The sequence below is a fragment of the Chromobacterium sp. Ag138 genome, from assembly GCF_055181315.1.
This window is the reverse complement of record NZ_JBUPWA010000001.1, coordinates 3,481,116-3,530,492: the sequence shown is the minus strand read 5'-3', so window position 1 is coordinate 3,530,492 and position 49,377 is coordinate 3,481,116. Positions and strand designations below refer to the sequence as shown.

Here is a 49,377-nt window from a genome sequence, read left to right as displayed (position 1 = left end):
GCGCCCAGGCTGGACGAGCTGGCGCCCGCGCTGCTGCCCGCCAGCCGCCACCGCCCGGCGCTGGCCGCGCGCTGAGCGCGGGCCGGCGGCCGCGAACCAATCGGCCGCCGGCCTGTCTGCTGAACAGGGGCGCATCCGCGCCCCTGTTTTCTTTATCGCCGACACCATGCTCCGCTTCCTTTCCTTCCGCGGCCTGCTGCTGGCCGGCTTTCTCGGCGTCGCGCTGATCCCCACCGCGGCGCTGGTGCAGCTGCGCCACGAGCTGGGCCTGGCCGCCGACAGCGCCCAGCTTCACCAGCGCCAGGCCCAACGCTGGCAGGACATCGCGCGCCTGTCGCAAGAGCAGGCGGTGCAATTCGAGCGCGCCAGCCGCCAGGCGGCCATCCTGCGCGATCGCAAGCTCGGCGAGACCGCCAGCCAGGCGCGCGGCGAGCTGCAGCGCGCGCAGCGGACGCTGCGGCAGGACGCGCCGGCCGAAGCGCAAGCCGGCATAGACAGCGCCCTCGCCCTCGCCTCGCAATTGCAGAGGCTGTCCCCCGATCGCCGCCAGCAGCGCGACGCGCTGTTCCGCCAACTGAACCGCGTGCTGGATCAACAGCAGCAGACGCTGGCCCAGGCCGGCGAAAAGCGGCAGGCCAGCTGGCGGGACGACATCGAACGGATGCGGCTGCAGGCCAACCGCCTGGCCTGGCTGGCGCTGGCCGCCGCCGTGCTGCTGGCCTTGATCGTCACCCTGCTGATCCACGCTCCGCTGCGCGGCCTGCAGCGCCGCATCGCCCGGCTGGCCGGCGGCGCCCGGCAGCTGAACTGGCGCCAGGCCGGCCCCGCCGACCTGCAGCGCCTGGGACGGGAGCTGGAACAGCTGGACCTGCGGCTGGTTGAGCTGGAACAGCAGAAAACCCGCTTCTTCCGCCAGGTGTCGCATGAGCTGAAGACGCCGCTGGCGTCGATACACGAGGCCGCCGCGCTATTGAAGGAGCAGGTGGCCGGCCCGCTCAATCCGCAACAGCGCCACATCGTCGACATCCTCGGCAACAACGCGCTGACGCTGCGCCAGCGGGTGGAGGCGCTGCTGAAGCAGGACGCCGGCCTCTGGCTGTCCACCACGCTGAACGTTTCCGCCTTTCCGCTGCGCCAGTTGCTGGAGGCCAGGCTGGCCAGCTGCCAGCCGCTGTGGCAAGCCAAGCGGCTGGACGTGGCGCTGGACGGCGCGCCCGGCGCGGTGCGCGGCGACGCGTCCAAGGTGGAAACCATCGTCGACAACCTGCTGCTCAACGCCATCCGCCACAGCCCCGCCGGCGGGCGGCTGACGCTGCGCTGCGGCCGCGAGCGCGGCCAGGCCTGGCTGGAAGTGGCCGACCAGGGACCCGGCGTGCCCGACGCGCTGCGCGACAAAATCTTCGAACCTTTCTGGAGCGGACCCGCGCCCGACGGCGAACGTCCCGGCAGCGGCCTCGGCCTGACCATGGCGCGCGGCTACGCGCAGCTGATGGGCGGCGAGCTGCGGCTGCTGGACGACGGCCCCGGCGCGCGCTTCCGCCTCCACTGGCCTGAACCGGAGCCGATATGACCCCATCCGTTTTCCCGCGGCGCTGGCTGCCGCTGATGCTGCTGCCGCTGCTCGCGGCCTGCGCCGGCGTCCGCCAGCCCAGCCCGCCGATACGCTACTGCCCGGGCAGCGACGCGCTGCTGATCGCGCTGGACTGGCCGGACGAAGCCGTGCGCCAGCGCTGGCAGGCCTATGAAGCCTGCGACAGCTACCGCCTGCTGCGCGTGCTGCGCGCCAACCGCGGCGATCCGGGGCGCCTGGCCGGCGAGCTGGACAAGCTGCTGGCCGACAAGAGCCTGTCGCCGGCCAGCGCGGCGCTGGCGCGGCTGCAGCTGCGCCAGGCCCAGGCCCAGTTCCGGCTGCAGGACCAGAGCGACCGCCAGCAGCAGCAATTGCGCGACCAGCAAAAACGCATCGACGACCAGGCCGCCAAGCTGGACGCGCTGCGCCGCCTGGAGCTGGATCTGCCCAAGCCCAATGGCCTCAGCGGAGGAAGCAAGCGATGAACGCCCCCGCCCGCATCGTCCTGGTGGACGACGATCCCGATCTGCTGTGCCTGGTCCGGCTGCGGCTGGAAGCGGCCGGCTACGAGGTGGAGGCGCTGGCCAGCGCCGAAGCCGCGCTGGCGGCGATGGCCGCCCGCCGCGCCGACCTGCTGCTGACTGACTGGCGGCTGCCGGGCATGGACGGCCTGCAGCTGTTCGAAACCGCGCGCCGCCGCTATCCGACGCTGCCGGTCATCCTGTTCACCGCCCACGGCACCGTGCCGGACGCGGTGGAGGCGGTCAGCCGCGGCGTGTTCTGCTATCTGGAAAAACCGTTCGACGGCCAATTGCTGCTGGACAAGGTGGCGCAGGGCCTGACGCTGTCGGCGGGCGACGGCGTCGCCGGCGATGACTGGCGCGCCGGCATCGTCAGCCGCGGCCCGGCGATGGAGGAGTTGCTGAGCGAGGCGCGGATGGTGGCCGCCACTGATGCCAGCGTGCTGCTGCAAGGCGAAAGCGGCAGCGGCAAGGAGGTGCTGGCGCGCGCCATCCACCAGGCCAGCCGTCGCGCCGGCCGGCCCTTCGTCGCCGTCAACTGCGGCGCGATTCCGGAAAACCTGCTGGAGAGCGAGCTGTTCGGCCACGAAAAAGGCGCTTTCACCGGCGCCTCCGCCCGCCACGACGGCCTGATCCGCCAGGCCGACGGCGGCACGCTGTTCCTAGACGAAATAGGCGACATGCCGCTGCCGCTGCAGGTCAAGCTGCTGCGGGTGCTGCAGGACCGGGAAGTGCGGCCGGTGGGCGCCAGCCGGCCGCTGCCGGTGGACATCCGGCTGCTGTCGGCCACCCACCGCGATCTGCCGGCCCGCATCGCCGACGGCCAGTTCCGCGAGGATCTCTATTACCGGCTGAACGTGGTGGCGCTGACGCTGCCGCCGCTGGCCGAACGGCGCGAGGACATTCCGCTGCTGGCCCAGCATTTCCTGCAACAGGTGGCGGCGCGCTACGGCAAGACGGTGACGGGCTTCGCGCCGGACGCCCTTGCCTTCCTCGCCGCCGCGCGCTGGCCAGGCAATATCCGCCAGCTGGCCAATGTGGTGGAGCAGTGCTGCGTGCTGGCCACCGGCCCCTTGCTGACCCTAGCCCAGGTGGAAAAGGCGGTGGCGGGCGAGTCCCGCGCCATCCCGACGCTGGCCGAAGCCCGCCGCGAGTTCGAGCGCGACTACCTGGAGCGGCTGCTGCGCCTGACCGGCGGCAATGTCAGCGACGCCGCCCGGCTGGCCGACCGCAACCGCACCGAGTTCTACCGGCTGCTGCAAAAGCACGAGCTGCACGCCGCCGCGTTCAAGGACGGCTAGGCGGCTGTCGCCAAACAGCGACAGCCGCAAAGCATTGATTGGAATCGATTTTCCAGCCCGCGGCCGGATCGCTGTCGCCGAACGGCGACAAATCCGGCCTCCTGGACCGGTGCCTTACCCGCCGAAAACCGTCAAACAACTGATAAATAAGGAAAAACAAGGGCTGGCACGGCGCTTGCTGTACCGGGAGCCAAGCGCGATTGGCCTGATGGCGCTGCGGAACAGACGGCCCGGCGGAAATGCTTCTCCGCCGATGCCGTCCCGGAGCGCCAGCCAAACGCAACGACCTCACCCAGTCCTAGGAGACTCACCATGCGCAAGACCCTGATCATCGCCAGCCTGATTCCCGCCCTGTACGCCGGCGCCGGCATCGCCGCGGAAACCAAGCAGACCGCCAGCTCGCCGGCACAGGAGCAAGCGGTTCAACAACACGCCGCCGCCGCCCCCGCCGACGCGGAGCTGAGCCGCCAGATCAACGAAGTCGTCGCCAAGTCCGCCGCTCAGCTGGGCGCCAAGGTCGAGGCTCAAGTCAACAACGGCGACGTGGTGCTGAACGGCACCGCGCCGAACCAGGATGTGGTCTCCCGCATCGCCGAGGAAGTGGCTCGCGTGCCGGGCGTGAAGAGCGTGCGCACCCAGGTCAACCTGCTGCCCGCCGGCTAAGTCAGATTTCGCCGTTCGTCTCGGACGGCAACCGTCCCGCATCCGTTTGCCCGCCGCAAGGCGGGCTTTTTTTCGCCCGCTCAACGCCACAGCGCCGTTTCGGTCTCCGCCGGCGTCATGTAGCGGCCGATCAGCCTGCGCATGGTGCCGTCACGGTTCATCCGGTCCACCAGCGCCTGCCACTGGCCGATGTCCTGCTCGGAAAACGTCCGCTTGGCGAACACGATGCCGCGCGGGCTGGGCGCGGAAACCTTGTCCCAATCGGCCACCCGCACACGGTCTTCCAGATTGAATTCGCGCAGTTTCTGGCGATAGACCATGGGCGTGGAGAAGATGCCGGCCACGCGGTTCTGCGCCAGCAGGCGGAACAGGAAGTCCTCCTCCGGCACTTCAACCATCCGGCCCTTCGCCGCCAGCTGGACCACCAGCGGATCGTAATAGGCGCTGGTGCTGTAGCTGCGGACAATGGCCCAGCGCCACGGCGCGCCGGCCTGGATGAAATCGTCCATCGAATCGATGGCCGCCGGCAGCTTGGGAGACAGCAGCACATACTGCTTGAGCTGGATGTAGTTGAGAAACCAATAGACGCGATCGCGCTCGGGGGTGGAAATGGCCGACAGCGTGATGTCCAGCCTGCCGGCCTCCAGCTCGCGCCAGATGCGGGCGCGCGGCATCACCTCGTATTCGAAGCGGCAGCCGCTGCGGCGGCGCAGCTCTTCGGCGACATCCCAATCCAGCCCGTTGCGGTCGGTGTAGAACAGGCCGATGCGGTAGAAGGCCAACCGTATCGGATGCGGCGGGCAGTGAAAGGGGAAGGCGAACGCCGGCATGCCGCCCAGGCCGATTCCCAGCGCAACCGCAGCCGCGCACCGTCTCCTCATGCCTTCGCCCTCCCGTCGCGGCCGCCTCGCGCGGCCGCATCGGCAGTATAGGCGTCAGACCTTCATCAGGCTCTTCAGGGCCAGGCGCACGCCTTCGCTGACCGTGACGTCGGCCGGCAGGCTCTTGGTGGCCGCCGCCGCTTCTTTCTCGTTGTAGCCGAGCGCCAGCAGCGCGTTGACGATGTCGCTCTTCTCGTCCGGCGTGGCGGCGAAAGCCAGGCCGCCCGGCACCGTCAGGTTGCCGCCGGTGGCGAGCTTGCCGCGCAGCTCCAGCACCAGCCGCTCGGCGGTCTTCTTGCCGATGCCCGGCACCGCCGACAAGCGCTTGATGTCCTCGCTGGCGACGGCGATCGCCAGTTCGTCGGCGGTCATGCCGGACAGGATCGCCAACGCGATCTTGGCGCCGATGCCGGTCACCCTGATCAACTGGCGGAAGGTCTGCCGCTCCTCCTTGCTGGCGAAGCCGTACAGCAAATGGGCATCCTCGCGCACCGCCAGGTGGGTGAACAAGGTGCAGGGCTGGCCCAGCGCTGGCAGCTGGTAGAAGGTGGTCATCGGCACGTCCACTTCATAGCCGACGCCGTTCACGTCCACCACCACTTGCGGCGGCAATTTTTCGATCAGTTTTCCGGAAAGACGTCCGATCATCTTGGCATTCTCGCAATCAGGCCCGCGCCGGACTGGCGCGGCTGCCGGCATTATCCCACAAGCCGCGCCCGCGCCCACCCGGCTCGGGCGGCAAGGCCCAGCCCGGCGGCGAAAGCCCATTCTGCCGGCTTTTGATATATCCCGACAAGCTATTCAAATATTTAAAAGTAACTACGCTTAAAATAAATCAAGCTCAGACTATATTTCGTCGCGCGCCGGTGAATATTAACAAGATGGCTATTTCATTTTATGCCGCGCCGGCCGCAGCCTGATATTCAGCCAATCGCGCGGCTAGGCATTCAATTCTCAAGCCAATACAAAATCAAATGTCATCCCAAAATCCAGAGCCAATTTCAACCCGGGCATTCCACAATCATTTCAGCTGGGCATAATGAATCGGCAAGGCCACATTACCCAGAGTCAAGAATATCAATACTGGAAATATCAGCCCAACCTTGCTGGGATCGGTTTTGACAGCGGCCGCCAAGCCGCCTTGGCTCCCCATCGACAAGGAATGCATTCGTGAAGAAACTGCTTGCCGTTTCATGCCTGCTGGCATTATCCCACTTCGCCGCCGCCGCGCCTTTTTCCCCGCAGGAAACCAATTACATCAAGCTGGATTTTCAAAACCAGAACGGCAGCCGCAATATCTGCGGCGGCTCGCTGGTGGGAAAAGATTTGGTGCTGACCGCCTCGCATTGCATCCTGGACAACTGGGCCGGCGTCACCGCCTACTATGGCCGCAATTTTGAAAATCAGGTCAGCGCCCGGCGCGACAACACCCAGCCCAACTGGATCAAGTTCGACCATCACGGCGTGGCCGTGGATCTGGCCCTGCTCAAGCTGTCCCAGCCTATCGCCGGCCGCGGCGGCGCCCGCGTCGTCCCGGTCGTGGCGCAGGAGGATTGCAATGCCGGCATCGGCGCGATGCAGGCGCAGCGGCGGATGGACGACCAGGGCTATCAGCTGGGGCAGAGCCTGATGCAGGTCAGCGTCGCCAACATCGTCCGCCTGGGTCCGTCGCCGCTGGCCAACGGTGTCTCCCTGCTGGCCAACGGCAACGTCGGCCGCGGCGGCGACTCCGGCAGCCCGCTGCTGTCGCCCAAGGGCGTGCAAGTAGGGGTATACAACGGCAACGCCGGCAACGTTTCCGCCTTCGCCGCGCTGTGCAAGTACGCCAGCAATATCCAGGCATGGTCGGAAACGCTCAGCCCCGGCGGCAGCCAGACGCCGCCTCCGGGCGACTGGGTGTGGCCGACGGAACGGCGGCGCTGAGGATTCGCAAATGGCAAAAGCGGCCCGCAGGCCGCTTTTTTTGCGATAGGCAACCGGCGGGCCGCCGGATCTTGCCTACACCAACCGCCCACCTCTCACCTTCAGCCCGCTCTTCGCCAGCTTGCCGATGGCGCCGCCGCTATGATTCGCGTGGGTCAACGCCACCGCCAGCGCGTCGGCGGCGTCGGCCTGCGGGGTGCCGGACAGGTTGAGCATGCGCACCACCATGTACTGCACCTGCTCCTTCGGCGCCTTGCCCTGGCCGACGACCGACTGTTTGACCTGCAGCGCGGTGTACTCCGCCACCGGCAGGTCCTTCAGCACCAGCGCCGTCATGCAGGCGCCGCGCGCCTGGCCCAGCATCAGCGTGGCGGCCGGGTTGACGTTGACGAACACCTGCTCCAGCGCCGCCTCGGTCGGCTGGTAGGTGGCGATCACCTGGTGTATCCCGTCCACGATCACCTTGACCCGCTCCGCCAGGCTGGCGCCCTGCGGCGTGCGGATGGCGCCGGAGGCGACGTAATGGCGCTGGTTGCCCAGCACGTCGATGACGCCGAAGCCGCAGATGCGGCTGCCGGGATCGATGCCGAGGATGCGCCGGCTCATGCCGTCCAGCCGGAGGCGATGCGGTCGGCCTCGGCCAGCCGCTCCGGCGTGCCGACGTCCAGCCACACCCCCTGCTGCACCTCGCCGCGAACCCGTCCCTGCTCCATCGCCGCCAGCAGCCACGGCAGCAAGGGGCTGGCCGCGCCGGGCTTCACCTCGCGGAAGAACGCCGGATGGTAGGCTGCAAGGCCGCAGAAGGTATACGGCGTGTCGCCGTCCGCGCAGGCGGCCACGCGGCCGTCGGCGCGCAGCGTCAGGTCGCGGCCGGTGGGATAGCCGGCCTTGGGCGTCAGCGCCAGATGAGCTTGCGCGGCGTCGCCGTCCAGGCGGCCTGCCGCCTGGACCAGCCGTTCCACCGGAAAATCCGTCAGCACGTCGCCGTTCAACACCAGGAAAGGCGCGTCGCCGAGCAGCGGCAAGGCGGTGGCGATGCCGCCGGCGGTTTCCAGCGCGCAGCCTTCCGGCGAATAGGCGATGGACGCGCCGAAGCGGCTGCCGTCGCCCAGCGCCGCTTCGATCTTCTCGCCCAGCCAGGCGTGGTTGATCACCAGCTCGGTCACCCCGGCGCGGACCAGGCGCTCGATATGCCACTGGATCAGCGGCTTGCCGCCGGCGACCAGCAAGGGCTTGGGCGTATGGTCGGTCAACGGCCGCATCCGCTCGCCGCGGCCGGCTGCCAGTATCATTGCCTTCATCTTCTTCTCGTTCATTTCGGGAACAGCCGTTCGGCCGGGAAATCGCCTTCGTTCTCCCAGAAGCCGCGCTCGCTGCGCTCGGTCAGCCGCCATTGGCCGTCTTGCAGCTTCAAACGGCGATAGCTGACGCGGAAGGTTTCGCCGTCCCACTCGCCCTTTGCCGGGAAGTCCGGCGCGCATGACGCCAGCAGGAAGCCATCCCGCGCCTCTTTCCAGCCGCTCTTCAGCGAGCTCGCCATCACGAACGGCTTGGCCGGATCGCGCCCCTCGGGCTGGACGAAGCGGATGCCGCGCGCGCCGACGGTGAATGGCCGCGCCTCGACGCCGGAATAGGAGCCGAAGCCGGCGGAGCGGTCTTCCTCAAGCAGAAACACCGGCTTGCCGCCATCGCTGAGCCGGGTGCGTTCCAGCTTCGACAAGCGCCCTACCCGCAGGCGCGACAACTGGCCGCCCTGACTGTCGTAGATTCGCAACTCGGCCTGCGCCAGGGCCGGCTTCCAGGCCTCGCCTTCGCTGTCGCCGCCAAAACCGCCGTCTTTCCGCGCAACGAGCCGGGCATCCTGCCACAGGCACACGCGCAGCTCCCGCGCCGGGAAGCACTGCCGCTGCTCGAGCTCGGCGGCGCCGGCCGCCAACGGCAGCGACAATAAAAGCAACGGCCAGCGCATCATTGGCCCTTGACGCCCAGCACCGGATAACTGGACTGCAGTTCCTCGTCAGTGGCGTCGCGGCCCACCAGGTCGACCAGCAGTTGGTAGAACGGCGCCAGCTCGGTGTAGCGCCGGGTGGTTCGCTTCAGATACTTGATGAAACGCGGAATCTCGGCGCGGTACTTGTCCTTGCCGTCGCGGTGGTGCAGGCGGGCGAAGATGCCGGCCACTTTCAGATGGCGCTGCACGCCCATCCACTCGAAGGCGCGGTAGAAGTCGTCGAAGGCCGGCGGCACCGGCAGGCCGGCGGCGCGCGCCTTCTCCCAGTAGCGGATCGCCAGATCCAGCACGAACTCCTCTTCCCACTCGATGAAGGCGTCGCGCAGCAGCGATACCGCGTCATAGCTGACCGGGCCGTAAACCGCGTCCTGGAAATCCAGCACGCCGGGCGCGCCGGGAGTCAGCATCAGGTTGCGGACGATGAAGTCGCGGTGGACGAAGACCTTTTCCTGGGCCAGCAGCGCCGGCAGCAGCGCCTTGACGCCGGCGTCCCACAGCTGGCGCTGCTTGAAATTCAAGGGCTTGCCCAATTCCTTGGCGCAGAACCATTCCGGGAACAGGTTCAGCTCGCGGGTCAGCAACGCTTCGTCGTATTCCGGCAACACATCCGGCTGGCTGCCCTTCTGGATCTCCACCAGGGTATCCAGCGCCTCCAGCAGCAGATGGCGGTGCACCAGGGGACGTTCGTCGTGCTGCAGCGCGGCCAGGTAGGTGACCTTGCCCAGATCCTCCATCACGATGAAGCCCTGTTCGCGGTCGCGCAGGTAAATCTCGGGCACTTTCACCATGGAGAAGATGTCTCGCACTTTGATGTAGGCGTCGGTGCCGATGCGCTCCGGCGGCGCGTCCATCACGATGCGGCTTGCGCCATCGGGCCAGATTGCACGGAAATAGCGGCGGAAGTCGGCGTCGGCCGCGGCGAATTCAAGCTGGATTTCGTCGCCGGGATACTGTTGCGCCAGCCATTTCTTGAGCTGTTCCTGTCTTTGCATGTCGCTTTATCGTGGTGCTGATAGAATTGGACGATTTTATACCGCCCACTGCCCCCCACGATATGGCTTTGTGCATGCACAGACAAAAACTGACTCCGCTGGCGCTGGCCCTGGCCGCCGCCTTTGCCCTGAATGCCCCCGCCGCCTTCGCAGAAGACGAAGAGCCGCCGATAGCCGTCCCCGCCCCGCCCAAGGAGCCAGGCCAGACCGTGGTCCACGCCGACGATCTGGACGGCGAGATGAACGTGATCCTGCACGCCAAGGGCAATGTGGTGGTGACCCGGGATGACCAGAAGATCGAATCCGACTGGCTGGACTACTACCAGAACAAGAACCGGGTGAAGGCCGGCGACCGTTTCCGCATGACCCGCGGCGGCGACGTGATCACCGGCACCACGCTGGACTACAACGTCGACACCTACAGCGGCACCGGCATGGACCCGGTGTTTTCCATGGCCAGGCAGAACCAGACCGCGGCCAAGCCGGCGCCCGGCGCGCCGCCCGCCAAACCGGTGACGCTGCGCGGCGACGGCAGCCAGGTGGACTTCCAGGGACAGAACCAATATCGCGTCTACGGCAGCCGGATGACCACCTGCGATCCCGGCGACGAGGCCTGGTACCTGAAGTCGTCGCGCACCGACCTCGACTACAACGCCGGCGTCGGCGTCGCCCACAACGCCTGGATGCAGTTCTACGGCGTGCCCATCCTGTATTCGCCGTGGCTGGACTTTCCGCTCAACAGCAACCGCAAGTCCGGCTTCCTGATGCCGACCTTCAAGACCGGCAGCTCGGGCACCGAATTCTCGCTGCCCTACTACTGGAACATCGCGCCCAACTACGACGCCACCATCACGCCGCACATCAACGTCAAGCACGGCAACATGCTGGCCGGCGAATTCCGTTACCTGCAGCCCGACTACAGCGGCCGCATCTACACCGAGCAGTTGCCGAAAGACAAGCTGACCGACCAGTCCCGCTACGCCTGGAGCGCCAGCCATAGCCAGAACTTCGGCCATGGGCTGACCTTCGGCATGGATTTCAACCAGGTATCGGACAACAACTACTTCACCGATTTCGGCGACCAGGTGGCCATCGCCTCCAACGTCAACCTGAACCGCGAAGCCTGGCTGAACTACGCGCTCGGCTGGCAGGGCGGCAGCGGCAACGTCACCCTGCGCGCCCAGCGCTACCAGAACCTGACCATCAACCCAGGCCCCGGCGACATTCCCTACGCCAAGATGCCGCAGCTGACGTTCAACGCGAGCCAGAGCCTGCCTTCCGGCTTCTCGGCCAACCTGATCTCGGATCTGACCCGCTTCGACCACCCCTCGCTGCAAAACGGCGAGCGCTTGGTGCTCTATCCCAGCGTCAGCTGGAACTTCGACCGCAGCTGGGGCTTCCTGCGGCCGAAATTGGGCGTCAATTACACCCACTACAATCTGGACGCCTTCCAGGGCAATGCAAGCAATGTCCAGACCCGCACGCTGCCGATCTTCAGCACCGACGCCGGCCTGTATTTCGACCGCGACACCCAGTTCCTGGGGCGGGATCACCTGATGACGCTGGAACCCCGGCTGTTCTACGTCAACATTCCCAACAACAAGGATCAGCTCTCGCTGCCGCAGTTCGATACCTCGCTCAACGACATCAACTTCGCGCAACTGTTCACCGAAAACCGCTACTCCGGCTACGATCCCATCAACGGCGCCAACCAGATCACCACCGCGCTGACCAGCCGCTTCATCGACCAGAGCAACGGTCTGGAGCGTTTGCGCCTGGCGGTGGGCAAGCGTTTCTATCTGAAGGACGACGTCACGCAGACAGTCAACCAACCCAGCTCCGACCTGTTGCTGTCCGCCGGCGGCGACCTGACCCGCGAATGGCGCTTCGACAGCAGCTATCAGTACAACCAGCAATTGGGCATGACCGAACGCTACAACGCCCAGCTGCGCTACAACCCGGCTGCCGGCAAGGTCGCCAGCGTGCGCTACCGCTACGGCCGCTACGAGCAGCTGGACAACTCCAATAACTCCGGTCCGATGCGCCAGGTGGACGTCGCCGCGCAGTGGCCGATCGCCCGCCGCTGGTACGCGATCGGCCGCTACAACTACTCCTTCATCGAGCGCAAGCCTATTGAGCGGCTGGCCGGCTTCGAGTACAACGATGGTTGCTGGTCGCTGCGGATGTACAGCCAACGCTATGTCACCGACCCGACCACCACCAAGAACGCGTGGTTCTTCCAGCTGGAACTCAAGGGCCTCGGCGCCCTGGGCAACAACGGCGTGCAGGACACGCTGCGTCTGGCCGTACCCGGCTACACCAAGATTAACGAGTAACAAAGCCTGACCATGAAAAAGACCCTGCTTGCCCTGTTGATCGCCAGCGTCATGCAAAGCGCGCTGGCGGCCCCCGCCACCCCGGTACGAGAAGTGGATCGCATCGTCGCCGTGGTCAACAAGAACGTGATCACCTGGCAAGAACTGCAGGCGCGCGTGGACGAAGCGATCAAACAGCTGGAATCGCAAAAGGTGGCCCCGCCGCCGCGCGAGGTGCTGGAGCGCCAGGTGCTGGAGCAGATGATCACCGAGGAAGTCCAGCTGCAATACGCGGCCAGCGGCGGCCTGCGCATCGAGGACGCCGCGGTCGATCAAGCCGTGGCCAACCTCGCCAAGCAGAACAAGCTGAGCGAAGCCGGCCTGAAAGCCCAGTTGGCCAAGGACGGCATCACGATGGACCGCCTGCGCGGCGACATCCGCCGCGAACTGACCATCTCCCGCCTGCGCGACAGCGAAGTGGCCTCCCGCGTCAACGTCAGCGACAACGAAGTGGATCAGGCGCTGAAGAGCGCGCAGAGCGCCAACCGCACCGAATACCACCTGGCCAGCATCCTGGTCGCGGTGCCAGAGCGCGCCGACGCCAAGCAGATCGAGCTGTTGTCGCAAAAGGTGCACAAGGCCCAGGCCGACCTCGCCGCCGGCCAGCCCTTCGCCAAAGTATCCGCCGCCTACTCCGACGCGCCCAACGCGCTGAAGGGCGGCGACATGGGCTGGCGCAGCGCCACCTCGCTGCCGCAGGAGTTCGTCCAATTGCTGGAGCAGCTGAAAGTCGGCGCCGACACCGACGTGATCCGCACCCAGCAAGGCTTTTTCATCTTCAAGCTGGTGGACAAGCGCAGCGGCGGCGCGCCGATGATGGTGGAGCAGTATCACCCGCGCCACATCCTGATCCGCACCAACGAGGCGGTATCCGAAGCCGACGCCAAGGCCCGCATCGACCAGGTGCGCGACCGCATCATGCGCGGCGCCAAGTTCGCCGACATGGCGAAGCTGTACTCGGAAGACGGCAGCAATTCCAAGGGCGGCGACCTGGGCTGGGTGAACCTGGGCGACCTGGTGCCGGAATTCGAGAAGGTGATGGTGTCGCAACCGATCGGCCAGGTGTCGCAGCCGGTGCGCACGCCGTTCGGCTGGCACCTGATCCTGGTCGAAGGCAAGCGCAACCAGGACGTGTCCAGCGACCACGAGAAGATGGCGGTCAAGCAGCAGATCCGCTCGCGCAAGATGGAGCAGGCCTACACCGACTGGGTGCGCCAGCTGCGCGATTCCGCCTTCGTCGAAGAACACCTGGACGAGAAGTGATGGCTAGCCGGCCCGTTCTGGCCGTCACCGCCGGAGAACCGGCCGGCATCGGCCCCGATCTGGTCCTGCGGCTGCCGGAACTGGCGCCGGAGGCCCGCTGCGTGGCGGTCGTCGACCGCGGCCTGCTGGCCGGGCGCGCCGCGGCGCTGGGCCTGGACGTGGAACTGGCCGACTACCGCCCCGGCCAGCCGGCGCCCGCCGGCGCGCTGGAGGTGCTGCACGTGCCCTTGGCCGAACCCGCGGAAGCCGGCCGACTGAATCCAGCCAACGGACGCTACGTGCTGGCCACGCTGGACGCGGCGATAGACGGCTGCGTGGCTGGCGAATTCGCCGCGATGGTCACCGCGCCGGTGCACAAGGGCGTGATCAACGAGGCCGGGGTGCCATTCACCGGCCACACCGAATACCTGGCCGAACGCACCGGAACCCGGAAAGTGGTGATGATGCTGGCAGGCGGCGGCATGCGCGTCGCGCTGGCCACCACCCATTTGCCGCTGCGCGAAGTCGCCGACGCCATCACCGCGCCGCTGCTGTTCGAAGTGATCCGCATCCTGCACGCCGACCTGGCCGGCAAATTCGGCATCGCCGCGCCGCACATCCTGGTGGCCGGCCTCAACCCGCACGCCGGCGAGAGCGGCCATATGGGCCGCGAGGAAATCGACGTCATCGAGCCGGCGCTGGACGCGCTGCGCGCCGAAGGCATCGATCTGGTCGGCCCGCTGCCGGCCGACACGCTGTTCAATCCCGACAAGCTGGCGCAAGCCGACGCGGTGCTGGCGATGTACCACGACCAGGGCCTGCCGGTGCTGAAACACGCCAGCTTCGGCGCCGGCGTCAACATCACGCTGGGCCTGCCGATCGTCCGCACCTCGGTCGACCACGGCACCGCGCTGGACCTGGCCGCCACCGGCCGCGCCGATCCGGGCAGCCTGATCGAGGCGGTGCGGCTGGCGGCGCAGCTGGCGCAAGGCTCGTCGCGCCGCTGATCTCGCCGCGCCGCTCAGCGCACCACCACCTGGTCCGGCAGCTCGTTGACGAAGGGCTCGCCGTCCCGCGGCGCGTGCTTCAGCAGCACCTCGTGGATTCGGCTCAGTCCCAGCTCCAGCCCCGCCACGTGGTCGCGGGCGGCGAAGGCCCGCTGCATCTCGGCGCAGATATCGGCCCACTCGCCGGCCGCCACCCGGCGGTTGATGCCCCGGTCGGCGATGATTTCTATCCGCCGCTCGGCCAGCAGCAGGTACACCAGCACGCCGGTGTTCTCTTCGGTGTCCCACACTCTCAGCTCGCCGAACCACTGCAGCGCCCGCTGGCGCGCGCTCATGCCGCGCCAGGCGGCGCGCCAGTCCAGCGCCGATTCCACCACGAAGCGCAATTGCCCGCGGTGCGCCCGCTCCGACTCGGCGATCCGCCGCTCCAGCCGCGTCAGTTGCGCCGCCGGGAATTGCCGCCGCGCCTGCCAGCCGGTGCTGCACAGGTGGCGCCATGCGCGTTGCCATCGATTCATTTCACCAATCTCCCGAAGCGCCGCCGCCACCGAAATCTCCGCCGCCGCCCGACCATCCGCTGCCGCCGGAGCCGGAGCCTCCCCCGCCACCTCCGCCCCAATTGCCCCAGCTGGCCAGCGACAGGCCATGCTCGCCCAAGACCAGGCACAGGCCGGCGGCCACCGCGCCGATCAGCAAGGCCATCATCACGCCGGCGCCCAGCACCACCGACAGGCCGATGCTGAGGCAGCCGATGATGAAGCTGCCCACCAGCCGGCCGAACAGCTTGCCGGCCACGCCGGAGCCGATCAGCAGGAAGAAGGCCAGCAATGGCCAGCTGTCGGCCCAGCCGCCGCCTTGGGCGGCTGGCCTGGCCGGCTCAGGCAGCTTCTCGCCGTCTATCAGGCCCTCGATCTGCGCCGTCGCCGCCTGGAGGCCCTGGAAGCGCAGGCCTTGCTTGAACAGCGGCCGCAAGGTGTCCTGCAGGATGCGCTTGGCGTAGATGTCCGGAATCGCGCCCTCCAGCCCGCGCCCGACCAGCAGCTGGGTCTGGTGCGAATCGGCGACGATCAGCAGCAGCGCGCCGTCGTCCACGCCCTTGCGCCCCAGCTTCCAGCTGTCCATTACCCGGGTGCCGTAATCGAACGGCGTTTCCGGGTCGACAGCCGGCACGATCAGCACCGCCAGCTGGCTGCCCTTGCGCTGGTGGAAATCCAGCAGCTGCTTCTCCAGCTCGCCGCGCTCGGCGTCAGTCAGGAAGGCCGCCTGGTCGATCACCGGCGAGGTCGGCGGCGGCACCGCCAGCTCGGCCCGGGCCGCGCCCGCCAGCAGGCACAGCGCGAGCCACAGCCAGGCCCATGCGCGGCTCATCTCACTTGCCTTGCTGGTCGAAGTTCACCTGCGGCGGCGCGGAGATCGCCTTCTCGTTCTCCACGGTGAAATTGGGCCGGGTCTTCAGGCTGAACATCATCGCGGTCAGGTTGTTGGGGAAGCTGCGCACGGTGACGTTATAGGCCTGCACCGAATCGATATAGCGTTTGCGCGCCAGCGCGATACGGTTCTCGGTGCCTTCCAATTGCGCCTGCAGGTCGCGGAACGACTGGTCGGCCTTCAGCTGCGGGTAGTTTTCCGACACCACCAGCAGGCGGGACAAGGCCGAGCCCAGCTGGTTCTGCGCGGCGGAAAACTGTTTGAGCTTGTTCTCGTCGGTGGCCGCCGCCGCGTCCATCTGGATGCTGCCGACGCGGGCGCGCGCCTCGGTCACCTGGGTCAGCACGTCTTTCTCGTGCTTGGCGTAGCCCTGCACCGTCTTCACCAGGTTGGGAATCAGGTCGGCGCGGCGTTGGTACTGGTTCAGCACTTCGGACCAGGCGGCGTTGGCCGCTTCGTCCTGGGACTGCATCGCGTTGTAGCCGCAGCCGCTCAGCGCGGCCGCCAGCGTGAAGACCAGCAACAGTTTCTTCCACATGATCGTCATCCTCTCGATAGTGCGAAACGCTCCGCAAGGAAGCGTCCAAAACCGATAGCTTAACCGAAAAACGGCGGCGCGCCGGCAATCGAAAAACTCATGAACATGGCGATTCGCGGCATAAAATGACAAGCTGCGGCAGCCAGGCCAGTCATCCCCCGTGAATAAAATATCCAGCCCGATTCTCATGAGCGCGTCTCATGCCAGCCGGCAATATCTTGATCTAAAGAAGAAAAAACCCTATTCAACTCGTATTTTTCGCATCGCAGCAATTACGTTAAACTGGCAGACACTCCTCTAATAAAACCCAGCTTGCGGACAAATGACAGCCATCACCAGCGAACAACGCCTGCGGGAGATCCCGTACAACTACACCTCGTATTCCGACCGCGAGATCGTGATCCGCCTGTTGGGCGAGTCGATGTGGCAATTGCTGGACGAATTGCGCGGCGCGCGCAAAACCGGCCGCTCGGCGCGGATGCTGTTCGAAGTCCTGGGCGACATCTGGGTGGTGGACCGCAATCCCTACCTGGTGGACGACCTGCTGGACAATCCCAAGCGGCTGGCCGCGCTGGTGGAGGCGATGCGCCACCGGCTGACCGAAATCGAGAGGCGCCGCGACGGCAACGACAAGGTGCAGCGGATGATCGCCGCCGCCCGCGAGGCGGTGGACGAGTTCGCCCGCCAGTTCGATGAAACCCGCGAGCTGCGCGCCCGGGTGCTGAAGAAGCTGACCCGGCTGACCCGCCGCGACAATATCCAGTTCGACGGCCTGTCCCGCGTCGCCCACGTCACCGACGCCACCGACTGGCGCGTGGAATACCCGTTCGTGGTGCTGAGCCCGGACAGCGAGGCCGAGATGGCGCCGCTGGTGCGCGCCTGCATCGAGCTCGGGCTGACCATTATCCCGCGCGGCGGCGGCACCGGCTACACCGGCGGCGCGGTGCCGCTGGACCGGATGAGCGCGGTGATCAACACCGAAAAGCTGGACCGCCACCTGGGCGTGGAACATATAGAGCTGCCGGGCCTCACGGGCAAGCGCGCCACCATCCATTGCGGCGCCGGCGTGGTCACCGCCCGCGTGTCCGAAGCGGCGTCGGCCGCCGGCCTGGTGTTCGCGGTGGACCCCACCTCGGCCGAGGCCTCCTGTATCGGCGGCAACATCGCCATGAACGCCGGCGGCAAGAAAGCCGTGCTGTGGGGCACCACGCTGGACAACCTGGCCAGCTGGAAGATGGTGGACCCGGACGGCCGCTGGCAGCTGGTGGAGCGCATCGGCCACAACTACGGCAAGATCCACGACGTGGCCGAGGCGCGCTTCCGCGTATCGCGGCTGGCCGACGACGGCAAGACCGTGGAGGAAAGCCGCGAGCTGGTCATTCCCGGCAGCGCCTTCCGCAAGGTGGGCCTGGGCAAGGACGTCACCGACAAATTCCTGGCCGGCCTGCCCGGCGTGCAGAAGGAAGGCTGCGACGGCATCATCACCAGCGCCCGCTTCGTGCTGCACCGGATGCCGGGCCATACCCGCACCGTCTGCCTGGAGTTCTTCGGCACCGTGGCCGAGGCCACGCCGGCCATCGTCGAGATCACCGACCTGTTCAAGCCCGGCGGCGCCTGTCTGGCCGCCGGCGTGCAGCTGGCCGGCCTGGAACACCTGGACTGGCGCTACGTGCGCGCGGTCGGCTACGCCACCAAGGCCAAGAGCAAGGGCCGGCCGAAGATGGTGCTGATCGCCGACATCGTCTCCGACGACGAGAACGCCGCCGCCGAGGCCGCCAGCCAGGTGGTGCGCATCGCCAACGCCCGCCACGGCGAGGGTTTCATCGCGGTGACGCCGGAAGCGCGCAAGACCTTCTGGCTGGACCGCAGCCGCACCGCGGCCATCGCCAAGCACACCAACGCCTTCAAGATCAACGAGGACGTGGTGATCCCGCTGCCGCGCCTGGGCGACTACAGCGACGGCATCGAGCGCATCAACATCGAGCTGTCGATCGCCAACAAGATCGAGCTGCTGGACACCCTGACCGAGTACTTCCACGGCCGGCTGCCGGTGGACAAGATGGACACCAACCTGCCGTCGGAAGAGCTGATCGGCGACCGGCGCGCCGCCGCGCTGTCGCTGCTGGCGGTGCACCGCGACCGCTGGCAGTGGCTGCTCGACCACATGGACGCGCACTTCCACGAGTACGCGGCCCGCTGGCCGGACGCGCCGCTGGAAGACGCGGCCGCGCGGCCGGACACCGTGTTCCACGCGCTGCGCGACTTCGCGCTGCGCGTCAGCTGGAAACGCGAAGTGCTGGCCGAGCTGGAGCAGATCTTCTCCGGCAACGCCGCCGCCGGCATCCGCGCCGCCATCCTCGAGCTGCAGAAGCACGTGCTGCGCGGCCGGGTGTTCGTCGCGCTGCACATGCACGCCGGCGACGGCAACGTGCACACCAACCTGCCGGTCAACTCCGACAACTACCGGATGCTGCAGACCGCCCACCACGCGGTGGAGCGCATCATGGCGCTGGCGCGGCGGCTGGGCGGCGTGATCTCCGGCGAGCACGGCATCGGCATCACCAAGCTGGAATTCCTCAGCGAAGACGAGATCGCCCCATTCCGCGTCTACAAGGAACTGGTGGACCCGAACGGCCACTTCAACCGCGGCAAGCTGCTGCCCGGCGCCGACCTGCGCCTGGCCTACACGCCGTCGTTCTCGCTGTTGGGCGCGGAATCGCTGATCCTGGAGCAGTCCGACATCGGCGCGATCAACGACTCGATCAAGGACTGCCTGCGCTGCGGCAAGTGCAAGCCGGTGTGCTCCACCCACGTGCCGCGCGCCAACCTGCTGTACAGCCCGCGCAACAAGATCCTCGGCGTCGGCCTGCTGACCGAGGCCTTCCTGTACGAGGAGCAGACCCGCCGCGGCGTCAGCCTCAAGCATTTCGAAGAACTGTCCGACGTCGCCGACCACTGCACGGTCTGCCACCGCTGCGTCAAGCCCTGCCCGGTGAAGATCGATTTCGGCGACGTGTCGGTGGCGATGCGCAATTTCCTGCGCAAGGCCGGCCAGAAGAAATTCAATCCCGGCACCGCGCTGGGCATGGCCTTCCTCACCGCCAAGGACCCGGCGACGATCAAGACCATACGCGCCGGCCTGGTCGGCGTCGGCTACAAGGCGCAGCGCTTGGGCAACCAGGTCGGCAAGCGGCTGGGCCTGATCGGCGGCCAGAAGAAACAGCCGCCGGCCACCGTCGGCCCGGCCCCGGTGAAGGAGCAGGTGATCCACTTCATCAACCGGCCGATGCCGGGCGGGCTGCCGAAGAAGACCGCGCGCGCGCTGCTGGACGTGGAGGATCCGCACATCGTGCCGGTGATCCGCAACCCCAAGGCGGCGGAGGACGCCGAGGCGGTGTTCTACTTCCCCGGCTGCGGCTCGGAGCGGCTGTTCAGCCAGGTGGGGCTCGCCACCCAGGCGATGCTGTGGCACGTCGGCGCGCAGACGGTGCTGCCGCCGGGCTATCTGTGCTGCGGTTATCCGCAGACCAGCGCCGGCTACCAGGACAAGGGTGACGCCATCACCACCGAGAACCGCGTGCTGTTCCACCGCGTCGCCAACACGCTGAACTACCTGGACATCAAGACCGTGGTGGTCAGCTGCGGCACCTGCTTCGACCAGTTGGCGCACTATCGCTTCGAGGACATCTTCCCCGGCTGCCGCGTGATCGACATCCACGAATACCTGATGGAAAAAGGCGTCAAGCTGGACGGCATCCAGGGCCAGCAGTACCTGTACCACGACCCCTGCCACACGCCGATGAAGACTCACCAGCCGCTGAAGGTGGTCAACGAGCTGATGGGCGGCGGCGTGCCGCTGTCCGACCGCTGCTGCGGCGAGGCCGGCACCTTCGCCGCCAGCCGGCCCGACATCGCCACCCAGGTGCGCGCGCGCAAGGAGGAGGAGATCCGCGGCAATCTGCAGGCGCTGACCGGCGGCCAGCCGCCGGCCAAGCCGGTGAAGATCCTCACCTCCTGCCCGTCCTGCCTGCAGGGCCTGTCGCGCTACAACGACGACACCGGCACCGAAGCCGACTACATCGTGGTGGAAATCGCCCGCCACCTGCTGGGCGAGAACTGGCTGCCGGAATACGTGGCCCGCGCCCGCGACGGCGGCATCGAAAGAGTGCTGTTGTAACTTTGCCCCCGGCCCTTCCGTCCAGGAAAGGCCGGGGCTTGACCTTGCCGCTACGGCAAGGTCCAGACTGGCTCCATCCGCCACGACGCGTTTCGACTCATGCTCACCATCGGACAACTGGCCCGCTGCTACGGCCTCAGCACCAAGACGCTGCGCCACTACGACAGCATCGGCCTGTTCCGCCCGGCGCTGACCGGGCGCGACAACGGCTACCGCTATTACCTGCCGGCGCAGGTGGCGGAGCTGGGCCGCATCGTCATGCTGCGCGACCTGGGCCTGCCGCTGGACGAGATCGCCAAGCTGCTGCCCGCCGACGACGCGGCCCTGCGCCGCGCGCTGCGCGGGCATGCGGCGCGGCTGCGGGATGAGATCGAAACGCGGCGCGAGCGGATCGCGCGCATCGAGCGCCGACTCGACCAACCCGAATGGAGCCAGACCGCCATGCAAACGCCCGACATCATCGACCTGCCCGCCTTCCGCGTCATCGGCCTCGCCTGGAGCCCCCAGGACGAGGGCGACATCCCGGCCATGTGGCAGCGTTTCCTAGAACGCGAGCACGAAATCGCCGATGCCCGCCCCGGCAGCAGCTACGGCCTGTGCCAACCGCTGCCCGACGGCGGCTGGCGCTACCTCGCCGCCTTGCAGGCGGCGGCGGACGCGCCGGTGCCGGACGGCATGGCGGCGGTCGACGTGCCCGCCCAGCGCTACGCCCGCTTCCGCCACGTCGGCCCGGTGGACGGCCTGCCCGCCACCTTCCGCGCCATCCACGGCAGCTGGCTGCCGGCGGCCGGCCTGGAAGCGGTGGACGGCATCGAATTCGAATACATGGACCAGCGCTTCATCGCGCCCGGCCATCCCGATTCGCTGACCGAGCTGTACATCCCGATCCGCTGACGAATAAGCCATTCGCATAGCACGATGTGATAAATTGCCGGGTCCGCCACTCCGGAGAACCCAGCCATGCTGCTTCGCACCGACCGCGACACTCTGCTCGCGCCGCTTTCCATCGTCAGCGGCGTGGCGCCGCGCCGCCACGCGCTGCCCATCCTGTCGCACGCGCTGCTGGAAGCCGACGGCCAAAACCTGGCGCTGACCGCCAGCGATCTGGAGATCCAGCTGCGAAGCCGTCGGGCCGTCCCGACCGACACGCCGTTCCGCCTATGCCTGCCGGCGCGCAAGCTGCTGGACATCCTGCGCGCGCTGCCCGCCGGTTGCGAGCTGCAGCTGAAGCGGCATGGCGGCCAACTGCTGTTGCTGGCCGCCGGCAGCCGCTTCCTGCTGCAGACGCTGCCGGCCGACGACTTCCCGTTGCTGGAGGCCGATGCCGACACCGCGGCCCCGCTGCGGCTGGAGCAGGGCGAGCTGAAACGCAAGCTGGGCCAGATCCTTTACGCGCTGGCGGACAACGACATCCGCCCCTACCTCAACGCCCTGCTGCTGCAACGGGACGGCGGCGAGCTGCGGCTGATCGCCTCCGACGGCGTGCGCTTGGCTTGCCAGCGCTACCCGCTGCCTGACATCCAGCCGGGAAGAACGCTGCTGCTGCCGCGCAAGGCGGCGCTGGAACTGGCCAAGCTGCTGGGCGATCGGGACGCTCCTGTCCTGCTGGAGCCCGGCGCGCGGCAACTGGCCTGCGCGATCGGCGACACCCTGCTGCGCTGCAAGCTGCTGGACGCCCGCGCGCCGGACTATCTGCGCCTATTGCCGGAGCGCCACGACTGCGAGCTGACGCTGCCGCGCCTGCCGCTGCTGGAAGCGGTGCAACGGGTGGCGGTGCTGGCGCACGCCAAGTTCCGCCAGCTGGAGCTGGCGATACGTCCCGGCCAGCTGGCGCTGCGCTGCCGCAACGCCGACCGCGAAGAGGCGGAGGAGACGCTGCCGACCGACTGGCAGGGCCCGCCGCTCGACGCCAGCTTCAATCTGCAATACCTGCAGGACGTGCTGACCCATGTGCCGGCCGAGCATCTGCGCTTCGGCCTGGGCGGCGATCAGCGCGGCATGCTGGTCACCAACCCCGACGATCCGCACTTCCAATACCTGGCCATGCCGCTTCGTGGCTGACGCGCGGCCTCGCAACGCCTATCTTCATATTACGATCCGCGATTTTGCCATTCGGAAGGGTAGCCGTGTCTGGCCCATTGTCTCGTTATCGCCTGGCCATCATCGTCGCCCTGCTGTTGCTGGCCGGCATCATCGTCAATGCCGGCCTGTACTATCGGCAGGGCAGCCAGGACATCCGCCAGGGCATCGTCGAACAAGGGCTGCCGCTGACCGGCGACACCATCTTTTCCGAGATAGACAAAAGCATCCTGCGACCGTTGTCGGTGGCGTCGCTGATGGCCAACGACACCTTTCTGCAGGACTGGCTGAAGGACGGCGAGCAGGACGCTGGCCGCGCCGCGCGCTACCTGGCGGCCATCAACGGCCGCTACGGCATCACCGGCAGCTTCCTGGTGTCGGAAAACAGCCGGCGCTACTACTACGCCGGCGGCGTGCTGAAGACCGTTTCGCCGGCCGATCCCGAAGACCGCTGGTATTTCCGCAGCCTCCAGATCGCCCAGAGCGACGCCTACGACATCGCGCTGGACGAGGACATGACCAATGGCGGCAAGACCACGCTGTTCATCAACCACCGCATCGTCGATGGCCAGGGCAAGCTGCTGGGCGTGATCGGCGTCGGTCTGCCCCAGGCCGAGCTGAGCGCGCAGCTGGCCGCGCATGAGCGGCGTTTCCAGCGCCGCATCTACTTCATCGACCATGGCGGCCGCATCGTGCTGGACAGCGCCGGCGCCGGGCAGCGCAAGCTGCGCGACCTGCCGGGCCTGGCCCAGCTGACCGACGCCATCCTCGCCGGCGGCACCGAGCCGCGCAAGCTGGAGTACAGCCGCGACGGCAACCGCTACCTGCTGACCACTCGCCTGCTGCCCGAGCTGGGCTGGCATTTGCTGGTGGAGCAGAACGAAACCCACGCGCTGCAGCCGCTGCACGCCGCGCTGCAGGTCAATCTGGCCATCAACAGCACCATTCTGCTGCTGGTGCTGATCGCGGTGCTGGCCACCTTGCAGCACCACCAGCGGCGGATGCGACAGCTGGCCACCACCGACCCGCTGACCGGCTGCCTGAACCGGCTGGCCTTCCTGGACCTGCTGCCCGGCTGGCTGCGCGCCTGCGAACGCGCCAGCGCCGAGCCGCAGCTGCTGATGATAGACATCGACCATTTCAAGCAGGTCAACGACAAGCACGGCCACCAGGTCGGCGACCAGGTGCTGCGCGAGATCGCCGACCTGCTGCGCTCGCAGCTGCGCGGCGGCGACCTGCTGATACGCTGGGGCGGCGAGGAGTTCGTGGTGCTGGTCCACAGCCACGGCGACGACGACGCGCTGGCCGAGCGTCTGCGCAGCATCGTCGCCCATCACATGATGAGCGCCTCCGGCCAGCGGCTGACGGTGACCATCAGCATCGGCCTGTGCCAGTGGCTGCCGCCGGAAACGCTGGAAGCCGCCGTCGCCCGCGCCGACCTCGCGCTGTACGCCGCCAAACTAGGCGGCCGCAACCGCGTCTGCCATGCCCAGCCCTACCATCCGCTGGACGAGCCCATCGCATGATAAATGCTTATACTGTGGACTTTGATCGCGAAGTCCGCCCATGCCCGCCATCCAGCTGCTGATCCCCGACGACTACCAGAACATCGGCCCCGAACTGGTCGAACTGCGCCAGGACCCCGGCTACCGCTGCGCCAGCGTCGGCGACCTGTCCCGGCAGCCGGACGCGGACGCCGTCCTGGCCGCAACCGACGCCCTGCTGCTGATCCGCGAACGCACCGTGGTGGACGCCGCGCTGCTGGCGCGGATGCCGGCGTTGAAGCTGGTCAGCCAGACCGGCAAGCTCGCCCGCAACATCGACGTGGACGCCTGCACCCACGCCGGCGTCGCGGTGGTGGAAGGCAGCGGCTCGCCGCACGCGCCGGCGGAGCTGGCCTGGCTGCTGATCATGGCGGCGCGCCGCCGGCTGGAGGAGAACATGGCCAGCCTGCGCGCAGGCCGCTGGCAGGGTCCGGTGGGCCATGTGGTGCGTGGCCAGACGCTGGGCATTCTCGGCTTCGGCAAGATCGGCAAGCTGGTGGCCGGCTACGGCCGCGCCTTCGACATGGAGATCCTGGTCTGGGGCAGCGAGCGCGCCCGCGAGGAAGCGCTGGCGCTGGGCTACCGGGCCGCCGCCAGCCGCGAGGCCTTCTTCGCCGACGCCGACATCGTCACCCTGCACCAGAGGCTGCTCCCCGCCACCGCCGGCAATGTGACCCGCGCCGACCTCTCGGCGATGAAGCCAGACGCGCTGCTGGTCAACACCAGCCGCGCCGAACTGATCGCGCCCGGCGCGCTGGAAGCGGCGCTGGACGCCGGCCGCCCCGGCTTCGCCGCGCTCGACGTGTTCGAGCAGGAACCGATCTACGACGCCGGCCATCCGCTGCTGCGCCGCCCCAACGTGCTGTGCACGCCGCATCTGGGCTACGCCGAGGCCGACAGCTACCGCCAGTATCTGGAGATCGCCTACCGCAACGCGCTGCGCTTCTTCGAGGGCGACGCGTCGCATGTGCTGAACCCGGAAGCCCTGGCCTGAGGCCGCCCACCCTTTTCCCACACCTGCCGGAGAGCAAACATGTCCGATACCGCGCTGCTGATCATCGATGTACAAGCCGGCGTCGTCGAAGGCGAGCTTCGCGCCGCCCGCCTCGACGCCGTGCTCGACAACCTCAACCTAGCCATCGCCAAGGCCCGCCAGCGCGGCATGCCGGTGATCTTCGTCCAGCACGAGGAGGACGACCTGCCGCGCGGTTCCGACGCCTGGCAGCTGCATCCCCGGCTGGCGCGGCAGGACGGCGACGCCATCGTCTACAAGCGCTACGGCGACAGCTTCTGCGACACCGATCTGGCGCAACTGCTGTCGTCGCGCGGCGCGAGCAAGCTGTGGATAGGCGGCGCCGCCACCGATTTCTGCGTCGACAGCACGCTGCGCAACGCGGTGTCGCGCGGCTACCAAGCCACCGTGATCGCCGACGGCCATACCACGCTCAGCGCCTTCGCCCTCAGCGCCGAGCAGGTGATCGACCATTTCAACGCCGTCTGGCAAGCCTCCAGCGCCACGCCGCAACCGCTGCGGGTGCTGCCGGCGGCCGAGCTGTGAATCCCGGCAGGCCATGAAAAACGGCGGGGCATGCCCCGCCGTTTTCTCATCCGCGCCCGCTTACTTCTTCACCGCCCTGGCTTTCGCCGCCGCGGCGGCCGCGCGGCGCTGGGCGGCGGTCGCCGCGTCCAGCCTCACCTCGGCGCTGGTCTTCAGCAAGGTCGCCTGCGCGTCGTCGCCGTCCAGCGACCAGCTGAACACGCCGCCCAGCTGCTGCGAACGCACGTAGTCGAGCTTGCCGCGGATGGTGGCCGGATCGTCGTAGCTCCAGAACTCGTTGCCGTCGTAGGTCCACAGCTGCTTGGCCACCGGGCTGTTGAACTGTTTGGCGCTGCGAGTCACCAGAATGCGGTAATCCTCGATGCCCTGCTCGTAAGTGCCCTTGGCCGGACCGGTGGCCACCTGGTACAGGCCGTCGCCCTTCGGACCGGCGGCGACGCCGGCCCAGCCGCGGCCGTAGAACGGCAGGCCGACGTTGATCTTGGCGCGCGGCACGCCGGCGCCCACCAGGGTCTTCACCGCGTCGTCGACGTTGTAATAAACCTGGTCGCCGGTCACCGGCGCGGCCGGATCGCGGTAGAGATTGGACTGGAAGTTGGTCGGCCCCTTGGCGTCCCAGCCGCCGTGGAAGTCGTAGGTCATCACGTTGATCCAGTCGAGATAGGCGCTGTACTTGTCCGGCTCGGTGTTGCGGATCTTGTCGACGCCGGAGCCGATCGCCACCGTCAGGTAGTAGCGGCGCTTGTTGGCCGTGGACAGCGCGTTCAGCTGGTTGCGGAATTCCGCCATCAGCAGCGTGTAGTTCTGCTTGTCGTTGGGGTCGACGGTATTGGTCGGCAGGCCGCCGCCGCCCGGGTATTCCCAATCGATGTCGAAGCCGTCGAACACGCCGAGCGCCGCGGCTTGCCCGCCGGCGCTTTCGCCCACCGGCAGGTTGCCCTTGATGTAGAGGTCGATGCACGAGCTGACCATCGCCTTGCGGCCGGCGTCGGTGGCGGCGAACTTGCCGAAGTTCTTCGACCAGGTCCAGCCGCCCAGCGAGATCAATACCTTCAGCGAGGGATTGGCCAGCTTCAGCTTGCGCAGCTGGTTGAAATTGCCGCGCAGCGGATCGTTCCAGCTGTCGGCCTTGCCGTCCACCGACTCGTTGGCGGCGAAAGAGCGCTGGTAATCGGCCCAAGCGTCGCCGCCGTCGCCGTTGCCGTTCTCGGCGCGGGTGACCATGCCGCACTTGCCGTCGGCGTAGACATTGCCGAACGCGTAGTTGAGGAAGGTCAGCTGCTTGTCGCCGCCGGACTTCACCAGGTTGGCGACCTTGTAGTTGCGATCGTAGATGCCCCACTGGGCGAAGTAGGAGCCGACATGGCGGCCGACGGTGGGCTTGGGCTCGGGCGGCACGCCGCTGCCGGGGTTGCCCGGCGTGCCCGGATCGCCGCCATCGGGCACGCATTCGCTGGCCGGACGCTCCTGCCAGGCGCCCCACTGGCTGCTGCCCGGCTGCTCGCCCTGGGTCCACCAGCTGGCGCGCCAGGTCTTGCCGTTGAAGGTGGCGTAGTCGCCGGCGTTATAGACTTTGCCGGTGGCCCACGGCGAGCAAGACGGCGCGGCCCAGACCGCTTGGGACAACGCGAAGGCGGCGCCGACTGCCAGCAGCGCGCGCGACAACGGAAATGGCATCATTGTGGTTCTCCTCTTCTTGATTGAGTGAACGGCGGAGAGATTCGCTCTGCCTATGCGCACACCAAACATGAGCGTCTCATGTGGTATTACATTGGTATCAGAATCGAATATCCAGACCCAAATTCAAGAACAGACCAAACCATCTGTCATTTAGTACAGTTTTTACTGATACTGAATGACAGATATACAACAGAATCTTCAAAAAGAGAGCAAAAATAAAAAGGAGGCCTTAAGCCTCCTTTGTCTCACATCCGGAGATGACCCGGCCGATCAGGCCGCTTTCTTCACGTGGTGATGCTTCTTGTGATGGTGGTGCTTGCCGTGCTTCTTGGCGGCTTGCGCCTTTTGCGCGGCCGGAGCCGAACTGGCCTTCTTGGCGTGGTGCTTCTTGTGATGCTTGTGATGCTTGGCCGGAGCGGCGGCCTTGGCGGCCGGCGCGGAGGCGTCGGCGGCGTAGGTGGCGGCGGAACCCAGGCCCAGAGCGGCGGCCAGCAGGAGGGCGGTCAGTTTTTTCATGGTCATGCTCCCGAATACGAGTGTAAGGATTCTGTTTCTGGGGCGCTGTTTTCTGCGCCCTTGAACCCATAGTAGGCAGGCCGCCCCATCCCGTCTGTGAGGCCTGTGTAAGCGGGTGTAACCAATCGTAATGTCAGCGGGCGGACTCGCCTTCGGCTTGCAGGGGCGGGACCAGCGTCACCAGCAGCTGGTCGATCCGGTAGTTGTCGATGTCCACCACCTCGAACTTGTAGCCCTCGAATTCCACGCTGTCGGTGCGCTTGGGAATCCGGCGCAGCATGTACATCATGAAACCCGCGATGGTTTCGTAGTTTTCGTCGTCGGGGAAGGATTCGATGTCCAGCGCCCGCAGCACGTCCTCCACCGGCGTGGCGCCGTCCACCAGCCAGGAACGGTCGTCGCGGCGGACGATCTGCTCCTCCTGGAACTGGTTGACCAGGTCGCCCATCACCGTGCTCATCAGATCGTTCAGGGTGATCACGCCCACCACCAGCGCGTACTCGTTCATCACCACCGCGAAGTCCTCGCGCGAGGCCTTGAAGCGCTCCAGCAGCTCGGACAGGGTCAGCGTGTCCGGAATGATCAGCACGCTGCGTATCGTCAGCTCGCGCTTCATCGACAGGCTCTGCTGGTTGATCAGCCGCATCAGGATGTCCTTGGAGTCGACATAGCCGATCACCGAATCGATCACGCCGTCGCAAACCAGAAACTTGGTGTGCGGATGCTCGGCGATCTTCTGCTTGATGCTGGTTTCATCCTCGTGCAGCGTGAAGTAGACGATGCTTTCGCGCGCGGTCATCGACGACGGCACGGTGCGGCTTTCCAGCTCGAACACGTTTTCGATCAGGTGGTGTTCCCGCTGCTGCAGCACGCCGGCCTCGGCGCCGGCATCCATCATCGCCAGCAGGTCGGCCGGGGTCAGGTCTTCCGGCCGCGCGGTCGGCACGCCCAGCATGCGGAAGAACACGTTGGCCAGGCCGTTGAACAGCCACACCAGCGGCCGGAACACCCGCACGCAGAACAGCATCGGCCGCACCACCAACAGCGCGATGCGCTCCGGCGCCACCATGCCCAGCCGCTTCGGCATCAGGTCGGCGAACAGCACGAACAACGAAGTCACGCTCAGAAAGGACAGGACGAAGCTCAGGTGCTCGACCCAGCCAGCCGGCGTCACCACATGCAGCATCGCGGCGAAGTAGGGCGTGAACGCCGCTTCGCCCAGGATGCCGGCCAGGATGGCCACCGCGTTCAGGCCGATCTGCACCACGGTGAAGAAATGGCCGGGCTGCTGCTGCAGCTCCAGCACCCGCTCGGCGTTGACGTTGCCTTCCTCGGCCAGCAGCCTGAGCTTGATCTTGCGCGCGGCGGCCAGCGAAATCTCCGACACCGAGAAAAAGGCGCTGGCGGCGATCAGCAGAAGAATGATGGAAAGATTGTTTGCAAGGCTCACGATAAGTCCCGAACAAGTGCTGGCGCTGCGCCGCGAATAAGACCACCCGATTCGCGAGACTGAACGCATGGATTTGATGTCCAGTATAACAGAGCCGTTTTCGCCCACCGCCCCGCCGGCGTCCGCCGCGCGTACAATCGGGCCATTTCATCGGGAGCGAAGACATGAGCTGCGAACTGTGCCGGCAGCCCGCCGGCGATCTGCTGTACCAAAACGACGAACTGTGGGTGGTGCTGGTGGACGAGCCCGGCTACCCGGGATTCTGCCGCGTGGTGTGGAAAGCGCACGCCAAGGAGATGACCGACCTCGCAGCCGACGAGCGCCTGCGCCTGATGGACTGGGTGTGGCGCGCCGAGGCGGCCATCCGCCAGGTCATGCAACCGGCCAAGATCAACCTGGCCAGCCTGGGCAATGTGGTGCCCCACCTGCACTGGCACGTGATTCCCCGTTTCGACGACGACGCCCACTTCCCCAGCCCGATCTGGGCCGCGCCGCGCCGCGAAGCGCCGGCGCGCGCCTGGCCGGACCTGGCCGACCGGCTGCGCCAGGCGCTGCGGGCCGGCTGACCGCCCTCTGTCTTAAGCGGTGCGGAAGCGGCTGATCGCCTCGTCCAGGCCGTGGGCCAGTCCCGACAGCTGATTGGCCATCGCCGACGACGACTCCACCGACTGGCCGTTTTCCGAACCCATATTGGCGATGCGCTCCACGTTCTTCGCCGCCTCGTTGCTGGCGGTGCTCTGCTCGCGCATCGCCGCGGCGATTTCGCTGGTCTTGTCCAGCAGGCCGGCCGACAGCGTCCGGATCTGCTCCAGCCTTTCGCTCAAGCGTCCGCTGAGCTCCACGCCGCTGGACACCCGCTCCGCCGCCTCGCGCATGCTGGCCGCCGCGGTGGAGGTGTCGCCCTGCACCGCCTGGATCTTCTCGGAAATCTCGCCGGTGGCTTGGGCGGTGCGCTCGGCCAGCTTGCGCACCTCGTCCGCCACCACCGCGAAGCCTCGGCCCATCTCTCCGGCGCGCGCCGCTTCGATCGCCGCGTTCAAGGCCAGCAGATTGGTCTGCTCGGCGATGTCGTGGATCACGTCGACGATGTTGCCGATTTCGTCCGAGCGCTGGTTCAGGCCGCTGATGATGGTTTCCGAGCGGCCGATCACCCGCGCGATCTCCTGCATCTGGCCGGCGGTCTCGCCCGCCGTCTCGCTGCCGCTGACCGCCGCGCTCATGCTGCTCTTGGCCTCGCTGGCCATTTCCGTCGCGTGCTCGGCCACCAGGTTGATGCTGACCGTCATCTGCTCCACCGCGGCTGCGGTGGACGAAGAGGCGTCGGTCTGCACCCTGGATGCCTCGGCGATGCGGCGCGACACCTCGGACAGCGCGTGCGCGGTGTCGTTGACCTGCTTCGCGTCGTCGCGGGTCTGGCCGATGAAGGCGCGCAAATTGGCCAGCAGCTGGGCCAGCGCGCGGCCGGTCTCGCTGACCTCGTCGCGGCCGGTCTGGTCCACCGCAATGGTCAGATCGTTATGCTCGGCGGCGTGGCGCATGCTGTCCTGCATCGCCCGCAGCGGCGCGGTGATCGAACGCACGATCACCCAGGCCAGCGCGACGCCGACCAGCAGCGCCAGCAACAGCACCGTCAGCATGCCCTGCTGCGTGCGCGACATGCTGGTCTCCAGGCTGTCCTCCGCCTGCTGCGCGCTGTCGTCCGCCAGCTTGCTCAGCTTGTCCAGCGCGTCGCGCGCCGCGTACAGCTTGGGTTTGAACGATGCGATGCCGGCGTCGCCGATATTGGCGGCCGCGATCTCGCCGGCCGATATCTTCTGGTACAGGCCGCTCATGCCCTGCTCGTAGCCTGCGATGCCGTCCAGCATGCCGTCGAACTCGCCCTGGTGGTCCGCCGCCATCGCCATGCCCTTGGCCTTGGCCACGCCGGTCTTGAAATCGCCGATGTGCTTGTCCAGCAGCTGCTTGTTGGTCTGGATGCTCTGGTCGGAATTGGCCGGATTGCCGATGCTGATGAAAACGTTCTTCTCATCCTGGCGGATGTGCAGCATGGTCCGCTGCAGATCGTCCATCTGATGCCGGAACGCGATCTTCTGGTCGAACAGCGCCGTCAGCTCGCGGTTGATCTTGTCCATCGACCACCAGCCTACGCCGCCCACCACGCCCACCGCCAACAGCAGGGCCCCCGCCAGAGCCGCGATGCGCTGGCCTATGGAAAATTGACTCAACATGACTTCCCCGTCTCCGCTTGGTTTATGCGTTTTTTGAAATTTTACGCTGATAAATTCAATATCGATTTGATACTAATACTAATTTATTCGGACTGTGAAAATTCCCCGCCCCGCCGCCAATCCCGGACCTACGGACAGGCCGGACTTGCCAAAGCCGTTGTGATAACCATAGGCTGGACGCTTCTTCGATACCAAGGCCGAGAAATGTACACCACGCTGATTTCCTGCCAGCAGCTGATGGACGAACCTGGCGAATCGCTGATCGTGCTGGACTGCCGCTTCCAGCTGGACAATCCCGACTACGGCCACGCCGCCTACGAACAGGGCCATATCCCCGGAGCCCACTACCTGCACCTCGATTACCACCTGTCCGGCAGCAAGAACGGCCAGAACGGCCGCCATCCGCTGCCGGACGGCCAGCGGCTGGCGGTGGACTTGGGCGCGCTGGGCGTGGGAGAGAATACGCAAGTAGTAGCCTACGACGACGGGACGGGACAGTACGCGGCGCGCGCCTGGTGGCTGCTGCGCTGGCTGGGGCACGACAAGGTCGCGGTGCTGGACGGCGGCTTCGCCGCCTGGTTGGCCGCCGGCGGCGCGGTGGACGCGGAGCCGCCGCAGCGCCGTCCCTGCCGCTTCCCCATCCGCCGCTCGCTGCAACAATCCGTGGATGCCGGCGCGGTGCTGGCCAACCTGGACGAACCAGCGTTCACGGTGGTGGACGCCCGCAGTCCGGAACGCTTCCGCGGCGTGGGCGAGACGATAGACCCGGTCGGCGGCCACATTCCCGGCGCCGCCAACCGCTTCTTCATGGACAATCTGGACGCCGGCCGCTACAAGCCGGCGGCGCGGCTGCGCGCCGAGTGGGAGGCGCTGCTGGGCGAGGGCTTCGATCCCGCCGCCATCGTCCACCAGTGCGGCTCCGGCGTCACCGCCTGCCACAACCTGCTGGCGATGGAGATCGCCGGCCTTCCCGGCAGCCGGCTCTATCCCGGCTCCTGGAGCGAATGGTGCAGCGACCCGGCGCGGCCGGTCGCGCGCTGAACGCCTCCGCATAAGAAAAAAGCCCGGCCAGGCAGGGCTTCCCACCGACAATCGCGTGGCGACGGACTGTCCGCTACCCCAAGATCAGCCGCTGCAGCAGGCGCTGCCCGGCCGGCCAGCTGCCGAGGCCGGCGTGGCTGCCCATGTGGCCGGCCATGCCGCCGTCGACGAATTCCGCGCCCCACAGCGCGGCCATCCGCCGCGCTTCTTCAAACTCGCAGAACGGATCGTCGCGGCTGGCCACCAATAGCGTCGGCACCGGCAGCTTGCGCTCCGGCAGCGTCTCGAATCCGGCGAAGGTCGGCAGCGGCGCGCCTGCCGGCAGCTCGCCGCTGGCGCGGGCGCGCTCGTCGGTCAGCGGAATCGCCGGCGGCGCCACCAGCAGCGCCCCCTTCACCTTGCGCAGCTCCAGCAGCGAGGCCTGCAGCAGCCAGGCGACCGTCGTATGGCAACCCAGGCTGTGGGCGGCGATCACCAGCTGTCCCGGAGTCTCGGCCACCGCCGCGGCCAGGCCGGCCACCCATTCGTCTCGGGTCGGGTACAGCCAGTCGCGCTGCTCGGCGCGGCGCGACAGCGGATAGGTTTTTTCCCAATAGCCGTGCCAGTGCGTGTCGCCGGAATTGCCCCAGCCCGGCACTGTCAGCAGCGTGACGTCATCGTCGTCCCACATCACAGGCTCCGCCGGTAGTCGACGATCAGCGGCGCGTGGTCGGAGAACTTCTCGTCCTTGTACACGCTGGCGGATTCGGCCAGCTCCATCAGCGACGGCGTGACGATCTGGTAGTCGATGCGCCAGCCGACGTCCTTGGCGTAGGCCTGGCCGCGGTTGCTCCACCAGGTGTAGCCGGGCGCGTCCGGGTACAGATTGCGCCACGCGTCGCGCCAGCCGACGCGGCCCAAGAGGTCGGTCATCCAGGCGCGCTCTTCCGGCAGGAAGCCCGAGTTCTTCAGGTTGCCTTTCCAGTTCTTCAGGTCGATCTCGTTGTGGGCGATGTTCCAGTCGCCGCAGATCACGATGTCGCGGCCCTCGGCGCGCAGCTTTTCCAGGTGCGGCATGAACACGTCGAGGAAATCGAACTTCACCTGCTGGCGCTCGTCGCTGCTGGAGCCGGACGGCAGGTACAGCGACACCACCGACAGCTTGCCGAAATCCAGCTGCAGGAAGCGGCCCTCGGCGTCGATCCAGTCGACGCCCAGCCCCTCCACCACCGCGTCCGGCTGGTGCCGGGTGTAGAGGCCGACGCCGCTGTAGCCCTTCTTCTCGGCGTAGTGGAAGTAGCCGGCCAGCCCGTCCGGATTGCGCATCCGCTCGGACAGGTCGCCCGCCTGCGCCTTCAGCTCCTGCACGCAGACGAAGTCGGCGTCGATGCCGGCCAGCCAGTCGAAAAAGCCCTTCTTGTCCGCCGAGCGGATGCCGTTGAGGTTGGCGGAAACGATTCGAAGCATTGTGTCTCCCGTGCTATGCTTGCGGCGGTTTTTTTCAGCCGTTCAAACAGTTAACGATTCGATAAGGAATGAGGATGAGCGACTTTCGTCAGGATTTTATTCGTTTTGCGCTCGACAAGCAGGTGCTGAAGTTTGGCGAGTTCATCACCAAGGCGGGCCGCAAGTCGCCGTACTTCTTCAACGCCGGCCTGTTCAACGACGGTCTGTCCACGCTGAACCTGTCGCGATTCTACGCCAAGTCCATCCAGCAAAGCGGCATCCAGTTCGACATGCTGTTCGGGCCGGCCTATAAAGGCATCATCCTGGCCGCCGCCGCCGGCATGGCGCTGGCCGAGCAGGGCCGCAACGTGCCTTTCGCCTACAACCGCAAGGAAGCCAAGGACCACGGCGAGGGCGGCACCCTGGTCGGCGCGCCGCTGCAAGGCAAGGTGCTGATCATCGACGACGTGATCTCGGCCGGCACCTCGGTGCGCGAATCGGTGGCGCTGATCCGCGCCGCCGGCGCCGAACCCGCCGGCGTCGCCATCGCGCTGGACCGGATGGAGCGCGGCCAGGGCGAATTGTCGGCGGTGCAGGAAGTGGCGCAGCAGCATGGCCTGCCGGTGGTGGCCATCGCCACGCTGAAAGATGTGCTGGGATTCCTGGAAAACAGCCCGGAACTGGCCGCCCACCTGGACGCGGTGCGCGCCTACCGCGCCCAATACGGAGTCGACGACTGACATGAAAGCGCTTGCCGGACTCACGCTACTGTTGTGCTCGCTGGCCCAGGCCGGCGTCTACAAATGGGTGGACGAGGCCGGCAACACGCATTACAGCGACGCGCCGCCGCTTGAGAGCCAGAGCCGCGGCGTCGCCGAGTTGAGCAAGCAGGGCGCCGTCAGCAAGCCGGCGGAAACCGCCGCCCAGCGCCAGGCGCGCGAGGCGTCCGCCGCCGCGGCCCGGCAACAGCAGCAGCAACGGCTGGATGCCGTCCGCCACGACCAGGCGCTGGCGCAAAGCTATCCGACGCTGGCCGACCTGCAAGCCGACCGCGAACGCCAGCTGGCGGTGCTGGAATCCTCCTACCGCGCGCTGGAGCTGCGCGGCCAGGGGCTGGCGCTGCAACGCGGCCATCTGGAGCAGGATCTGGAGCGCGCCCGGCAGAACAAGCAAACGCCGCCCGCCGCCTCGGTGCGCAATCTGCAGCTGCTGCGGCAATCGCAGCAGGACCTGCAGCGGCAGATGGCGTCCAAGCGCGCCGAGCTGGACGCGTTCCGCCAGCGGATGCAGCAGGACATCGCCCGCTACCGCCAGCTCAATCCCTGATTACTGCCCGCCTTCCTTGCGCTGCCAGGCCTGGTTCAGCGTCTGTGTCGCCTGATCCAGCGCCTGCTTGCCGCGCGATTGCGCATCGGTGGCGGCGGCAAGCTCGGCATTGGCCTTGTCCAGCGCGGCTTGCGCGCCGGCCAGCCGCTGTTCGGCGACCGCCTTCTCGTCCTGCGCCGCCTTCAGCTTGCCGTCCAGCAGCCGCTGCTGGCTCTGCGCCTGCTGGAAAGCCATCTGCGCCGCCAGCAGCTGTTCGTCGGCGCTCTGCGCCCAGGCACCGCCGGCAACCAACGCCGCCAGCAGCGGCGCGCTCAACATCAGCTTGTTCATTGTGTTCCCCTTGTCGGCTGTCAGCCGACATTATGCGGCAAGCCGGCTCCGGCGGACATTACTGTTCGAGGAAGAACTCCACCGGCACCGCCAGCTCCAGCGCATCCGGCAACCCGTCCGGAATGCGCGGCAGCGGCGCGGCGCGATAAGCGGTGTCCAGAGCGGCCTGGTCCAGCGCCGGATGTCCGCTGCCGCGGCTCAGCCGCGCCGCCAGCACCCGCCCCTCGCGATCGATGCGGATGGACAAGTAGGCCGTGCCTTCGTCGCCGCGCAGCCGCGACGTGGCCGGATATTGCCGGTAGCGCTCCAGCCTGGCCAGCACCTGGGCCTCCCAGCTGCTGCGGCCCTGGCTCACGCGCGGCCGGCTGTCGTCCTGCGACGCGGCATGGGGCGCGGCGGCCTGGCTGGACGCCTGGTCGGCGGCCGCCCGCGGCGCCGGCGGCTGATCCGCGCGCGGCGCGGGATCGGGCTTGCCGGCCGTTTGTGTCGCCTGGGGAGCATGGCTGTCCGGCTGAACCCCGGCCGGTTGCGGCGCGGCCGCGCGGCGGGATGCCGACGCCGCCTCGCTGGCGCGTTCGGCGACGCGTTTCTGCTCCGGCGCCGTGGAACCGCCGCCGGCCAGCCATCGCATCGCCGGCTGCTCGGCGGGCGCCGGAGCCGGCGGCCTGGCGCCCGGCCACCACAATCCGGCGGTCAGCGCCGCCAGGTGCAGGCCAACGCACAACAGCAGCGCCAGCCCCTTCCAGTGCCGGGCCGACAGCCTGCGCCAGCCCGACGGCTCGCCGGGATGGGACGGCCGGCTCAGCAGATACAGCAAGACCGAAAGCTCGATCGCCGCCACCAGCCACGGCACCCAATGCGGCGGCCGCGCCAGCAGCAGCGCGGCGAAGCCCGCGCCCATGCCCAGCGCGGCGAAGCACTTGGCCTTGAGCGGCACGATGCGCTGCTCGCGCCAGCGCCGCAGGCCCGGACCGTAGCGCGGATGGTCCAGCAGCCGCTGCTCCAACCGCGGCGAGGATTTGCTGAAACAGGCCAGCGCCAGGATCAGGAAAATGGTGGTGGGCATCACCGGCAACAGCGCGCCTATCACCGCCAGCGCCACCATCAGGCAGCCGCCCAGCAGGTACAGCCAGCGCACCGCCGGGTGCCGCGCCGCGTTCAAGCGTACACCCGGTCCAGATGGCCGTTCATGCAGGCGAAGCCGGCCACCGCGCCGGCGGTGACGCGCGCCTCGGCTTCGCCGTCCAGCTCCAGGCCGTCCAGCGCCGAGGTGAACGCGCGCCAGTGGCGTGCGCAGCCATCAAGATGGCCGGCCAGGTGGCGGGCGCCGAAGTTCTCGTCCAGGCCCAGCTTGCCGGCCAGCTTGTACAGGATGGCCGCGCCCAGCTTGGAGCCTTCCACCACGTACAGCCAGCCCATCGCGCTAGCCACGTCCAGCGCGCCGCTGATCGGCGCCTCCGCCAGTTGCGGCAGCGCGCGGCCCAGATCGCCCATGTCGGCGGCAATGCTGTGGTAGCGGCGGCGCTCGGCCAGGTCCGGGAACAGCTTGGCCAGTTCCGGATTGTCGTACAGCGCGTCGGCGTCGCGCAGGAAGCGGTACTGGGCGTCCAGGAAGCGGGCGTAGTTGTCGCGGCTGGCGAAGGGCTGGTTGGCCATGATGCGCTGGTCCAGCTGGTCATGGGTGTCGTGGGTGCGGGCTTTCAGGTCCTGGGTGCGGGTGCGTTCGATGGTGGTCATGCCGATGCTTTCTTCTACTGAGCTGGGCTTTGCGGACAAAGCCCATTAAATGTTAATGATAACTATTTTTGTTTGTTTGGGGAAACTCGGCGTTCAGAATTGCCAGGTCGCGTTCAGCCGCGCGGTGCGTCCCGGCCCCGGCATCAGGCTCAGCGCCAGCGGGTCCAGGTAGTAGCGATCGGTCAGGTTGTCGATGGCGAAATCGACGCTGACGCCTTTGGAGATCTGGTAGCTGGCGAACACGTCCACCAGCGTGTAGGCGCGGGTCAGCACTTGGTCGGCGGTGCCATTCCAGCTCTCCCAGCGGCTGTCGTCCACGCTGGCGCCCTGTTTGGCCACCGGCTCGCTGTTGTAGGTGACGCGGCTGCCGAAACTGAGCTTGCGGTCGAAGGCGCGGCCGCCCAGTGTCAGGTTCAGGTTGAAGCGCGGCGGAATGTGGTTGCGGACATAGTTGGTGGAAAAGCCGCTGGGCGTGCATTCCGGCGTATTCGCCATCGGATGCTCGTCGCCGAACCAGGTGATGCCGCGGAAGTACTCGGCCGACGCGCGGTCGCAGATCCGGGTCTTGCGGTTGTAGGTGGCGGACAGCTCGCCGAACAGCGCGCCGCCGTCGTACGACGATTGCAGCTCGACGCCGGACAGCTGGTAGCGGTCCATGTTCACCATGCTGAAGTTCTGTTCCCACGCTTCCTTGCCGGGAATCGGCCGCCGGGTGATGTAATCGCGGGTGGTGTTGTCGAAGTAGGCGAGCTTGAAGCGGAAGCGGTCGTCGCCGCGCAGCAGGCCGTCCTTCAGCACGCTGACGCCGATTTCCCAGTTCTGGCTGCGTTCCGGCTTCAACTCGCCCAGAAAGGGGGTGGACGAGCCCAGTGTCGACTCCATCAGGCTGGGCATGCGCAGGCCTTCGACGTAGCGCAGATAGCCGGTGACCGCGTCGCTCAGCTTGAGATTGACGCCGAAGGACGGCGCGAAGCCGCTGTCGCGGCGGCGGTAGGGCTGGCTGCGGCGGTACTGGCGCGACGCCAGTTCCTGGTTGTCGCGCCAGCTAGCCTCCGCCTCGCTGGATTTGGCGCCGGCCAGCGGCTGCGCCTGGCCGCTGCCGTCGACATAGGTGGCGCCCGGCTGCTTGAACGGATTGGTGGCGTCGGTGAAGTTGCCGGCGGCGTCCGGCTTCCACTCAACCTCGCCCAGGTACTCGAAGGTGTCGTCGCTGTAGATCTGGGCGGTCTTCGACACCGTGCGGTAGGTATCCAGCTTCTTGACCTCGACGTTGTTGTCGCGGGTGGCGAAGCGCAGATAACGGCCGCCCAGATCGAAGCTCAGCCAGTCCGCCGGCGCCCAGTTGACGCCGATGAAGGCGCTCTGCTCGTCGCGGCTGCCGTCGCGCAGATTGCGGTTGTTGAGGATGTCGTCCTCGTCGCGGATGAAGCCCTTGCCCGGCGCCAGCCGCTCATGCTGCAGCGACAGGCCGTAGTCGAATTTCAGCGCCCCCAGCCGGGTGCGCAGCAGCGAGCTGTTGCTCAGATCCGCCCCGGTGCGCTGCGCCTGCGCCGGCGCCAGATAGGAAAAGTCGATGCAGGCGTCGCAGTCGCCCCAGCCCGGACGCGGCTTGCCCTGGGTGGGATTGCGGAACACGTCGCCGTTGTAGGCGCGGCTGTCCATGTCGGTGTGCCACAGATTGGCCTGCAGCTTGATCAGCGGATTATCGTCCGGCTGCCACTTGAAGCGGGCGGTGTAGGCGTCCACCCGCACCTGGCTGCGCGGCCACTGCGGGATCGCGTCGCCGTCGTTGCGGACGATCTGCGAGGTCATGATCTCGCCGTAGTCGCTGTCGTAGCGGCGAAAGCCCAGCTCCAGCGAACGCTCGGCATCCGGCTTCAGCGTGCCCTTCAGCAACAGCGAGCGGCTGCGGTTGGCGGTGTTGAGCACCTCCTCGCCGGGCTTGAAAATGCGGGTGACGCCGACGTCCTGTTGCGTGCCGGACGACATCCAGTCGTTCTTCACCACATAGCGCTCATGGCCGTGCTTGCCGGCGAAATAGTTGCCGATGTCGCGGTAGGCGAAGGCGCCCACCAGCTCGTAGCGGTCTTCGCGCAAGGCGGCGGCGACGCTGCCGTGTCCGGCGCGGCCGTCCAGCGCCGGGCTGTGCCGGCGCGGCGTCGCATGCAATTCGGCCGGCGGCGCGGCACTGTTGCTCTGCAGTCCGCCGCGCAGGCGCACGCCGCGGCGCTCGCCGGGCAGCAGGATGTCCTCCGCCTTCAGCGTGTCCATTTTCACCAAGCCGCCGATCGCGCCGGCGCCTTGCGCCGACAGTCCCGGCCCCTTGTCGACGGTGACGCCGCCGATCAGGTCCGGGTCCAGATAGTTGCGGTCGGCGACGCCGCCGTAGCCGCGGTAGGCGGTCACCGACTGCACGCTGCCGTCTATCACCACCGGCACCCGCCCCTGCCCCTGCAAGCCGCGCACATTGACGTCCACCGAGCCGCTGTTGCGGCTCTCGCCCACCTGTACCCCGGCCACGCCCTTGAACATGTCGGCCGGCGAAGTGCCGCGGAAGCGCTCGATCTGCTCGCGCGTCACCGCCGCCGACGAACCCGGCTTCAGATACGGCCGGTCGAACAGCGACATCTCGTCGTCGGACAGCGCGCCCGGCGCGCTGCTGGCGCCGCGCACCCGCAAGGCGCCGATATTGACCGCGCCGCCTCCCGCCTGCGGCGCGGCCTGCACCACGATGCCTTCCGTCCGCAGGCTGGCGGCCAGACCGCTGCCGGCCAGCAGCCGGCGCAACGCGTCGCGCACCGTGTAGCTGTCTTGCAGGCCCGGCGCGGCGCAGCCGCCGGCCAGCGCCGGATCGAACAGCAGATTCATGCCGGCCTGGCTGGCCAGCTGCTGCAAGGCGCCGGCCAGCGGCTGCGGCGCGATCTGGAAAGCGACGACGCGGGACTGGGACTGCGCGGGCTGCACGCAGGCCAGGCCCAGCAGCAGGGCGGCGGCCCCCGGGCGGGAAATCGACATGGCGGACTACCTCACGGATGAAATTAATAATTATTCGCATCCATGAAGACGCAGCCGCCCGCGCCATCCTGACGTCGGCCGGCAAATATATTTTGTCCGGACTATTTTCTGGCGTCGATCAGCGCCTCACCGCCGCGCTGGCGCAGCGCCACCGGCAGAACCTGGGGCAGGATGCGGGCGAAAGCGGCGGCGTCATGGCTGGCGAAGCTGCCGCTTAACCGCAGCGCGCCCAGCTCGGGCCGCGCCAGCTTGAGGCCGGTCGGGCCGTAGCGCTCGAACTCGGCCAGCACCTCGGCCAGCGGCCGGTCGGAAAACGCCAACCGCCCCGCGCGCCAGGCGGCCACGGTTTCCGGCGGTGCCGCCGCTTCCCGGCGGAGCGAGCCATCGCGCCAGCGCGCGCGCTGGCCATCGCTCAGCAGCAACTTGCTCCGCGCTTCGCCGCTCGCGCCCGCCGCCGCCTCGGCGTCGCCGTGATCGGCCACCGCCACCTTGCCGTGCTCCACCGCCACCTCGACCGCGCCGTATAGATTGCGCACGGCGAAACGGGTGCCCAGCACCGTCACCCGCACCGGCCCGGCCGCCACGCGGAACGGCCGCCCCGCGTCCCGCGCCACCGCGAACATCGCCTGCCCGCGCAGCAGCTTGGTCTCGCGGCGGTCGGCGAAATACGCGACCTGCACCACGGTGTCCGCGTCCAGGGTCAAGCGGCTGCCGTCGGCCAGCGTCCGCTCCAGCTGCTGGCCGCGCGCGCTGGCCAGCGTCTGCGTCCATTGCGGCTGGCTGGCCCGCCAGTGCCAACCCAGCGTACAGGCGAGCAGCAAGACTGCGCAGGCGGCCAGGGCATGGCGCCGGGTTCTGGACGGCGCGGGCGCGGCCAGCCTGCGGCGCTGCTCGCCGCTCAGGCCTGACAGCAAGGCATCGACGCGCGCGTGCGCGGCATAGGCGCGGCGGCGCTCGCCGGAGGCGTCCAGCCAGGCGGCCAGCGCCCGCCGCTCGTCGTCGCTCAGCCCTTCCCGCTGCCGCAGCCGCCAACGCGCGGCTTCCGCGTCGGCCAGCTCTCCGTTCGCCGCTTCCCGCTCGCGCCTCATCGGCCCTCCTCCTCTTCCAGCGCCCGCTTGCACGCCAGCATGCCGTTGATGATGTGCTTCTCCACCATGTTCCGGGAAATGCCCATTTCCCGCGCGATCTCAGCCTGGCTCAGGCCTTCCAGCTTGAGCAGCACGAAGGCCTGCCGGCAGCGCGGCGGCAGCGCCGCTATCGTCCGCTCCAGCAAGGCCAGCTGCTGGCGCGCCACCAGACGCCGTTCCGGCTCGCAATGCGCGGGCGCGGCCAGCTCGACGTCCACGATGTCCAGCTGCGGCCTCGCCCGCTCGCGGCGGTGGCGGTCTATCAGCAGATTGCGCGCGGCGGCGTACAGCAGCGCCCGCGGCGAGCGCACCGGCGCGCCGCCGGCCTCGCCGTCCGGCGCCTGCAGATTCAACACTTTCAGATATGCGTCCTGCGCCACGTCCTCGGCGCGCTGGCGCGAACCGGTGGCCCGGGTCAGAAAATTGAGCAGTTCGCGATAATAGCCGTCCAACACCAGCGTCGCCCGTGACAAAAAGGGCGCAGCATAGCGCAAGAAACAAACGATAACAATTATCGTTATCAGCAATATCGGCGATGAAAATGCGAAGGGCCCGGACAATAGCCAGGCCCTTGCGGGAATGCTTGGTGGGTCGTGCGGGATTCGAACCTGCGACCAACGGATTAAAAGTCCGCTGCTCTACCAGCTGAGCTAACGACCCAGGATATTCGTGTCGGGGAGGATGTCTAGGATGGTGGGTCGTGAGTGGCTCGAACACTCGACCTACGGATTAAGAGTCCGCTGCTCTACCAACTGAGCTAACGACCCGTCCGAAACATGCGACTACACTATATCAAGCTTTCTCTGGTGGGTCGTGCGGGATTCGAACCTGCGACCAACGGATTAAAAGTCCGCTGCTCTACCAGCTGAGCTAACGACCCATCGAGAGCTGGCAACTATAATGAAACGTTTCAGATGCGTCAAGCCGTATCGCGAAAAATTTCTCTCCGCCGCCGCCCGGCGAAGGGAACGAAAACGGGGCGCAAACAGTCGGAACAAACCGGGCCGGAATCATTCGCCACTTGAAACTACGTTGTTCGATACCCATGTGAGGTAAGAGGGCAATCCCTGCGTCAGCGGCAGCGCGACGATTTCCGGCACCTGGTACGGATGCAGCGCCGCCAGCCTCGCCTCCAGTTGCGGATACGCGTCAGCGCGGGTCTTGATCAGCAGCGGAATCTCCTCGGCCCGCTCCACCGCGCCCTGCCAGCGGTACACTGAACGGCAAGGCGCCAGAACATTGACGCAGGCGGCCAGCTGCTCGGCCACCAGCGTCGTCGCGATGCGCTCGGCGGTTTCCGCGTCCGGCGCGTTGCAGACCACCAATAAACAATCGTTAGATGAAATCGGATTCAAGATGCGCGCTCTCCCGCTGCTGTTGTTGATTTACCCGTTCGCAGAAATCGCCGCCCTGGTGGCGCTGGCCGACCGCATCGGCGGCCTGGCGGTGTTCCTGCTGGTGGTGCTGTCCTCGATGCTGGGCCTGTGGATGCTGCGCAACCAGAAGCTGGGCGCGCTGCTGACGCTGGGCAGCGTGATGCGCCAGGGCGACAAGGTTTCGCTGTATTCGCTGCTGTGGCCGCTGCGTTACGCGCTGGCCGGCCTGCTGTTCCTGCTGCCCGGCCTGCTCAGCGATCTCGCCGCCATCCTGCTGCTGCTGCCGCTTAAAGGCCCGGACATCTCGCTGCGGACCACCGGCGCCGGCCCGTCCGCCGGCCCTGCCGCCAGCAGCGACGTCATAGAAGGCGAATTCCAACGCGTGGACGAGACCACGCCGCCGGGACGCCGCCTTCAGTGAAAACCCAGACGGTCCAGCGCGGCGGCGGCATCCAGCCCGCAGGCGATCCGCACCACCTTGTGCCGGCTCTTGTCGCCGGACAGCAGTTCCACATCGCGCTTGGCGACGCCGAAACGATCGGCCAGCCAGGCCAGCAGCGCGGCATTGGCCTTGCCGTCCACCGGCGGCGCGGCCAGCCTGACCTTCAGGCAATCGCCGTGCTCGCCGGCCGCCTCGGTCTTTTTGGCGCCCGGCTGCACGTGCAGCGTCAGCCGGACGCAGCCGTCATGGCACGACAACCAAGGTTTCATCCCATTTCCCGCCCAAAACGGGAAGTGTAGTCCAAAACGCGGCCTGGAAGCAGCGCCGCCAAAAAGGAGCATCGTCATGGATATCGGCATCAACGAACAAGATCGCCAGGAAATCGCCCACGGCCTGTCCCGCCTGCTGGCCGACAGCTACACCCTGTACCTGAAGACGCACAACTTCCACTGGAACGTCACCGGGCCGATGTTCAACACCCTGCACCTGATGTTCGAGACCCAGTACAACGAGCTGGCGCTGGCCGTGGACGCCGTCGCCGAGCGCATCCGCGCGCTGGGACACTACGCGCCGGGCAGCTACGCCGACTACGCCAAGCTGACCGCCATCCCCGAATCCGCCGGCGCGCCGCCCAAGGCCGAGGAGATGATCCGCCAGCTGGTGGAAGGCCACGAAACCGTGTGCCGCACCGCCCGCAGCGTGTTCGCCGTGGTGGAGCGCGCGTCCGACGAGCCCAGCGCCGACCTGCTGACCCAGCGCCTGCAGGTGCACGAGAAAACCGCCTGGATGCTGCGCAGCCTGCTGGAAAAATAAGCCGGCCGCGCGCCGCCGCCGAAACGCCGCCTCCGCGCGGCGTTTTTGCATGGCCGCCATGCTACACTCTGGCAAAATCCGGAAACCCGCGATGGCCGATCACCTGTACCGTCCCCGCCCATCCGCGTCCAGCGCCCCGCTGCTGTGGGTGGCGCTGGGCGTGTCGCTGCTCGCCCACCTGCTGCTGCTCAGCCTGGGTGGCCGCGCTTCCGCGCCCGACCGGCCCGGCGAAGCGCCCGCGTCCCAGATCAATATCCGCCTGGTCCGCCATCCGGCGGCGGCCGCGCCGCCGACCGAAAGGCTGGCCGAAATCGATCACGCAGGTTCGGGCAGCAGCGCCGAGCCGCGCCAGCTGCTCAGCCGCCGCGAGCCGCCCAAGCCCCGCGCCGCCGCCGAAACGCCGCCGCCGGCGCCGACCAACCCGATCGCCCGCCCGTCCGCGGCGCCGGCCAAGGTCCAGCCCGCGCCGCCCAGCGGCCAGGTCAGCGCCGGCTCGCTGCTGGCCCAGGTCGGCGCGCTGTCGCGCGGCGGCGACAACGCCATCGTCGACAACGACAAGGAGAGCGGCCAGGCCGGCGGCGCGCTCGGCGAGGCCGCCCGCGGCTATCCGTGGGCGCGCTACCAGGCCGACTGGCGGCTGAAGGTGGAGCGCATCGGCAACCTGAACTACCCGGATGAGGCGCGCCGCCAGGCCCTGCACGGCGCGGTGACGCTGGAGGTGACGATAGCCGCCGACGGCAGCCTGCGGGGACAGCGGGTCACCCGCAGCTCCGGCAGCCGGGTGCTGGACGAAGCCGCCCAGCGCATCGTCGAGCTGTCCTCGCCGTTTCCGCCGTTTCCGCCCGCGCTGGCCCGCGCCCCGGCGATGCGCATCAACCAGCGCTTCGTCTTCACCCGGGACAACCTCTTATCCAGCCATTGAACCAAGGAAGCATCATGTTTGAAGTCAACCGCAGCATCGCGCTGCTGCGCCCGCAGGCTCCGTTTCTCGCCTGGCTGAAAAGCCTGCCCGGCGGCATCGATCCGCAATTGACGCTGGAAGCGCTGGCCGCCGACAGCAACGCGCTGCTGATCCCGCCGGCGGAAGACGCCGACGCCGCGCGCCGCTTCGTGCAGCAGCGCCATCGCCAGCTGTTCGAGGCCGAGCTGGCCGACTGGTGCGAAGACCAGAGCCTGTGGCCGCAGAACATCAGTCCCAACCTGTTCCAGCAATGGTTCAAGGTGGAAATCCACTCGGTGCTGACCGACCTGGTCGAAGAGCCGCTGGAGCGAGAGGCCTTCGTGCCGCTGGATCTGGACGGCCGCGCCGATTAACCGCCACACACACAAATAGAGGGGAAACACATGGCGCACCACACCCGGATCAAGGTCCGCGGCTATCACCTGGACCTGTTCGGCCACGTCAACAACGCGCGCTATCTGGAATTTCTGGAAGAAGCCCGCTGGAGCCAGTTCGAAGAGCAAGGCGGACTGGACTGGTTCCTGAAATCGGGCCTGGCGCTGGCCGTGGTCAACATCAACATCGACTACCGCCGCCCGGCGCTGATGGGCGAGCAGCTGCTGATCGAGACCAGCCTGAAGTCCATCGGCAACCGCAGCGCGGTGATCCATCAGCGCGTGCTGCTGGAAGGCGCCGACACCGTGGTGGCCGAGGCCGACGTCACCTTCGTGGTGTTCGACGCCAAGCAGAACAAGGCGGTGGTGCTGGAAGGACAATTGAAGGCCATGCTGGAACAGATGACCGCCACCCCGGTCTGAATCGGCGGCAGACACGACAGGAAATCGAGATGAAGAAGGGTTTGATCATTGCGCTGGCGCTGCTGGTCGCCGCCGGCGCCGCCTACAAGCTGATGTTCTCCGGCAACCCGGCCCCCGAGGTGAAGCTGACCTCGCTGACCGGCGCCGCCACCAGCACCTCGGCGCTGAAAGGCAAGGTGGTGCTGGTCAACTTCTGGGCCACCAGCTGTCCCGGCTGCGTCGAGGAAATGCCGGAGATCAAGAAGCTGCACCAGGACTACGGCGGCAAGGGACTCAACGTGCTGGCGGTGGCGATGAGCTACGACCCGCCCAACTACGTGCAGAACTTCGTCGCCAAGAACCAGTTGCCCTTCTTCGTCGCGCTGGACCCGCAAGGCGCCACGGCCAAGGCCTTCGGCGACATCCAGCTGGCGCCCACCACCTTCCTGATCGACAAGCAGGGCAACATCATCAAGCGCTACGTCGGGGTGATGAACTTCGCCGAAGTGCGCAAGCTGATCGAGCAGCACCTCTAAGCCGCAAACCGCCGCCCCGCCTGCCGGGGCGTTTTCCTACCCTTTCCCCCCGCACACCGCGCAGCCTGGATCGCGCGGCACCCGTATCTGCTTGAAGCCGCCGCCCAGCGCGTCGTACAGCGTCAGCTTGCCCAGCGCCGGCGCAACGCCGGCCAGCAGCTTGACCGCCTCCACCGCCTGCAGGCTGCCGATCACGCCCACCAAGGGCGACAGCACGCCGAAGGTGGCGCAGGGGCCGTCGCTGGCCTCGCCCTCGTCCGGAAACAGGCAGTGGTAGCACGGCGAGGCCGCGTCGCGGCTGTCGAACACCGCCAGCTGGCCCGAGAAGCGCACCGCCGCGCCGGACACCAGCGGCACGCGCGCGGCGACGCAGGCGCGGTTGACCGCGTGGCGTGTGGCGAAGTTGTCGCTGCAATCCAGCACCAGATCGTGCGCCGCCACTTCATCCATCAATCGTTGGCCCGATAGCCGCTCAGCCAGCGGCCTGATCGTGATCGCGGGATTCATCGCGGCCATCCGCCGCGCCGCCGACTCGGCCTTGCCCTGGCCCAGGCTGGCGGTGTCGTGGGCGATCTGGCGCTGCAGATTGGACAGCTCCACCGCGTCGTCGTCGACGATGGTGATCCGGCCGACGCCGGCTGCTGGCCTTCGATGTCGATCTCCGGCAACAGGACGCGGCGCCGACGATCAGCGCGCGCGTCGGCCAGCAGCCGGGCTGGCTCCATGTCATGCTCCGGAACAGGATGTGGCAGCTGCAGCGCGCAGCGCCTCGTCGTCCAGCTCGCGGTCTTGCTCCATGCTCATGCTCCAGAATGCGAAACGCCAGCCCCAAAGGCTGGCGTCGATAAGCGATTTGTGTCGAGCAAAACGCCTGAGACAAGGCGCGCCTGGTAGCTTGGGCTGAGCAAAGCGAAGCCCAACATTACCGCAACGCAGCATCAGGCGTTTTGCCTTACTCCTCCGCCACCTTGCGGGCGAACTTGATGCCCAGCTGCTTGAGCTTGCGGTACAAGTGAGTACGCTCCAGGCCCACCTTCTGCGCCACCCGGCTCATATTGCCGTTTTCCAGCGAGATGTGGTACTCGAAATAGCGGCGCTCCAGCTGTTCGCGCAATTCGCGCAGCGGAATATTGAAGTCGAAGCCCGACTCCTCCACAGGCTTTTCGTGGCGGAACTGGGCCAGCACCTTGTTGACCTCGGCGGCGTCGACTTCGTCGGACTCGGCGGTCAGCGCCAGACTCTTGATGATGCTGCGCAGCTGCTCCAGATTGCCCGGCCAGTCGTACTGGCGCATCGCGTTCAGCGCCGCGGTGGTCAGCTTGCGCGCCGGCACCTGCTTGGACTCCACCAGCTCCACCAGGATCTGCTCGGCGATGAAGGTGATGTCCTCGGCGTGCTCGCGCAGCGGCGGGATCGGCACGATCACGCTGGACAACGCGGTCAAGAGGCGGTTGTCGCACTCGGGGTCCACCAGCAGCTCCTGCAGCGGACGGCTGCAGGAACAGATCAGGCGCACATTGAAGCGGTCGAGCTTGGACAGCAGGAACAGCAGGCCCTGCTGCACCCGACGGCTGTACTGGCCGATCTCCGGCAGGTAGAGCACGCCGTTATTGGCCTTCTGCAAGAGTTCCAGCGGCGCGTCGGCCAGCTGCTCCAGCTTGGCCGGCGTCACCCAGGGCGTGTTGCCCTGGTGGAAAAAGCGCGCCACCAGCTCGAAACCGGAGCCGGACTCGCCGGTCAGCAGCACCGGCGACTTGACCTTGGCCACACGCTCCAGCTGGCGCTTCAGTTCCTGGATCGGCTCGCTGCGGCCCAGCTTGTCCAGATTCAGCGAGGTGTTGGCCTGCATGTCGCCGTACTTCAGCGCGCGCTGAACGGTGGTCAACAGCTTCTGCAGCGCGATCGGCTTTTCCAGGAAGTCGAAGGCACCGATGCGGGTGGCTTCCACCGCGGTGTCTATGCTGGCGTGGCCGGACATCATCACCACCGGCATGTTGAGCAGGCCTGACTTGGCCCATTCCTTCAGCAGGGTGACGCCGTCGCAGTCGGGCATCCAGATGTCCAGCAGCACCAGCGCCGGCCGGGTCTGGTTGCGCAATTGGCGGGCCACTTCGGCGTTTTCCGCCAAAGCCACGGTATAACCTTCGTCCTGCAGGATCTCGGAGAGCAGCTCTCGGATGCCGATCTCGTCGTCCACAATCAAAATGTCGCTGCTACGCATTAGGCCTCCAGCAATGGCAGGGAGAGAAGGACACGCGCCCCATGCTGCCCGGCGTTCCCCAAAATGACCTGTCCATGGTGTTCTTCCATAATCTTCTTGACCACGGCCAGTCCAAGACCGGTTCCCTTGGCTTTACTGGTCACATATGGCTCGAACGCGCGTCTGAGAATGTCCGGGCCGAAGCCCGCGCCATTGTCCTCGACGCTGACGAGCGCGTTTCCTTCTTCTTGTCGGCTGCTAATTTGAATCATCGGGATGCCAACGTCAAGGACTGCATCCTGGGCGTTTTGCATCAGGTTATGCAGCACCTGCCGCAGCAGAGCCGCATCCCCCATGATCATCAGCGGAACTTCGTCCAGCGCAATCTTAACAGCAGGATTGGATTCGTAAAGGGCCATCACCTCCCGGATCACCTGATTGAGATCAAGTTTCACCAGTTTGATCTTGGGCGCGCGGGCGTAATCGCGGAACGCCTCCACCATGCTTTTCAGCGCGCCCACCTGCTTGATGATGGTGTCGGTAGAGCGTTTGAGCATGTCGGCGTCCGGCCCTTCCAGCTTGTCCGCC

General features: G+C 67.2%; 49 protein-coding genes, 3 tRNA genes and 1 pseudogene. 24 read left to right on the top strand and 29 right to left on the bottom strand.

Features of this window, described 5'->3' with window-relative positions; all coding sequences use genetic code 11:
* Positions 1–166: 166 nt before the first annotated feature.
* The 4 genes from ACY3GB_RS16420 to ACY3GB_RS16405 all read left to right on the top strand — a co-directional run bounded on the left by ACY3GB_RS16420 (position 167) and on the right by ACY3GB_RS16405 (position 4,055).
* The gene (locus tag ACY3GB_RS16420; RefSeq protein ID WP_463089691.1) at positions 167–1,570 is read left to right on the top strand and encodes a sensor histidine kinase; all 1,404 of its coding nucleotides are present in this window, start codon (positions 167–169) and stop codon (positions 1,568–1,570) included.
* Positions 1,567–2,055: a hypothetical protein gene (locus tag ACY3GB_RS16415; RefSeq protein ID WP_463089690.1), complete on the top strand. Its 489-nt coding sequence runs from the start codon at positions 1,567–1,569 to the stop codon at positions 2,053–2,055. The genes ACY3GB_RS16420 and ACY3GB_RS16415 overlap by 4 nt, the downstream gene beginning before the upstream one ends.
* A complete protein-coding gene (locus ACY3GB_RS16410) occupies positions 2,052–3,392 on the top strand; it encodes a sigma 54-interacting transcriptional regulator (RefSeq protein WP_463089689.1) in 1,341 nt (446 codons plus the stop codon). The genes ACY3GB_RS16415 and ACY3GB_RS16410 overlap by 4 nt, the downstream gene beginning before the upstream one ends.
* A gap of 312 nt (positions 3,393–3,704) precedes the next feature.
* Complete coding sequence (locus tag ACY3GB_RS16405; protein ID WP_463089688.1) at positions 3,705–4,055, top strand: BON domain-containing protein; 351 nt, start codon at positions 3,705–3,707, stop codon at positions 4,053–4,055.
* An 80-nt stretch (positions 4,056–4,135) separates the two neighbouring features.
* On the opposite strand, the gene ACY3GB_RS16400 is transcribed toward ACY3GB_RS16405, so the two are convergent.
* Both ACY3GB_RS16400 and ruvA read right to left on the bottom strand, forming a co-directional pair.
* Positions 4,136–4,936 (bottom strand): substrate-binding periplasmic protein, encoded by an 801-nt coding sequence (locus ACY3GB_RS16400; RefSeq protein WP_463089687.1) that lies wholly within the window; start codon positions 4,934–4,936, stop codon positions 4,136–4,138.
* 54 nt (positions 4,937–4,990) lie between these two features.
* Positions 4,991–5,584 carry a Holliday junction branch migration protein RuvA gene (ruvA, locus tag ACY3GB_RS16395; protein ID WP_463089686.1) on the bottom strand — a complete coding sequence of 198 codons (594 nt, stop codon included), beginning with the start codon at positions 5,582–5,584 and terminating at the stop codon, positions 4,991–4,993.
* A gap of 522 nt (positions 5,585–6,106) precedes the next feature.
* On the opposite strand from ruvA, the gene ACY3GB_RS16390 reads away from it, so the two are divergent.
* A complete protein-coding gene (locus ACY3GB_RS16390; RefSeq protein ID WP_463089685.1) occupies positions 6,107–6,859 on the top strand; it encodes a trypsin-like serine protease in 753 nt (250 codons plus the stop codon).
* A gap of 75 nt (positions 6,860–6,934) precedes the next feature.
* Here ACY3GB_RS16390 and ruvC read toward each other — a convergent pair whose 3' ends face one another.
* Genes ruvC through amgK form a run of 4 tightly spaced genes read right to left on the bottom strand, consistent with a single transcriptional unit; the run spans position 6,935 to position 9,862 of the window.
* Positions 6,935–7,465 (bottom strand): crossover junction endodeoxyribonuclease RuvC, encoded by a 531-nt coding sequence (ruvC, locus tag ACY3GB_RS16385; RefSeq protein ID WP_463089684.1) that lies wholly within the window; start codon positions 7,463–7,465, stop codon positions 6,935–6,937.
* Entirely contained in the window at positions 7,462–8,160 is a 699-nt protein-coding gene (gene murU, locus ACY3GB_RS16380; protein WP_463089683.1) for an N-acetylmuramate alpha-1-phosphate uridylyltransferase MurU, read from the bottom strand. Before murU ends, ruvC begins: the two co-directional genes overlap by 4 nt.
* Positions 8,161–8,171: 11 nt before the next feature.
* Positions 8,172–8,831, bottom strand: a complete 660-nt coding sequence (locus tag ACY3GB_RS16375; RefSeq protein ID WP_463089682.1) for a hypothetical protein — start codon at positions 8,829–8,831, stop codon at positions 8,172–8,174.
* Entirely contained in the window at positions 8,828–9,862 is a 1,035-nt protein-coding gene (amgK, locus tag ACY3GB_RS16370) for an N-acetylmuramate/N-acetylglucosamine kinase AmgK (RefSeq protein WP_463089681.1), read from the bottom strand. The genes ACY3GB_RS16375 and amgK overlap by 4 nt, the downstream gene beginning before the upstream one ends.
* 74 nt (positions 9,863–9,936) lie before the next feature.
* On the opposite strand from amgK, the gene ACY3GB_RS16365 reads away from it, so the two are divergent.
* Genes ACY3GB_RS16365 through pdxA form a run of 3 tightly spaced genes read left to right on the top strand, consistent with a single transcriptional unit; the run spans position 9,937 to position 14,486 of the window.
* Positions 9,937–12,198: an LPS-assembly protein LptD gene (locus ACY3GB_RS16365; RefSeq protein ID WP_463089680.1), complete on the top strand. Its 2,262-nt coding sequence runs from the start codon at positions 9,937–9,939 to the stop codon at positions 12,196–12,198.
* 12 nt (positions 12,199–12,210) lie between these two features.
* Complete coding sequence (locus ACY3GB_RS16360) at positions 12,211–13,500, top strand: peptidylprolyl isomerase (protein ID WP_463089679.1); 1,290 nt, start codon at positions 12,211–12,213, stop codon at positions 13,498–13,500.
* Positions 13,500–14,486 carry a 4-hydroxythreonine-4-phosphate dehydrogenase PdxA gene (gene pdxA, locus ACY3GB_RS16355; RefSeq protein ID WP_463089678.1) on the top strand — a complete coding sequence of 329 codons (987 nt, stop codon included), beginning with the start codon at positions 13,500–13,502 and terminating at the stop codon, positions 14,484–14,486. Before ACY3GB_RS16360 ends, pdxA begins: the two co-directional genes overlap by 1 nt.
* 14 nt (positions 14,487–14,500) lie before the next feature.
* Here the strand turns inward: pdxA and ACY3GB_RS16350 are convergent, their stop codons facing one another.
* Genes ACY3GB_RS16350 through ACY3GB_RS16340 form a run of 3 tightly spaced genes read right to left on the bottom strand, consistent with a single transcriptional unit; the run spans position 14,501 to position 16,461 of the window.
* The gene (locus ACY3GB_RS16350; RefSeq protein ID WP_463089677.1) at positions 14,501–15,004 is read right to left on the bottom strand and encodes a TPM domain-containing protein; all 504 of its coding nucleotides are present in this window, start codon (positions 15,002–15,004) and stop codon (positions 14,501–14,503) included.
* 1 nt (position 15,005) lies between these two features.
* Entirely contained in the window at positions 15,006–15,854 is an 849-nt protein-coding gene (locus ACY3GB_RS16345; protein WP_463089676.1) for a TPM domain-containing protein, read from the bottom strand.
* A gap of 1 nt (position 15,855) precedes the next feature.
* Positions 15,856–16,461, bottom strand: coding sequence for a LemA family protein (locus ACY3GB_RS16340; protein ID WP_463089675.1), 606 nt, complete (start codon positions 16,459–16,461; stop codon positions 15,856–15,858).
* A gap of 313 nt (positions 16,462–16,774) precedes the next feature.
* On the opposite strand from ACY3GB_RS16340, the gene ACY3GB_RS16335 reads away from it, so the two are divergent.
* The 6 genes from ACY3GB_RS16335 (at position 16,775) to ACY3GB_RS16310 (ending at position 25,810) form a co-directional block, all read left to right on the top strand.
* Positions 16,775–20,629 carry a DUF3683 domain-containing protein gene (locus tag ACY3GB_RS16335; protein ID WP_463089674.1) on the top strand — a complete coding sequence of 1,285 codons (3,855 nt, stop codon included), beginning with the start codon at positions 16,775–16,777 and terminating at the stop codon, positions 20,627–20,629.
* A 99-nt stretch (positions 20,630–20,728) separates the two neighbouring features.
* Complete coding sequence (locus ACY3GB_RS16330) at positions 20,729–21,523, top strand: MerR family transcriptional regulator (RefSeq protein ID WP_463089673.1); 795 nt, start codon at positions 20,729–20,731, stop codon at positions 21,521–21,523.
* Positions 21,524–21,589: 66 nt separating this feature from the next.
* Entirely contained in the window at positions 21,590–22,690 is a 1,101-nt protein-coding gene (dnaN, locus tag ACY3GB_RS16325; protein ID WP_463089672.1) for a DNA polymerase III subunit beta, read from the top strand.
* Positions 22,691–22,755: 65 nt separating this feature from the next.
* Positions 22,756–24,234, top strand: a complete 1,479-nt coding sequence (locus ACY3GB_RS16320; protein ID WP_463089671.1) for a sensor domain-containing diguanylate cyclase — start codon at positions 22,756–22,758, stop codon at positions 24,232–24,234.
* Positions 24,235–24,274: 40 nt separating this feature from the next.
* A complete protein-coding gene (locus ACY3GB_RS16315; RefSeq protein ID WP_463089670.1) occupies positions 24,275–25,246 on the top strand; it encodes a D-2-hydroxyacid dehydrogenase family protein in 972 nt (323 codons plus the stop codon).
* Between the two features lie 39 nt (positions 25,247–25,285).
* Positions 25,286–25,810 (top strand): cysteine hydrolase family protein, encoded by a 525-nt coding sequence (locus tag ACY3GB_RS16310; protein ID WP_463089669.1) that lies wholly within the window; start codon positions 25,286–25,288, stop codon positions 25,808–25,810.
* Positions 25,811–25,870: 60 nt separating this feature from the next.
* Here ACY3GB_RS16310 and ACY3GB_RS16305 read toward each other — a convergent pair whose 3' ends face one another.
* The 3 genes from ACY3GB_RS16305 to paeA all read right to left on the bottom strand — a co-directional run bounded on the left by ACY3GB_RS16305 (position 25,871) and on the right by paeA (position 29,456).
* Positions 25,871–27,490: a glycosyl hydrolase family 18 protein gene (locus ACY3GB_RS16305; RefSeq protein ID WP_463089668.1), complete on the bottom strand. Its 1,620-nt coding sequence runs from the start codon at positions 27,488–27,490 to the stop codon at positions 25,871–25,873.
* Positions 27,491–27,760: 270 nt separating this feature from the next.
* Positions 27,761–28,006, bottom strand: coding sequence for a hypothetical protein (locus ACY3GB_RS16300; protein WP_011137787.1), 246 nt, complete (start codon positions 28,004–28,006; stop codon positions 27,761–27,763).
* Between the two features lie 133 nt (positions 28,007–28,139).
* A complete protein-coding gene (paeA, locus tag ACY3GB_RS16295; RefSeq protein WP_463089667.1) occupies positions 28,140–29,456 on the bottom strand; it encodes a polyamine export protein PaeA in 1,317 nt (438 codons plus the stop codon).
* Positions 29,457–29,620: 164 nt separating this feature from the next.
* On the opposite strand from paeA, the gene ACY3GB_RS16290 reads away from it, so the two are divergent.
* The gene (locus tag ACY3GB_RS16290; protein WP_463089666.1) at positions 29,621–30,022 is read left to right on the top strand and encodes an HIT family protein; all 402 of its coding nucleotides are present in this window, start codon (positions 29,621–29,623) and stop codon (positions 30,020–30,022) included.
* 12 nt (positions 30,023–30,034) lie between these two features.
* On the opposite strand, the gene ACY3GB_RS16285 is transcribed toward ACY3GB_RS16290, so the two are convergent.
* Positions 30,035–31,684 (bottom strand): methyl-accepting chemotaxis protein, encoded by a 1,650-nt coding sequence (locus tag ACY3GB_RS16285; RefSeq protein ID WP_052717429.1) that lies wholly within the window; start codon positions 31,682–31,684, stop codon positions 30,035–30,037.
* A 204-nt stretch (positions 31,685–31,888) separates the two neighbouring features.
* On the opposite strand from ACY3GB_RS16285, the gene ACY3GB_RS16280 reads away from it, so the two are divergent.
* Positions 31,889–32,725: a sulfurtransferase gene (locus ACY3GB_RS16280; protein WP_463089665.1), complete on the top strand. Its 837-nt coding sequence runs from the start codon at positions 31,889–31,891 to the stop codon at positions 32,723–32,725.
* Between the two features lie 73 nt (positions 32,726–32,798).
* Here ACY3GB_RS16280 and ACY3GB_RS16275 read toward each other — a convergent pair whose 3' ends face one another.
* Together ACY3GB_RS16275 and ACY3GB_RS16270 are read right to left on the bottom strand one after the other, a co-directional pair.
* Positions 32,799–33,395, bottom strand: coding sequence for an alpha/beta hydrolase (locus ACY3GB_RS16275; protein ID WP_463089664.1), 597 nt, complete (start codon positions 33,393–33,395; stop codon positions 32,799–32,801).
* On the bottom strand, positions 33,395–34,171 hold the full coding sequence (locus tag ACY3GB_RS16270; RefSeq protein WP_046158050.1) for an exodeoxyribonuclease III: 777 nt from the start codon (positions 34,169–34,171) through the stop codon (positions 33,395–33,397). Before ACY3GB_RS16270 ends, ACY3GB_RS16275 begins: the two co-directional genes overlap by 1 nt.
* A 74-nt stretch (positions 34,172–34,245) precedes the next feature.
* Between ACY3GB_RS16270 and pyrE the strand changes: the two genes are divergently transcribed.
* Both pyrE and ACY3GB_RS16260 read left to right on the top strand, forming a co-directional pair.
* Entirely contained in the window at positions 34,246–34,890 is a 645-nt protein-coding gene (pyrE, locus tag ACY3GB_RS16265; protein ID WP_463089663.1) for an orotate phosphoribosyltransferase, read from the top strand.
* Position 34,891: 1 nt separating this feature from the next.
* The gene (locus ACY3GB_RS16260; protein WP_463089662.1) at positions 34,892–35,476 is read left to right on the top strand and encodes a DUF4124 domain-containing protein; all 585 of its coding nucleotides are present in this window, start codon (positions 34,892–34,894) and stop codon (positions 35,474–35,476) included.
* Here ACY3GB_RS16260 and ACY3GB_RS16255 read toward each other — a convergent pair whose 3' ends face one another.
* The 10 genes from ACY3GB_RS16255 to cutA all read right to left on the bottom strand — a co-directional run bounded on the left by ACY3GB_RS16255 (position 35,477) and on the right by cutA (position 43,040).
* Positions 35,477–35,806, bottom strand: coding sequence for a hypothetical protein (locus ACY3GB_RS16255; protein WP_463089661.1), 330 nt, complete (start codon positions 35,804–35,806; stop codon positions 35,477–35,479). It abuts the gene before it with no gap.
* A gap of 58 nt (positions 35,807–35,864) precedes the next feature.
* Complete coding sequence (locus tag ACY3GB_RS16250) at positions 35,865–36,968, bottom strand: TonB family protein (RefSeq protein ID WP_463089660.1); 1,104 nt, start codon at positions 36,966–36,968, stop codon at positions 35,865–35,867.
* Positions 36,965–37,543 (bottom strand): biliverdin-producing heme oxygenase, encoded by a 579-nt coding sequence (locus ACY3GB_RS16245; RefSeq protein WP_463089659.1) that lies wholly within the window; start codon positions 37,541–37,543, stop codon positions 36,965–36,967. The genes ACY3GB_RS16250 and ACY3GB_RS16245 overlap by 4 nt, the downstream gene beginning before the upstream one ends.
* Before the next feature lie 93 nt (positions 37,544–37,636).
* On the bottom strand, positions 37,637–40,558 hold the full coding sequence (locus ACY3GB_RS16240; protein ID WP_463089658.1) for a TonB-dependent receptor: 2,922 nt from the start codon (positions 40,556–40,558) through the stop codon (positions 37,637–37,639).
* 101 nt (positions 40,559–40,659) lie between these two features.
* On the bottom strand, positions 40,660–41,646 hold the full coding sequence (locus ACY3GB_RS16235) for a FecR family protein (protein ID WP_463089657.1): 987 nt from the start codon (positions 41,644–41,646) through the stop codon (positions 40,660–40,662).
* On the bottom strand, positions 41,643–42,140 hold the full coding sequence (locus tag ACY3GB_RS16230; protein WP_463089656.1) for a sigma-70 family RNA polymerase sigma factor: 498 nt from the start codon (positions 42,138–42,140) through the stop codon (positions 41,643–41,645). The genes ACY3GB_RS16235 and ACY3GB_RS16230 overlap by 4 nt, the downstream gene beginning before the upstream one ends.
* 129 nt (positions 42,141–42,269) lie before the next feature.
* Positions 42,270–42,345, bottom strand: a tRNA-Lys gene (locus ACY3GB_RS16225).
* Between the two features lie 31 nt (positions 42,346–42,376).
* A tRNA-Lys gene (locus ACY3GB_RS16220) sits at positions 42,377–42,452 on the bottom strand.
* A 37-nt stretch (positions 42,453–42,489) separates the two neighbouring features.
* Positions 42,490–42,565: transfer RNA gene (locus tag ACY3GB_RS16215), tRNA-Lys, on the bottom strand.
* A 130-nt stretch (positions 42,566–42,695) separates the two neighbouring features.
* A complete protein-coding gene (gene cutA / locus ACY3GB_RS16210) occupies positions 42,696–43,040 on the bottom strand; it encodes a divalent-cation tolerance protein CutA (RefSeq protein WP_463089655.1) in 345 nt (114 codons plus the stop codon).
* A gap of 1 nt (position 43,041) precedes the next feature.
* On the opposite strand from cutA, the gene ACY3GB_RS16205 reads away from it, so the two are divergent.
* Positions 43,042–43,482, top strand: a complete 441-nt coding sequence (locus ACY3GB_RS16205) for an FxsA family protein (RefSeq protein ID WP_463089654.1) — start codon at positions 43,042–43,044, stop codon at positions 43,480–43,482.
* On the opposite strand, the gene ACY3GB_RS16200 is transcribed toward ACY3GB_RS16205, so the two are convergent.
* The gene (locus ACY3GB_RS16200; RefSeq protein WP_463089653.1) at positions 43,476–43,772 is read right to left on the bottom strand and encodes a DUF167 domain-containing protein; all 297 of its coding nucleotides are present in this window, start codon (positions 43,770–43,772) and stop codon (positions 43,476–43,478) included. The genes ACY3GB_RS16205 and ACY3GB_RS16200 overlap by 7 nt on opposite strands.
* Positions 43,773–43,848: 76 nt before the next feature.
* Here ACY3GB_RS16200 and ACY3GB_RS16195 point away from each other — a divergent pair, with 76 nt between their 5' ends.
* The 5 genes from ACY3GB_RS16195 (at position 43,849) to ACY3GB_RS16175 (ending at position 46,589) form a co-directional block, all read left to right on the top strand.
* Positions 43,849–44,316 carry a Dps family protein gene (locus ACY3GB_RS16195; RefSeq protein ID WP_021475269.1) on the top strand — a complete coding sequence of 156 codons (468 nt, stop codon included), beginning with the start codon at positions 43,849–43,851 and terminating at the stop codon, positions 44,314–44,316.
* A gap of 91 nt (positions 44,317–44,407) precedes the next feature.
* The gene (locus ACY3GB_RS16190) at positions 44,408–45,238 is read left to right on the top strand and encodes an energy transducer TonB (protein WP_463089652.1); all 831 of its coding nucleotides are present in this window, start codon (positions 44,408–44,410) and stop codon (positions 45,236–45,238) included.
* A gap of 14 nt (positions 45,239–45,252) precedes the next feature.
* Positions 45,253–45,630, top strand: a complete 378-nt coding sequence (locus tag ACY3GB_RS16185; protein WP_463089651.1) for a VacJ — start codon at positions 45,253–45,255, stop codon at positions 45,628–45,630.
* 30 nt (positions 45,631–45,660) lie between these two features.
* Positions 45,661–46,074 (top strand): acyl-CoA thioesterase, encoded by a 414-nt coding sequence (locus ACY3GB_RS16180; protein WP_463089650.1) that lies wholly within the window; start codon positions 45,661–45,663, stop codon positions 46,072–46,074.
* A 29-nt stretch (positions 46,075–46,103) separates the two neighbouring features.
* Positions 46,104–46,589 (top strand): TlpA family protein disulfide reductase, encoded by a 486-nt coding sequence (locus tag ACY3GB_RS16175; protein ID WP_463089649.1) that lies wholly within the window; start codon positions 46,104–46,106, stop codon positions 46,587–46,589.
* Between the two features lie 36 nt (positions 46,590–46,625).
* Here ACY3GB_RS16175 and ACY3GB_RS16170 read toward each other — a convergent pair.
* The 3 genes and pseudogenes from ACY3GB_RS16170 to ACY3GB_RS16160 form a co-directional block, all read right to left on the bottom strand.
* Positions 46,626–47,219 (bottom strand): annotated as a pseudogene (locus ACY3GB_RS16170) (HesA/MoeB/ThiF family protein); the annotation flags it as partial.
* 322 nt (positions 47,220–47,541) lie between these two features.
* The gene (locus ACY3GB_RS16165) at positions 47,542–48,810 is read right to left on the bottom strand and encodes a sigma-54-dependent transcriptional regulator (RefSeq protein WP_011137805.1); all 1,269 of its coding nucleotides are present in this window, start codon (positions 48,808–48,810) and stop codon (positions 47,542–47,544) included.
* Positions 48,810–49,377: sensor histidine kinase (locus tag ACY3GB_RS16160; protein ID WP_463089648.1), on the bottom strand; the 568-nt coding region annotated here is incomplete at its 5' end. The genes ACY3GB_RS16160 and ACY3GB_RS16165, both read right to left, overlap by 1 nt.

Bases quoted from the DNA above. Each gene is read 5' to 3' on its own strand.
- murU (WP_463089683.1), bottom strand. From the start codon at position 8,160: ATGAAGGCAATGATACTGGCAGCCGGCCGCGGCGAGCGGATGCGGCCG.
- ACY3GB_RS16360 (WP_463089679.1), top strand. From the start codon at position 12,211: ATGAAAAAGACCCTGCTTGCCCTGTTGATCGCCAGCGTCATGCAAAGC.
- ACY3GB_RS16165 (WP_011137805.1), bottom strand. From the start codon at position 48,810: ATGCGTAGCAGCGACATTTTGATTGTGGACGACGAGATCGGCATCCGA.
- ruvA (WP_463089686.1), bottom strand. From the start codon at position 5,584: ATGATCGGACGTCTTTCCGGAAAACTGATCGAAAAATTGCCGCCGCAA.
- ACY3GB_RS16330 (WP_463089673.1), top strand. From the start codon at position 20,729: ATGCTCACCATCGGACAACTGGCCCGCTGCTACGGCCTCAGCACCAAG.
- ACY3GB_RS16400 (WP_463089687.1), bottom strand. From the start codon at position 4,936: ATGAGGAGACGGTGCGCGGCTGCGGTTGCGCTGGGAATCGGCCTGGGC.
- ACY3GB_RS16185 (WP_463089651.1), top strand. From the start codon at position 45,253: ATGTTTGAAGTCAACCGCAGCATCGCGCTGCTGCGCCCGCAGGCTCCG.
- ACY3GB_RS16415 (WP_463089690.1), top strand. From the start codon at position 1,567: ATGACCCCATCCGTTTTCCCGCGGCGCTGGCTGCCGCTGATGCTGCTG.
- ACY3GB_RS16305 (WP_463089668.1), bottom strand. From the start codon at position 27,490: ATGATGCCATTTCCGTTGTCGCGCGCGCTGCTGGCAGTCGGCGCCGCC.
- pdxA (WP_463089678.1), top strand. From the start codon at position 13,500: ATGGCTAGCCGGCCCGTTCTGGCCGTCACCGCCGGAGAACCGGCCGGC.
- ACY3GB_RS16200 (WP_463089653.1), bottom strand. From the start codon at position 43,772: ATGAAACCTTGGTTGTCGTGCCATGACGGCTGCGTCCGGCTGACGCTG.
- ACY3GB_RS16300 (WP_011137787.1), bottom strand. From the start codon at position 28,006: ATGAAAAAACTGACCGCCCTCCTGCTGGCCGCCGCTCTGGGCCTGGGT.
- ACY3GB_RS16375 (WP_463089682.1), bottom strand. From the start codon at position 8,831: ATGATGCGCTGGCCGTTGCTTTTATTGTCGCTGCCGTTGGCGGCCGGC.
- ACY3GB_RS16235 (WP_463089657.1), bottom strand. From the start codon at position 41,646: ATGAGGCGCGAGCGGGAAGCGGCGAACGGAGAGCTGGCCGACGCGGAA.
- ACY3GB_RS16335 (WP_463089674.1), top strand. From the start codon at position 16,775: ATGACAGCCATCACCAGCGAACAACGCCTGCGGGAGATCCCGTACAAC.
- ACY3GB_RS16345 (WP_463089676.1), bottom strand. From the start codon at position 15,854: ATGAGCCGCGCATGGGCCTGGCTGTGGCTCGCGCTGTGCCTGCTGGCG.
- ACY3GB_RS16240 (WP_463089658.1), bottom strand. From the start codon at position 40,558: ATGTCGATTTCCCGCCCGGGGGCCGCCGCCCTGCTGCTGGGCCTGGCC.
- ACY3GB_RS16175 (WP_463089649.1), top strand. From the start codon at position 46,104: ATGAAGAAGGGTTTGATCATTGCGCTGGCGCTGCTGGTCGCCGCCGGC.
- ACY3GB_RS16270 (WP_046158050.1), bottom strand. From the start codon at position 34,171: ATGCTTCGAATCGTTTCCGCCAACCTCAACGGCATCCGCTCGGCGGAC.
- ACY3GB_RS16410 (WP_463089689.1), top strand. From the start codon at position 2,052: ATGAACGCCCCCGCCCGCATCGTCCTGGTGGACGACGATCCCGATCTG.
- ACY3GB_RS16245 (WP_463089659.1), bottom strand. From the start codon at position 37,543: ATGACCACCATCGAACGCACCCGCACCCAGGACCTGAAAGCCCGCACC.
- ACY3GB_RS16260 (WP_463089662.1), top strand. From the start codon at position 34,892: ATGAAAGCGCTTGCCGGACTCACGCTACTGTTGTGCTCGCTGGCCCAG.
- ACY3GB_RS16255 (WP_463089661.1), bottom strand. From the start codon at position 35,806: ATGAACAAGCTGATGTTGAGCGCGCCGCTGCTGGCGGCGTTGGTTGCC.
- ACY3GB_RS16205 (WP_463089654.1), top strand. From the start codon at position 43,042: ATGCGCGCTCTCCCGCTGCTGTTGTTGATTTACCCGTTCGCAGAAATC.
- ACY3GB_RS16350 (WP_463089677.1), bottom strand. From the start codon at position 15,004: ATGAATCGATGGCAACGCGCATGGCGCCACCTGTGCAGCACCGGCTGG.
- ruvC (WP_463089684.1), bottom strand. From the start codon at position 7,465: ATGAGCCGGCGCATCCTCGGCATCGATCCCGGCAGCCGCATCTGCGGC.
- ACY3GB_RS16340 (WP_463089675.1), bottom strand. From the start codon at position 16,461: ATGACGATCATGTGGAAGAAACTGTTGCTGGTCTTCACGCTGGCGGCC.
- amgK (WP_463089681.1), bottom strand. From the start codon at position 9,862: ATGCAAAGACAGGAACAGCTCAAGAAATGGCTGGCGCAACAGTATCCC.
- ACY3GB_RS16315 (WP_463089670.1), top strand. From the start codon at position 24,275: ATGCCCGCCATCCAGCTGCTGATCCCCGACGACTACCAGAACATCGGC.
- ACY3GB_RS16275 (WP_463089664.1), bottom strand. From the start codon at position 33,395: ATGTGGGACGACGATGACGTCACGCTGCTGACAGTGCCGGGCTGGGGC.
- ACY3GB_RS16365 (WP_463089680.1), top strand. From the start codon at position 9,937: ATGCACAGACAAAAACTGACTCCGCTGGCGCTGGCCCTGGCCGCCGCC.
- ACY3GB_RS16405 (WP_463089688.1), top strand. From the start codon at position 3,705: ATGCGCAAGACCCTGATCATCGCCAGCCTGATTCCCGCCCTGTACGCC.
- ACY3GB_RS16420 (WP_463089691.1), top strand. From the start codon at position 167: ATGCTCCGCTTCCTTTCCTTCCGCGGCCTGCTGCTGGCCGGCTTTCTC.
- ACY3GB_RS16290 (WP_463089666.1), top strand. From the start codon at position 29,621: ATGAGCTGCGAACTGTGCCGGCAGCCCGCCGGCGATCTGCTGTACCAA.
- ACY3GB_RS16280 (WP_463089665.1), top strand. From the start codon at position 31,889: ATGTACACCACGCTGATTTCCTGCCAGCAGCTGATGGACGAACCTGGC.
- ACY3GB_RS16310 (WP_463089669.1), top strand. From the start codon at position 25,286: ATGTCCGATACCGCGCTGCTGATCATCGATGTACAAGCCGGCGTCGTC.
- ACY3GB_RS16190 (WP_463089652.1), top strand. From the start codon at position 44,408: ATGGCCGATCACCTGTACCGTCCCCGCCCATCCGCGTCCAGCGCCCCG.
- dnaN (WP_463089672.1), top strand. From the start codon at position 21,590: ATGCTGCTTCGCACCGACCGCGACACTCTGCTCGCGCCGCTTTCCATC.
- pyrE (WP_463089663.1), top strand. From the start codon at position 34,246: ATGAGCGACTTTCGTCAGGATTTTATTCGTTTTGCGCTCGACAAGCAG.
- ACY3GB_RS16195 (WP_021475269.1), top strand. From the start codon at position 43,849: ATGGATATCGGCATCAACGAACAAGATCGCCAGGAAATCGCCCACGGC.
- ACY3GB_RS16180 (WP_463089650.1), top strand. From the start codon at position 45,661: ATGGCGCACCACACCCGGATCAAGGTCCGCGGCTATCACCTGGACCTG.
- ACY3GB_RS16285 (WP_052717429.1), bottom strand. From the start codon at position 31,684: ATGTTGAGTCAATTTTCCATAGGCCAGCGCATCGCGGCTCTGGCGGGG.